51 protein-coding genes and 1 pseudogene (1 of these 52 running past the window's edge) are annotated in these 57,671 nt (G+C 38.9%); 29 read left to right on the top strand and 23 right to left on the bottom strand.

The window, feature by feature from the left end:
• Together FJA49_RS00495 and FJA49_RS00490 are read right to left on the bottom strand one after the other, a co-directional pair.
• Positions 1–383, bottom strand: the 5' portion of a protein-coding gene (locus FJA49_RS00495) for a 5-formyltetrahydrofolate cyclo-ligase (protein ID WP_139997735.1). Its footprint begins 184 nt before the window's first position; only the first 383 of its 567 coding nucleotides appear in the window; the start codon lies at positions 381–383; the stop codon falls past the left edge of the window.
• A gap of 12 nt (positions 384–395) precedes the next feature.
• The gene (locus FJA49_RS00490; protein ID WP_233590043.1) at positions 396–1,376 is read right to left on the bottom strand and encodes a succinylglutamate desuccinylase/aspartoacylase family protein; all 981 of its coding nucleotides are present in this window, start codon (positions 1,374–1,376) and stop codon (positions 396–398) included.
• A gap of 122 nt (positions 1,377–1,498) precedes the next feature.
• Between FJA49_RS00490 and uvrC the strand changes: the two genes are divergently transcribed.
• From uvrC to FJA49_RS00440, 10 genes are all read left to right on the top strand, one after another.
• Positions 1,499–3,292, top strand: a complete 1,794-nt coding sequence (uvrC, locus tag FJA49_RS00485) for an excinuclease ABC subunit UvrC (RefSeq protein ID WP_139997733.1) — start codon at positions 1,499–1,501, stop codon at positions 3,290–3,292.
• An 8-nt stretch (positions 3,293–3,300) separates the two neighbouring features.
• Positions 3,301–5,505, top strand: coding sequence for a patatin-like phospholipase family protein (locus FJA49_RS00480; protein ID WP_139997731.1), 2,205 nt, complete (start codon positions 3,301–3,303; stop codon positions 5,503–5,505).
• A 98-nt stretch (positions 5,506–5,603) separates the two neighbouring features.
• Positions 5,604–7,241 (top strand): amino acid permease, encoded by a 1,638-nt coding sequence (locus FJA49_RS00475; RefSeq protein ID WP_139997749.1) that lies wholly within the window; start codon positions 5,604–5,606, stop codon positions 7,239–7,241.
• Positions 7,242–7,484: 243 nt separating this feature from the next.
• Positions 7,485–8,642: a homogentisate 1,2-dioxygenase gene (locus FJA49_RS00470; protein WP_139997729.1), complete on the top strand. Its 1,158-nt coding sequence runs from the start codon at positions 7,485–7,487 to the stop codon at positions 8,640–8,642.
• An 81-nt stretch (positions 8,643–8,723) separates the two neighbouring features.
• Positions 8,724–9,884, top strand: coding sequence for a 4-hydroxyphenylpyruvate dioxygenase (gene hppD, locus FJA49_RS00465; protein ID WP_139997727.1), 1,161 nt, complete (start codon positions 8,724–8,726; stop codon positions 9,882–9,884).
• A gap of 297 nt (positions 9,885–10,181) precedes the next feature.
• A complete protein-coding gene (locus FJA49_RS00460; RefSeq protein ID WP_139997725.1) occupies positions 10,182–10,955 on the top strand; it encodes a DUF3108 domain-containing protein in 774 nt (257 codons plus the stop codon).
• Between the two features lies 1 nt (position 10,956).
• On the top strand, positions 10,957–11,898 hold the full coding sequence (locus FJA49_RS00455) for a tryptophan 2,3-dioxygenase family protein (RefSeq protein WP_199758341.1): 942 nt from the start codon (positions 10,957–10,959) through the stop codon (positions 11,896–11,898).
• Positions 11,899–11,916: 18 nt separating this feature from the next.
• Positions 11,917–13,158 carry a M23 family metallopeptidase gene (locus FJA49_RS00450; protein WP_139997722.1) on the top strand — a complete coding sequence of 414 codons (1,242 nt, stop codon included), beginning with the start codon at positions 11,917–11,919 and terminating at the stop codon, positions 13,156–13,158.
• A gap of 57 nt (positions 13,159–13,215) precedes the next feature.
• Positions 13,216–14,859 carry a glucose-6-phosphate isomerase gene (gene pgi / locus FJA49_RS00445; RefSeq protein WP_139997720.1) on the top strand — a complete coding sequence of 548 codons (1,644 nt, stop codon included), beginning with the start codon at positions 13,216–13,218 and terminating at the stop codon, positions 14,857–14,859.
• 210 nt (positions 14,860–15,069) lie between these two features.
• Positions 15,070–17,763, top strand: a complete 2,694-nt coding sequence (locus tag FJA49_RS00440; RefSeq protein ID WP_139997718.1) for a TonB-dependent receptor — start codon at positions 15,070–15,072, stop codon at positions 17,761–17,763.
• 49 nt (positions 17,764–17,812) lie between these two features.
• Here FJA49_RS00440 and FJA49_RS00435 read toward each other — a convergent pair whose 3' ends face one another.
• The 3 genes from FJA49_RS00435 to FJA49_RS00425 all read right to left on the bottom strand — a co-directional run bounded on the left by FJA49_RS00435 (position 17,813) and on the right by FJA49_RS00425 (position 21,270).
• Positions 17,813–18,511, bottom strand: coding sequence for a DedA family protein (locus FJA49_RS00435; protein ID WP_139997716.1), 699 nt, complete (start codon positions 18,509–18,511; stop codon positions 17,813–17,815).
• A gap of 27 nt (positions 18,512–18,538) precedes the next feature.
• Positions 18,539–20,782 (bottom strand): cation:proton antiporter, encoded by a 2,244-nt coding sequence (locus tag FJA49_RS00430; RefSeq protein ID WP_139997714.1) that lies wholly within the window; start codon positions 20,780–20,782, stop codon positions 18,539–18,541.
• Positions 20,783–20,856: 74 nt separating this feature from the next.
• Positions 20,857–21,270 (bottom strand): hypothetical protein, encoded by a 414-nt coding sequence (locus tag FJA49_RS00425; protein WP_139997712.1) that lies wholly within the window; start codon positions 21,268–21,270, stop codon positions 20,857–20,859.
• A 172-nt stretch (positions 21,271–21,442) separates the two neighbouring features.
• Here FJA49_RS00425 and FJA49_RS00420 point away from each other — a divergent pair, with 172 nt between their 5' ends.
• The 11 genes from FJA49_RS00420 to FJA49_RS00370 all read left to right on the top strand — a co-directional run bounded on the left by FJA49_RS00420 (position 21,443) and on the right by FJA49_RS00370 (position 31,583).
• Entirely contained in the window at positions 21,443–21,892 is a 450-nt protein-coding gene (locus FJA49_RS00420; protein WP_139997710.1) for a hypothetical protein, read from the top strand.
• An 84-nt stretch (positions 21,893–21,976) separates the two neighbouring features.
• Entirely contained in the window at positions 21,977–22,471 is a 495-nt protein-coding gene (locus FJA49_RS00415; RefSeq protein ID WP_139997708.1) for a septal ring lytic transglycosylase RlpA family protein, read from the top strand.
• A gap of 2 nt (positions 22,472–22,473) precedes the next feature.
• Positions 22,474–22,854 carry a septal ring lytic transglycosylase RlpA family protein gene (locus tag FJA49_RS00410; RefSeq protein ID WP_139997706.1) on the top strand — a complete coding sequence of 127 codons (381 nt, stop codon included), beginning with the start codon at positions 22,474–22,476 and terminating at the stop codon, positions 22,852–22,854.
• Positions 22,855–22,980: 126 nt separating this feature from the next.
• Positions 22,981–23,460: a GbsR/MarR family transcriptional regulator gene (locus FJA49_RS00405; RefSeq protein WP_139997704.1), complete on the top strand. Its 480-nt coding sequence runs from the start codon at positions 22,981–22,983 to the stop codon at positions 23,458–23,460.
• Between the two features lie 27 nt (positions 23,461–23,487).
• The gene (locus FJA49_RS00400) at positions 23,488–24,645 is read left to right on the top strand and encodes an efflux RND transporter periplasmic adaptor subunit (RefSeq protein WP_139997702.1); all 1,158 of its coding nucleotides are present in this window, start codon (positions 23,488–23,490) and stop codon (positions 24,643–24,645) included.
• A gap of 6 nt (positions 24,646–24,651) precedes the next feature.
• A complete protein-coding gene (locus FJA49_RS00395; RefSeq protein ID WP_139997700.1) occupies positions 24,652–27,825 on the top strand; it encodes an efflux RND transporter permease subunit in 3,174 nt (1,057 codons plus the stop codon).
• On the top strand, positions 27,815–29,215 hold the full coding sequence (locus tag FJA49_RS00390) for an efflux transporter outer membrane subunit (RefSeq protein WP_139997698.1): 1,401 nt from the start codon (positions 27,815–27,817) through the stop codon (positions 29,213–29,215). The genes FJA49_RS00395 and FJA49_RS00390 overlap by 11 nt, the downstream gene beginning before the upstream one ends.
• Positions 29,216–29,359: 144 nt before the next feature.
• Positions 29,360–29,644: a hypothetical protein gene (locus FJA49_RS00385; protein WP_139997696.1), complete on the top strand. Its 285-nt coding sequence runs from the start codon at positions 29,360–29,362 to the stop codon at positions 29,642–29,644.
• Between the two features lie 104 nt (positions 29,645–29,748).
• Entirely contained in the window at positions 29,749–30,189 is a 441-nt protein-coding gene (locus FJA49_RS00380) for a DoxX family membrane protein (protein ID WP_139997694.1), read from the top strand.
• A 78-nt stretch (positions 30,190–30,267) separates the two neighbouring features.
• Positions 30,268–30,957, top strand: a complete 690-nt coding sequence (locus FJA49_RS00375) for a GNAT family N-acetyltransferase (protein WP_139997692.1) — start codon at positions 30,268–30,270, stop codon at positions 30,955–30,957.
• A 17-nt stretch (positions 30,958–30,974) separates the two neighbouring features.
• Complete coding sequence (locus FJA49_RS00370; RefSeq protein ID WP_139997690.1) at positions 30,975–31,583, top strand: DapH/DapD/GlmU-related protein; 609 nt, start codon at positions 30,975–30,977, stop codon at positions 31,581–31,583.
• Between the two features lie 325 nt (positions 31,584–31,908).
• Here FJA49_RS00370 and FJA49_RS00365 read toward each other — a convergent pair whose 3' ends face one another.
• Both FJA49_RS00365 and FJA49_RS00360 read right to left on the bottom strand, forming a co-directional pair.
• Positions 31,909–32,826 carry an alpha/beta hydrolase gene (locus FJA49_RS00365; protein ID WP_139997688.1) on the bottom strand — a complete coding sequence of 306 codons (918 nt, stop codon included), beginning with the start codon at positions 32,824–32,826 and terminating at the stop codon, positions 31,909–31,911.
• A gap of 55 nt (positions 32,827–32,881) precedes the next feature.
• Positions 32,882–33,352: a CYTH domain-containing protein gene (locus tag FJA49_RS00360; protein WP_139997686.1), complete on the bottom strand. Its 471-nt coding sequence runs from the start codon at positions 33,350–33,352 to the stop codon at positions 32,882–32,884.
• An 80-nt stretch (positions 33,353–33,432) separates the two neighbouring features.
• Between FJA49_RS00360 and FJA49_RS00355 the strand changes: the two genes are divergently transcribed.
• From FJA49_RS00355 to FJA49_RS00340, 4 genes are all read left to right on the top strand, one after another.
• The gene (locus tag FJA49_RS00355) at positions 33,433–35,514 is read left to right on the top strand and encodes a site-specific recombinase (protein WP_139997684.1); all 2,082 of its coding nucleotides are present in this window, start codon (positions 33,433–33,435) and stop codon (positions 35,512–35,514) included.
• Positions 35,515–35,517: 3 nt separating this feature from the next.
• On the top strand, positions 35,518–35,967 hold the full coding sequence (locus FJA49_RS00350) for a GNAT family N-acetyltransferase (RefSeq protein WP_139997682.1): 450 nt from the start codon (positions 35,518–35,520) through the stop codon (positions 35,965–35,967).
• Between the two features lie 19 nt (positions 35,968–35,986).
• The gene (gene dinB / locus FJA49_RS00345; protein ID WP_139997680.1) at positions 35,987–37,075 is read left to right on the top strand and encodes a DNA polymerase IV; all 1,089 of its coding nucleotides are present in this window, start codon (positions 35,987–35,989) and stop codon (positions 37,073–37,075) included.
• A gap of 177 nt (positions 37,076–37,252) precedes the next feature.
• Positions 37,253–37,768, top strand: coding sequence for a PAS domain-containing protein (locus tag FJA49_RS00340; protein ID WP_233590042.1), 516 nt, complete (start codon positions 37,253–37,255; stop codon positions 37,766–37,768).
• A 432-nt stretch (positions 37,769–38,200) separates the two neighbouring features.
• Here the strand turns inward: FJA49_RS00340 and FJA49_RS00335 are convergent, their stop codons facing one another.
• From FJA49_RS00335 to FJA49_RS00310, 6 genes are all read right to left on the bottom strand, one after another.
• Positions 38,201–38,974, bottom strand: coding sequence for a Bax inhibitor-1/YccA family protein (locus FJA49_RS00335; RefSeq protein WP_139997678.1), 774 nt, complete (start codon positions 38,972–38,974; stop codon positions 38,201–38,203).
• A gap of 116 nt (positions 38,975–39,090) precedes the next feature.
• A complete protein-coding gene (pyk, locus tag FJA49_RS00330) occupies positions 39,091–40,521 on the bottom strand; it encodes a pyruvate kinase (protein ID WP_139997675.1) in 1,431 nt (476 codons plus the stop codon).
• Between the two features lie 2 nt (positions 40,522–40,523).
• A complete protein-coding gene (locus FJA49_RS00325) occupies positions 40,524–41,012 on the bottom strand; it encodes an IPExxxVDY family protein (protein ID WP_139997673.1) in 489 nt (162 codons plus the stop codon).
• A gap of 114 nt (positions 41,013–41,126) precedes the next feature.
• Positions 41,127–41,867 carry a ribonuclease III gene (gene rnc, locus FJA49_RS00320; RefSeq protein ID WP_139997671.1) on the bottom strand — a complete coding sequence of 247 codons (741 nt, stop codon included), beginning with the start codon at positions 41,865–41,867 and terminating at the stop codon, positions 41,127–41,129.
• A 7-nt stretch (positions 41,868–41,874) separates the two neighbouring features.
• Positions 41,875–43,128 carry a beta-ketoacyl-ACP synthase II gene (gene fabF, locus FJA49_RS00315; protein ID WP_139997669.1) on the bottom strand — a complete coding sequence of 418 codons (1,254 nt, stop codon included), beginning with the start codon at positions 43,126–43,128 and terminating at the stop codon, positions 41,875–41,877.
• Positions 43,129–43,306: 178 nt separating this feature from the next.
• Entirely contained in the window at positions 43,307–43,543 is a 237-nt protein-coding gene (locus FJA49_RS00310) for an acyl carrier protein (protein WP_007137004.1), read from the bottom strand.
• A gap of 175 nt (positions 43,544–43,718) precedes the next feature.
• Here FJA49_RS00310 and purN point away from each other — a divergent pair, with 175 nt between their 5' ends.
• Genes purN through FJA49_RS00290 form a run of 4 tightly spaced genes read left to right on the top strand, consistent with a single transcriptional unit; the run spans position 43,719 to position 45,795 of the window.
• Complete coding sequence (purN, locus tag FJA49_RS00305) at positions 43,719–44,282, top strand: phosphoribosylglycinamide formyltransferase (RefSeq protein WP_139997667.1); 564 nt, start codon at positions 43,719–43,721, stop codon at positions 44,280–44,282.
• 2 nt (positions 44,283–44,284) lie between these two features.
• Positions 44,285–44,692 (top strand): DUF4348 domain-containing protein, encoded by a 408-nt coding sequence (locus tag FJA49_RS00300; RefSeq protein ID WP_139997665.1) that lies wholly within the window; start codon positions 44,285–44,287, stop codon positions 44,690–44,692.
• Between the two features lie 10 nt (positions 44,693–44,702).
• The gene (gene rnhA, locus FJA49_RS00295; RefSeq protein WP_139997663.1) at positions 44,703–45,179 is read left to right on the top strand and encodes a ribonuclease HI; all 477 of its coding nucleotides are present in this window, start codon (positions 44,703–44,705) and stop codon (positions 45,177–45,179) included.
• 46 nt (positions 45,180–45,225) lie between these two features.
• Entirely contained in the window at positions 45,226–45,795 is a 570-nt protein-coding gene (locus FJA49_RS00290) for a DUF2199 domain-containing protein (protein WP_139997661.1), read from the top strand.
• 28 nt (positions 45,796–45,823) lie between these two features.
• On the opposite strand, the gene FJA49_RS00285 is transcribed toward FJA49_RS00290, so the two are convergent.
• From FJA49_RS00285 to FJA49_RS00245, 10 genes and pseudogenes are all read right to left on the bottom strand, one after another.
• Positions 45,824–46,162 (bottom strand): DUF4883 family protein, encoded by a 339-nt coding sequence (locus FJA49_RS00285; protein ID WP_139997659.1) that lies wholly within the window; start codon positions 46,160–46,162, stop codon positions 45,824–45,826.
• 393 nt (positions 46,163–46,555) lie between these two features.
• Positions 46,556–47,173 (bottom strand): hypothetical protein, encoded by a 618-nt coding sequence (locus FJA49_RS00280; RefSeq protein WP_139997657.1) that lies wholly within the window; start codon positions 47,171–47,173, stop codon positions 46,556–46,558.
• 727 nt (positions 47,174–47,900) lie between these two features.
• A complete protein-coding gene (locus FJA49_RS00275) occupies positions 47,901–48,191 on the bottom strand; it encodes a hypothetical protein (RefSeq protein WP_139997655.1) in 291 nt (96 codons plus the stop codon).
• A 249-nt stretch (positions 48,192–48,440) separates the two neighbouring features.
• The gene (locus tag FJA49_RS00270; RefSeq protein ID WP_233590041.1) at positions 48,441–48,872 is read right to left on the bottom strand and encodes a hypothetical protein; all 432 of its coding nucleotides are present in this window, start codon (positions 48,870–48,872) and stop codon (positions 48,441–48,443) included.
• A gap of 57 nt (positions 48,873–48,929) precedes the next feature.
• Positions 48,930–49,025: pseudogene (locus FJA49_RS18650) on the bottom strand (hypothetical protein); the annotation flags it as partial.
• Between the two features lie 98 nt (positions 49,026–49,123).
• Complete coding sequence (locus FJA49_RS00265) at positions 49,124–49,801, bottom strand: IS1 family transposase (protein WP_139997651.1); 678 nt, start codon at positions 49,799–49,801, stop codon at positions 49,124–49,126.
• A 237-nt stretch (positions 49,802–50,038) separates the two neighbouring features.
• The gene (locus FJA49_RS00260) at positions 50,039–50,440 is read right to left on the bottom strand and encodes a hypothetical protein (protein WP_139997649.1); all 402 of its coding nucleotides are present in this window, start codon (positions 50,438–50,440) and stop codon (positions 50,039–50,041) included.
• On the bottom strand, positions 50,422–53,904 hold the full coding sequence (locus FJA49_RS00255; RefSeq protein WP_139997647.1) for a DUF6443 domain-containing protein: 3,483 nt from the start codon (positions 53,902–53,904) through the stop codon (positions 50,422–50,424). Before FJA49_RS00255 ends, FJA49_RS00260 begins: the two co-directional genes overlap by 19 nt.
• A 6-nt stretch (positions 53,905–53,910) precedes the next feature.
• Positions 53,911–57,450, bottom strand: coding sequence for a hypothetical protein (locus FJA49_RS00250; RefSeq protein ID WP_139997645.1), 3,540 nt, complete (start codon positions 57,448–57,450; stop codon positions 53,911–53,913).
• A gap of 12 nt (positions 57,451–57,462) precedes the next feature.
• Positions 57,463–57,671 (bottom strand): T9SS type A sorting domain-containing protein (locus FJA49_RS00245; protein ID WP_139997643.1); only part of this gene is annotated, 209 nt, incomplete at its 5' end.

Raw genomic sequence — 57,671 nt, 5'->3', positions numbered from 1 at the left:
GTGTCAAAAGCCAACAGCGGAACAAAAACCACATCTATTTTATCAACAGGAACCTCAATTCCGTCAACAGGTTCCGGGATATTGTATTCGTTTTTTCGGAATTTAGTATTGTCAGTCAGTAAAAAGTGAGTCATTTTCCGAGTCTCGAAATCCGATTTGGAAACCACAATTTCCTTGTCTTTTCCGGCCAGTACCTGAAGCAGGAATTCGGTATCGACTTCCTTATGTTCGCTGATAGGCAGAAAAATATGATAGTATAATTTATCCCAGATATCCATTTGAGCAACCTGATTGGCAATAGCAAGACTTCGCTCTTCTATAGCGTCTTGTGAAAGTCCAGCTCGTAAAGCCTTGTATTTTAATCGTAATTCTTTCTTGTGCATTTGTTTTGTTTTTCAGCCCTGGTTTTCCAATGCTGTCGTAATATGAAAAATGGCATCGCCCTGATACACGATAGGAGCATCATTGACATTGATGATATATCCGGAATTAGGCGCCTTTACTTTATATTCTACTTTTCCATAAGGATCTGAAATAGTAGCCAGTACCTGACCTTTTTCTACATACGAACCAATTGTTGTCAATCCATGAAACAGACCGGAAGCTTTCGCACGAATCCACGTAGATTTTTCGATATAAATAATCTTTTGATTGGCATCAGCAGCTTTCCTTTTAGGATTCAGCATTCCAAAATGATTAAGGAAACGTTTTGTGCCTTCAATGCCATGTTCTGTGATTGATTCATTGATGTCAAGTGATTTTCCACCTTCAAACAGCAACATTTTTACGCCTAAACGATCGCAGGAATTTCGGAATGAACCTGAAATGTTTTTGGAATACAGGGCAAAAGGTGCATGGAAAACATCGGCTAGTGCTTTTAATTCGTGATTGTTAGGAACAATGCGTATTTGTGGAGCATTAAATCGGCTGGCACCACCGGCATGAAAATCAATACAATAATCAACATTCGGAATGATTTCCTTCAAAAGATAATAAGCAAAGCGACTGGCCAACGATCCGTTTTTGCTACCTGGAAAAACACGATTCATATCGCGGCCATCTGGAAATTCACGGCTTCGGTTCAAAAAGCCAAAAACATTAATAACCGGAATACAAATAATAGTGCCTATTTTAGGTCTGTTGATTTTCTGTACAATAAGCTGTCGGACAATTTCAATCCCATTAATCTCATCTCCATGAAGTCCTGCGGAAAATAAAACCGTAGGGCCGTCTATTTCTGAACGTTCAATAATTACTGGTATTTTCAGCTTCGTCATCGTATGGAGTTTTGCAATTTCCATATTCAGAGTCCGGCTCTCGCCTGGAAGGATGGTTTCGCCCAAAATGGTAAGGCTTTTATAGGATGGTTTCGCCATGTCGTGTTTAAAAATATAAATGTATAAAAATTGAGATTCGGAACGCTAAATATTTCCTAAAACCATTTAAAAATTGAAATTGAGTGCTTGCAATTCGGAATTTTTGAAACTAACTTTGTAAGATGCGAACTCCTCTTGAACTTCAGATTCAGACATTGCCCGATGGACCGGGTGTATACCAGTATTATGATAAGGATGATAAGATTCTGTATGTAGGGAAAGCAAAAAATCTTCGCAAGCGTGTTTCGTCCTATTTCAATAAGCTGCACGATAGCGGGAAGACCAATGTTTTGGTTCGCAAAATCGTTTCCATCAGGCATATAGTCGTGCCAACAGAAACGGATGCCTTGCTACTTGAAAATAACCTGATAAAAAAACTCCAGCCGCGATACAATGTCTTGTTGAAAGATGACAAGACCTATCCATGGATTTGTATCAAGAAAGAGCCGTTTTCAAGGATATTCACCACCAGAAATATGATAAAGGACGGATCGGAGTATTTCGGTCCTTATACGAGCTTTAAGACAGTTCATACGCTTTTGGATCTTATCAAGGAGTTATATCCTTTGAGAACCTGCAACTATGATTTGTCCAGAGAAAATATTAATTCAGGGAAATACAAAGTCTGTTTGGAATACCACATCGGAAACTGCAAAGGACCGTGTGAAGGATACCAATCTTTGGAAGATTACCAAGGAAATGTAGAAGCTGTCCGCGAAATACTAAAAGGAAATTTCAAGGAAAGCTTAAAAGACTTTAAGACGCTCATGAAAAATCTCGCTTCTGAAATGAAGTTTGAAGAAGCACAAAAGATAAAAGACAAGATTGAAACCTTAGAAAATTACCAGTCACGGTCTACGATTGTCAATCCAAGGATTTCAAATGTAGATGTGTTTTCTATTATTTCTGACGAAAGTATGGCCTATATCAACTTTTTGCAGATTTCACACGGAGCGATCATTCGTTCGCATACGATGGAACTGAAAAAGAAGCTGGACGAATCAGACGAGGAACTGCTGGAATTGGCTATTGTAGAAATGAGGGAGCGATTCAGATTACTGTCAAAAGAAGTGATCGTGCCTTTTGAGGTTGATTTAGGTGAAAACATTAAAGTAACTGTTCCGCAATTGGGTGATAAGAAACAAGTTTTGGAACTCTCTATCCGAAATGCGAAATTCTATCGTATGGATCAGCTCAAACAATTGCAGATTGTTGATCCGGACCGACATACAAACAGAATCATGGCGCAGATGAAAAAAGACCTTCGTCTTTCTGTCGAACCAAGACATATTGAATGCTTTGACAACTCCAATATTCAAGGAACCAATCCTGTTGCGGCCTGCGTAGTGTTTAAGGATGGCAAGCCAAGCAAAAAAGACTATCGCCATTTTAATATCAAGACGGTTGAAGGGCCAAATGATTTTGCTTCTATGGAAGAAGTCGTTTACAGAAGATACAAAAGATTGTTAGACGAAAACCAGCCTTTGCCACAGCTCATCATCATTGACGGTGGAAAGGGACAGCTGTCTTCAGCATTGAAAAGTTTGGAAGATTTAGATTTACGGGGTAAAATAGCAATCATTGGTATTGCCAAGCGTTTGGAAGAACTGTTCTATCCGGGCGATTCGATTCCGTTGTATCTGGACAAGAAATCAGAAACATTGAAAGTCATCCAGCAACTGCGAAACGAAGCGCACCGTTTCGGGATAACACACCATCGCGATAAAAGAAGCAAAGGAGCCTTAAAAACTTCAATAGAAACCATACCTGGAATTGGTGAAAAAACTATGGTTACGCTAATAAAACATTTCAAATCTGTTAAAAGATTGTCACAGGCAACAGAAAAAGAAATTTCTGACGTTGTAGGTATTTCAAAAGCCAAAAAAATTACCGACTTTTACAATTCCACCAAGTAACCTATCCTATGAAAAAAATAGCTCTTATACTTCTGCTGATGTTCTCTGTCTCGGTGGTATTTTCACAAGAGCAGAAAAAACCAAAAGTAGGATTAGTTTTAAGTGGAGGTGGAGCAAAAGGACTGGCCCATATAGGTGTCCTAAAAGTACTGGAAGAATCCGGAGTAGAGATTTCTTATATCGGAGGAACCAGTATGGGAGCAATTATTGGCGGACTCTATGCTTCGGGATATAGTGCCACCCAAATTGACTCAATCTTCAAGACGACGGATTATGATGCCTTGATTCAGGATTATATCCCAAGATCGACTAAAAACTTCTACGAAAAAAGGAATGACGAGCTATATGCGCTGACATTGCCTTTCAAAAAAATGAAAATCGGAATTCCGAGAGCCTTGTCAAAAGGGTTGTATAATTTCAATATGCTCAACAAGCTAACGCACAACGTGAGACATATACGGGATTTTAACCAACTGCCGATTCCGTTTTTGTGTATTGCCACAGACATTGAAACCGGACAACAAGTGCTATTGAATAAAGGTTCCCTTCCGCAGGCTATGGCAGCAAGTGCGGCACTACCATCGTTATACATGCCTGTTGAAATTGACGGCAAATTGCTGGTAGATGGCGGCGTTACCAATAATTATCCAATTCTGGAAGTGAAAAATCTAGGTGCTGATATCATTATTGGTGTTGACGTACAGGACGACCTGAAAGGCAGAGATGCCTTGACAGATGCTACGAAAATTTTGGTTCAGATATCAAATATGCAGATGATCCAGAAAATGGATCGTAAAAGAAAGGCGACGGATATTTATATAAAACCCGACATTACGGCCTATTCTGTTATTTCATTTTCTCAAGGTCAAGAAATTATCAAAACAGGAGAAGATGCAGCACGGAAAGTAATTGACCAGATCCAAAAAATAGGAAATGCGGAAAAGCCTGTGAAAAGGTTAGTTCCTTTGCAAAGAGATAGCCTGTTTGTCAGTGAAATTAGGACGCCTCAGTTGGAAAACTATACCCGTACCTATGTCATCGGAAAGTTGGGATTTGTAGCCGGGTCTAAAATAAGCTATGAAGATTTGGACAAAGGAATCAATACTTTGAGCGCAACCCAAAACTTTAGCAGTATTGGCTATTCGTTTTCCAAGTCGGCTTCCGGAAATGATGTGTTAAACATGACTTTGGTAGAAAATCCAATCAAGACCTATCTGAAATTTGGATTGCATTATGATGGATTATACAAAAGTGCCATTTTGTTGAATGTAACCCAGAAAAAACTTCTTCTGAAAAACGATATCGTTTCTGTGGATATTGGGCTGGGAGATAATTTTAGGTATTATCTGGACTATTATATTGATAATGGATTTTACTGGAGTTTTGGGATCAAATCCAGGTATAATACCTTTAACCGTAACGTACTTACAGACTTTAACGATGGCGAACTGCTGAACTTGTTTGGGTTGAGTTCAATAAATATCGATTATTCCGATTTTACCAATCAGGCCTATTTCCAAACCCTTTTTGCCCAAAAATTTCTTATTGGAGCCGGGGCGGAGTACAAGCACTTGAAGATTAAGACAAAAACATTTGAAGCAACAGATCCTGTTTTGGAAAACAGCGATTACCTGAGCGTTATTGCATATGTGAAATACGATTCTTTCGACAAGAAATATTTTCCGAAAAACGGATTCCTTTTTAGTGGCGATTTCCAGTCTTTCCTATATTCATCAGACTATACCAATGAATATCAGAATTTCAGTATCCTTAAAGGAGAAATGGCTTTTTCGAAAACCTTTTTTAATAAATTTACGCTAAACCTTCAATCTGAAGCCGGATTCACGGTAGGTGAACAGAGCGTCCCATTCTTTGATTTTGTATTGGGCGGCTATGGCTTCAACATGATTAACAACTTTAGGCATTTCTACGGATATGATTTTGTGAGTCTTTCCGGAAATAGCTATATCAAGGGAGCCGTGGGTGTTGATTATGAGATATTCCGAAAAAACCATTTAAACTTCATGGCAAATTATGCCAACATCGGCAATAAGATTTTTGATAGCAGCAGTTGGTTTGACCGTCCAAATTTTTCGGGATATTCCTTTGGATATGGCCTGGAAACAATCATCGGACCGGTAGAAATCAAGCATTCATGGTCGCCGGAAACCAAAGACCATCATACATGGGTTAGTGTAGGATTCTGGTTTTAAAGAATCTATTCCTGAAAAATTATATCTACCGTTTATGTGTTAATTATTCCATAAAAAAACTATATTTGGAACCAATAAACACTAAACTAATCAAATATATGTCTATTTGGAGAAGAAAATCACTTACACAATTACTGTCAGAAGCATCGGAAGATGAAAAAGGCTTAAAGAAAACATTAACTGCGCCAGGATTGGTAGCCCTAGGAATAGGAGCGATAATAGGGGCCGGATTATTTTCGATAACAGGTCTTGCCGCATCGATGAATGCAGGCCCTGCAATTACGATTTCTTTTTTAGTAGCTGCATTTGGATGCGTTTTTGCTGGTTTGTGCTATGCGGAATTTTCTTCAATGATTCCGGTAGCCGGAAGTGCCTATACCTATTCATTTGCAACAATGGGAGAATTTGTAGCATGGATCATAGGTTGGGATTTGGTACTGGAATATGCTGTTGGAGCGGCTACGGTTTCAATTAGCTGGTCCAGATATCTCGGTAAATTTTTGAGCGGCTATGGAATCCATATAGACGATGCCTATATGCTTTCTCCTTTTGAAGGAGGAATAATAAATGTTCCTGCTGTACTGATTGTCATGATAATGTCATTAGTATTGATGAGAGGAACCAAAGAGTCTGCTTTCGTAAATGGAATCATCGTACTCTTAAAAGTTAGTGTTGTATTGATTTTTATTGCTGTTGGATGGCAATACATCAGACCAGAAAACTACACACCTTATATCCCGGCAAATAAAGGAACTTTTGGTGAATTTGGATTTTCGGGAATTATTAGAGCTGCTGCTATTGTATTCTTTGCCTATATTGGTTTTGATGCCGTTTCTACAGCAGCCCAAGAAGCTAAAAATCCAAAAAGAGACATGCCAATAGGAATATTATTGTCCTTGGCAATCTGTACTGTTTTATATGTTCTATTTGCCCATGTGATGACAGGGGTGGTGAATTATCAAGCCTTTGCCGGAAAAGACGGTATAGCGCCTGTTGCCATTGCAGTAGAAGCGATGGGGCCTGCAGGAGCAGATGGAATGATTACGCCAGCCTATCCATGGCTTAACAATGCAATTCTTCTGGCAATTTTAGGAGGATATGCATCGGTAATTTTAGTGATGCTTATGGGGCAGAGCCGTGTATTCTTCTCTATGAGTAAAGACGGACTTATGCCAAAAGTATTCTCTGAAGTGCATCCAAAATTTAGAACTCCTGCTAAAAACAACTTCCTGTTCATGGTAATCGTAAGCCTTTTTGCTGCGTTTGTACCTGCTAGAGTTGTGGGAGAAATGACAAGTATTGGAACATTATTTGCCTTTATATTAGTTTGTATCGGTGTATTGATAATGCGTAAAAAAATGCCGGATGCACCAAGAGCGTTCAAGACGCCGTTGGTTCCATTCGTGCCGATTGCAGGAGTATTGGTTTGTTTATTCATGATGGTATTTTTACCATTGGATACTTGGATTCGTCTAATTGTTTGGATGATGATTGGTTTTGACCTTTACCTGTTTTACGGAATGAAAAACAGTATCCTGAATAAAGGAAACTTTAACTTAGACAGCTTTAAAGTAGTAGCCGGTTCCGGGTTTGGAATGGTTGTAGCTTTAGTGATTGTAGCAATCATCCACCACAGAGATCCAAATATTGACGATAGTTTCTTATATTATTTCTCATTGGCTTTTGCGGCAATTCATGCCTTGATCTATGCCTATAGCTATAAAAAAACCAGATAGATTTTCTCTAAAATAAATAAAGGCATTACTGAAAAATTTTATATTCAGTAATGCCTTTTTCCTTTTTATAAATATTTCACAAGAAATAAGGTGAAAAAATTAATTTTTCCGATATTTGTGACTATGAATACAAGTTGGGACGGTTTATTGGCACATCTGAAGTTTCTCATTAAGAGAAACCCAGAATGAGTTTTTGGATTCTATATCTGAAATCTAAATTCATAATTTATAAATCTAATAATTATGCCATTATATCATAAATTGGGGAATTTTCCCCAAAAGAGACATACGCAATTTGAAAAACCAAATGGCGGATTCTATTACGAGCAGCTTTTTGGTACAGAAGGTTTTCACGGACATTCTTCTCTGTTATACCATGTCCACAGGCCAACGCAAGTAAAAGAAATCAAAGCTTCGTATTCTGTTGAACCTAAAATTGCCATTGGTAAAAATATAAAGTCATTGCTGCTTAAAGGTTTCGAATTGAAGCCACAGGAAGATTTCCTGGATAGCAGAAAAGCAATGCTTGTCAATAGAGACTGTACGATAGGTTTGGCAGCTCCACAAAAATCATTACGTGACTATTTCTATAAAAATGCCGATGCCGATGAAATGATTTTCATTCACAGAGGAAAAGGAACCTTGCGTACAATGATGGGTAACATACCTTTTGAGTATGGAGATTACCTGATTATTCCAAGAGGAATTATTTATCAGATCGATTTTGAAACTTCTGATAACCGTTTGTTCTACGTAGAATCTTTTGCGCCTTTTTACACGCCAAAACGATACAAGAACGAATCAGGACAGCATTTGGAACATTCGCCATTTTGCGAAAGAGATTTCAAATTGCCAACAGAACTAGAAACCTATGACGAAAAAGGAGACTTTCTGATCAAGATTAAAAAAGAAGGAATGATCCATGAAGTAGTATATGCAACACATCCTTTTGATGTAGTTGGATGGGACGGATATAATTTTCCTTACGGTTTCAGTATTCATAATTTTGAACCAATCACAGGGCGTGTGCATTTACCGCCACCAATACACCAGACTTTTGAGACATCAACTTTCGTTGTTTGCTCTTTCTGTCCGAGACTTTACGATTATCACCCAAAATCAATTCCGGCTCCATACAACCACAGCAACATCGATAGCGATGAGGTACTGTATTACGTTGACGGCGATTTCATGAGCAGAAACAATATCGAGCAAGGACATATCACGCTGCATCCAAAAGGAATTCCTCACGGACCGGCACCAGGTGCTATGGAAAGAAGTATTGGCAAAACAGAAACCGAAGAATTGGCAGTTATGGTAGACACCTTCCGTCCGTTGATGGTAACCGAAGAAGCAATGGGATTGGACGATGGGCAATACTATAAGTCTTGGGTAGAGTAACAAAAAACAAATAAAACAAAAAACAACTAGCAGCCCTGGAGGGTTTCATACCCTGCTAGGGTTGGAAAAAAACATACTAAAATGAGTAAAGAAGTAAAATCAGTAGAATACGGATTAGAAAAAATATTTGAAGGAGCACAAGATTTCCTTCCGCTATTAGGAACAGATTACGTAGAATTTTATGTAGGCAATGCAAAACAGGCTGCACATTATTATAAAACAGCTTTCGGTTTTCAATCATTGGCCTATGCAGGTTTAGAAACAGGAGTTCGCGACAGAGCTTCTTATGTTTTGAAACAAGATAAAATCCGTTTGGTGTTGACTACGCCTTTAAACGGAGATTCAGTATTGAATGACCACCTAAGAAAACATGGTGACGGTGTGAAAGTTGCTGCTCTTTGGGTGGAAGATGCAAGAAGCGCTTTTGAAGAAACTACAAAAAGAGGTGCAAAACCTTTTATGGAACCAACGGTTGAAAAAGATGAATTTGGAGAAGTTGTCCGTGCTGGAATCTATACGTATGGCGAAACTGTCCATATGTTTGTAGAAAGAAAAAACTACAACGGAGTATTCTTGCCAGGCTATAAAGAATGGAAATCAGATTACAATCCAGAACCAACAGGATTCAAATACATCGACCATATGGTTGGAAATGTGGGCTGGGGAGAAATGAATACCTGGGTTAAATGGTATGAAGATGTGATGGGATTTGTAAATTTCCTTTCGTTTGATGATAAGCAAATCAACACAGAATATTCTGCTTTGATGAGTAAAGTAATGTCAAACGGTAACGGAAGAATCAAATTCCCTATCAATGAACCAGCTGAAGGAAAGAAAAAATCACAGATTGAAGAATATTTGGAATTCTACGGCGGTCCTGGTATTCAGCACATCGCAATAGCAACTGACGATATCATCAAAACGGTTTCTCAATTAAAAGCTCGTGGTGTTGAATTTTTGTCAGCACCTCCAAAAGCGTATTATGAAGCAGTTCCGCAAAGATTGGGCGAGCACATGAATATGATGAAGGAAGACATGAACGAAATTGAAAAATTGGCGATCATGGTTGATGCTGATGAGGAAGGATACCTTTTGCAGATCTTTACAAAGCCAGTTCAGGATCGTCCAACATTGTTTTTTGAAATCATTCAAAGAATGGGAGCTCGTGGATTTGGAGCAGGAAATTTCAAGGCTTTATTTGAATCTATTGAAAGAGAACAAGAAAAAAGAGGAACTTTATAAAATGGTATAATTTTCTGAGAATAATGCAAAATCAAACCTTTCAAAAAACTATTTTTTGCTAATATTGTGTTAAAGTTGAATTTTTAGTTGTAATACTGTAATTATTACATACCTTTGCACCCGCAAAAAGAGAGGGAGTGGTTTCCTTCGATTTTTATGTAAATTTTTCATAATTTATAGTTTTTTGGTTGGTTAATAGCATAAAAACTCAGTCATATCTTTGACTGGGTTTTTTTGTTTTAATACTTTTGGAATAGAAATTGTATTTAACAGTTGGAAGACATATAAAATTGAATTATGAAAAAAATTATAATATTATTGTTGTTTGCAACTGCGAACCTACAAGCTCAGGATGATAAAGCTTTTGATGTTGGTGAATGGTTCAAGTTCAGAATACACTATGGCTTAGTCAATGCGGGTTATGCCACACTTGAAATCAAGGAAGCTACCAAAAATGGGAAAAAAGTTTTCCATGCGGTAGGTAATGGCTATACCACAGGCATGACAAAGTTTTTCTTTAAGGTAAATGATGATTACCAAAGTTTCTTTGACAAAAAAACCGGACAGCCTTATCAGTATGTCAGAAAGATTAACGAAGGTGGCTACACCAAAAATCAGGAAGGTTTTTTTAATCAGTCAGCCAATAACGTACTCGTTAAAGACTACAAGAAAAATACGGAAAAAACCATTTCCGTGCCTGAGAACGTACAAGATATAGTTTCCTCATTCTATTATTTAAGAAATCATCCTACAATTGACAAGCTCAAACTGGGCGAGTCAATCGTTATTGATATGTTTTTTGACGACGAAACCACAAAGTTTAAGTTAAAATTTATGGGACGAGAAGTTTTAAAAACTAAATTTGGAAAAGTAAATACGATGATTTTTAGACCTTATGTTCAGGCCGGTCGTGTTTTTAAAGAAGAAGAAAGTTTAACGGTCTGGATTTCAGACGATGAGAATAGAATTCCACTCCGAATCAAGGCAAGCCTCGCTGTAGGTTCTCTAAAAGCCGATTTGGATGGATACAAAGGATTGATACATCCTTTCAAAATTATAGCAGATAAATAAAATGGAGATTACCCCCAATATAAAAGATCAATTAGATCAACTAGAAAAAAAATTTCAGGCAATAAATCAGAAAACCGAAACCCATCTCGAAGGACTGCTTTGGTCCAAACCGATAACCTATTGGGACTATATTCAGACAGATGCCTTATTAAATTTACAAATTCAAAGAACAACTTTACCCGATGAGATGGTGTTCATCATGTACCATCAGGTAAATGAGCTTTTGTTCAAGATGATTTTATGGGAAATGGAGCAGCTTTGCCATACTCCAAAACCGGAAACATCTTATTTTGCTGAAAAACTGATGCGTATCAGCCGTTATTTTGATATGCTAACCACTTCCTTCGACATCATGGGTGACGGAATGGAAATAGAGCAGTATATGAAATTCAGGAATACGCTCACACCGGCAAGCGGTTTCCAAAGTGCCCAATACAGATTGATTGAGTTTTGCTCTACAGATCTGATCAACCTGATTGATTACCGTTTCAGAAAAACAATTGACAGAAATACGCCTTATGAACATGCCCTAGAACACTTGTATTGGCAGGCAGCAGGAAAAGATTATCATACAGGCGAAAAATCATATTTGCTAAAAGAATTTGAAAGGAAATACAAGCCGCAGTTCTTAAGCTATATGGAAGAATATAATACCATAAATGTCTGGCAAAAATTCAAAGAATTGCCAGAAGAAGATCAAAAAAACGAAGAATTGATCAAAGCCATGCGCCACTACGACCATACGGTCAACATTACATGGGTAATGCAGCACTTGAATACGGCAAAAAAATATATTGACGGAAGCGGCAAAGGTGACGGAGAAGCCACCGGCGGAAGCGATTGGAAGAAATACATGCATCCTAAGTACCAAAGAAGGATATTTTTTCCAGAATTATGGTCTCCGGAAGAATTGGCATCTTGGGGAGAAGAAAAAAACGTCTAATAGATTAAAGAATACGATTTGAAATACGCTGTTTTAACCTTACTATTGCTATTTACCCTCGTTTCCTGTAACAAGGAAGAAAAATCTGAAAAAGAAAACATTAAAGAAGTTCCTGTAAAAGAGCCTATCGTTGTTGAATTTGGCTTTACGCTCAATGATTTTATGGTTGTTAACGATACAGTCAAAAGTGGCGATACTTTCGGAACGTTGATGGACAAACATGACCTGGGAAAATACAAAGTACATGATATAACAGAAAAGGCAAGAGACTCTTTTAACTTCAAAGATATTCGTGCTGGAAGACCTTACACTATTTTAAAGTCTAAAAAAGCACCAAATACAGTACAAGTTTTTATATACCAGCCTGATAATATTCATTACAGCGTTATTGACCTGAGAGATTCTATAGTTGCCTATAGAAATCAAAAACCCATAACAATTAAGAGAAGGACTATAGCTACTGAAATTGAAAGCTCATTATCCGAAACCTTAAGCAAAGCCGGCGTTGATGCTTCACTCGCTCAAAATCTGGCTGATATTTATGCGTATTCTGTCGATTTCTTCAAGATTCAGAAAGGCGATAAGTTTGCAGTTACCTTCAATGAAAAATACATTAGCGATACCATTTATGCAGGTGTAGAAAGTCTGGAAGCGTCTTTTTTTGAATACAAAGGGAAAAAAATCTATGCATTCCCGTTTAAGCAGGATACTACAGCAAAAAAAGTTAACTATTACGATGAGGAAGGAAAGGTACTTAAGACCATGTTCTTGAAAGCACCTCTGAAATTCGGATTCAGGATTTCCTCAAAATTTTCAACCCGAAGATTCCATCCCGTACAACAACGATTCAAGGCACATAATGGAACTGATTATGCTGCTCCATCTGGAACGCCAATTATTACAACTGCAACAGGTGTTGTTGAAAAAACAGGATATACGGCAGGAAACGGAAACTTTGTAAAAGTCAAGCACAATTCGACCTATTCTACACAATATCTCCATATGTCTAAAATTCTGGTACGCCAGGGTCAGAGAGTTTCTCAAGGCGATGTCATTGGAAAAGTAGGAAGCACAGGTTTGGCAACCGGACCGCACGTTTGTTACCGTTTCTGGAAAAATGGCGTACAGGTAGATGCCCTTAAGCAAAAGCTTCCGAATTCAATCCCGATGGATGCGAAATACAAACCAAGATTCATGGCCGAAATGACGCCGCTTAAAAAAGAATTAGACAGTATCGCAGCAATTAAATTCAAAAAATAAATCATTATTGCCTAAATTTGAGCCTTCAAAAGACTACAAATCTAATTCTTTATTACCATGGCTTTAGGCAAAACCAATCCCTCAGGAACAGTTGCTTGGCAAAAATTGCGTGAACATTTCGCTACAATGCAATATGCTTCAATGCAGGAAATGTTTGCAAACGATAACAGCAGAGCAGAAAAATTCAATCTTCAGTGGAATAACTTTCTTGTAGATTATTCTAAAAATATCATCACAGAAGAAACAATAAGCCTGCTTTTGTCATTGGCTGAGGAAGTAAATCTAAAAGATGCCATTGCAAAATATTTTAATGGTGATGTTATAAACGAAACCGAAAACAGAGCCGTGCTTCATACTGCTTTGCGAGCTCCAGAATCTGCTGTAATTAATGTAGACGGACAAAATGTAATGCCGGAAGTATATCTCGTTAAAAACAAGATTAAGGCTTTTTGTGATGAGATTATTAGCGGACAAAGAAAAGGTTTTACCGGAAAAGCTTTTACAGATATGGTAAACATTGGAATTGGCGGTTCAGATCTTGGCCCGGCGATGGTTGTAGAAGCGCTTCAGTTTTATAAAAATCACCTGAATGTCCATTTTATCTCAAATGTTGACGGTGACCATGTTCAGGAAAAAATCAAAAACCTAAACCCGGAAACAACACTTTTTGTAGTAGTTTCAAAAACATTTACGACTCAAGAAACGCTTTCAAACTCTGAAACGGTACGTAAGTGGTTCTTAAAATCAGCAAAACAAGAAGATGTCGCCAAGCATTTTGTGGCGGTCTCTACAAATATCCAAAAAGTAACAGAATTCGGAATCAATCCGGATAATGTTTTTCCTATGTGGGACTGGGTTGGCGGAAGATTCTCTTTGTGGAGTGCCGTAGGCCTATCCATCAGTCTGGCTGTAGGATTCGACAATTTCAATAAATTGTTAAAAGGCGCTAATGAAATGGACGAACATTTCAAATCGGCAGAATTCAACCAGAATATCCCGGTTGTCCTGGCACTTTTGAGCGTTTGGTACAATAACTTCTTCGGAGCAGAAAGCGAAGCGCTGATCCCATATACACAATACCTACAAAAACTGGCGCCATACCTTCAGCAAGGAATTATGGAAAGCAACGGGAAAAGCGTAGGCAGAGATGGCAATCCTGTAAATTACCAAACAGGAACAATCATTTGGGGTGAGCCGGGAACCAACTCGCAACATGCATTTTTCCAACTAATCCACCAGGGAACAAAATTGATTCCTACTGATTTTATCGGTTTTGTGAAGCCTCTATATGGCGATGAGGACCATCATAATAAATTGATGTCAAACTTCTTTGCACAAACAGAAGCTTTGCTGAATGGAAAGACAGAAGACCAAGTAAGATCAGAATTTACAAAAACAAACTTCTCTTCCGGAGCTGCAGAATTTCTGACGCCATTTAAGGTTTTTCAGGGAAACAAGCCAACCAATACATTGCTAATCCAACAGCTGACGCCAGAAGCTTTAGGTTCGCTAATTTCATTATACGAACACAAGATTTTCGTACAAGGCGTAATCTGGAATATTTTCAGTTATGACCAATGGGGAGTCGAGCTTGGAAAACAATTGGCCAATTCGATTTTAGAGGAAATCAATTCAGGCGTTGTAAAACAGCATGATAGCTCTACAACACTTTTGCTAACATATTTTTTACATAAGAAATAAAGACCATTCTGTTTAAAATTTTCAAAATCCTTATGCATGCATAAGGATTTTTTGTTTTATCTCTTTTTTTAAGGGTTATAAATTGAATTTTTGATGCCTTTTCGACTCATTTTCCTTCTCAAAATAGCTTTGTGATTTTATAATCTTAACATAACGTTGGGAAATAATTGTTGAGAGACCTTTGTCGAAATCTAACCCAATTATTTAAAAATGAAGAATTTAAAACAATTTATGCTGTCATTACTGCTGTCTTTTGTAGCAACTTCAGCATTTTCACAGACGAAAATTACAGGAACGATTGTCGATTCTGAATTGAAAGGTTCGCTTCCAGCTGCGAACATTACTGTCAAAGGTACCGGGGAAGCAACTTCTACCGATATGGATGGTAAATTTAGCCTCAACACTTCAAAAACTCAAGGAGAAGTTGTAATTACTTTTGTAGGCTATGTTGCAAAAACGATTCCGTTTACAGCTAAATCGCAAACAGTCGATTTAGGGACAATTAGTTTGGAATCGGATTCCAGTCAATTAGATGAAGTCGTAATTATTGGTAAAGGAATTATCGATTTGGCGAAGGATCGAAAAACCCCAATAGCCGTTTCAACCTTAACTTCTGCAGAAATCCAAGACAAAATCGGATCATCAGATATTACACAAACCATGGTAAATACACCGTCGGTATATGTTGCCGGACAGTCTGGAGGTTATGGAGATTCAAGGATAGCGGTCAGAGGTTTTGCCCAAGATAACACAGCTTTCTTGTTGAACGGTCAGCCAATCAACGGAATGGAAGATGGTTTGATGTATTGGTCAAACTGGTCCGGTATGGGAGATATAGCAAACAATATACAAATCCAGAGAGGTTTGGGTTCTTCAAAATTGGCAATTTCGTCAGTTGGAGGAACGGTAAACTTTGTTACCAAAGCTACTTCAAAAAAAGAAGGTGGATTTATTTCAGCCGGAGTAGCCAATGATGATTATTTAAAAACTACTGTTGCTTACAACACGGGAATGATGGAAAATAATTTTGGGGTAAGCGTAATGTTGACTCACTGGCAAGGAGATGGTTACAATGACGGAACCCGTGGTGAAGGACAGAACTATTTTATTTCTTTTGGATATAAACCGTCAGAAAATCATAATCTGAACTTTTTGATAACGGGTGCGCCTCAAAAACACGATCAAAACTTTGCAAAAAGACTTTCAGATTACCAAACATATGGCAGAAAGTACAACAACAACTGGGGACTTCTGAATGGACAATACCAGTCAGAAAGAACAAATTACTACCATAAGCCGGTTGCCAACCTTAACTGGGATTGGGAAATTGACAGCAAATCAGAATTGTCTACCGTATTATATGCCTCTTGGGGACGTGGTGGTGGAACAGGAAACTATGGAGCCTCTGCTATTAGAACAAATGGTCTGATTGATTTTGATGCTATCGAAGCAAGAAATATTGGTGTTGGCAATGGGGTAATGGGAGATAACAAATCCTACCTGATACGTTCTTCTGTAAACAATCACAACTGGTACGGGCTTGTATCTAATTTTAAGCACCAATTAAATGAAAACCTGGTTTTTAACGTAGGAGCTGATTTAAGAACGTATTATGGAACTCACTACCGTCAGGTTGAAAACTTCTTAGGATTGAATAATTGGACGGAAACAAGAACTTTAAGAGACGGTACGAATCAGCCGGTAGGAAGTCCGGTTTCAAACACAGTCACAGATTCTCAAAAAGCAGAACCATTGGGAGCTACTTTCAATTCTCTTGGTGAAAACCAGAGAATCGATTATGATAACAGCGAAAGAATATCGTATGGTGGGCTTTTCGGTCAGGTTGAATACTCAAACGATTTATTCTCTGTCTTTTTCCAGGGAGCAGTTTCAAACCAAAGACATCAGAGATTTGACAGATATGACTATTTGAGACAATACAAAGACTCAGAAAAGGTTAATAATACTGGATTCAACGTAAAAGGAGGAGGTAGTTTCAATATCAACGAACAGAATTCAGTATATGTAAATGCGGGTTATTATTCACGCCAGCCATTCCACGACAATATCTACCTGAACTTTACGAATCAGGTGAACCCATTGACAGAAAACGAAAAGATTTTAGGTCTTGAGGCGGGGTATAGCTTTAAAAGCACTTATTTTTCTGCCAACCTGAACGGTTACAGAACTTCATGGAAAGACAGAGTTAAAACAACTTCAAGAATCGCAGCAGCGGGTGAAACAATTAATGGAAATCCTATTACTGTTGGAACAGAACTTTTTACAACAAATGAAGGTGTAGAGCAGCTGCATACAGGTCTTGAACTTGATTTTGTAGCAAAACCATTACCAAATCTGGATTTAAGAGGATTTGTTTCTGCCGGAAACTGGGAGTATAAAGGAAATGTGGTAACAACAATTAGAGATCAGGACAGAAACACGCTGGATGTTACACAAACAGACGTAGATGGTGGAAAAGTAGGAGATGCAGCCCAGTTTACGGCTGGAGCGGGATTTAAATATACAATTGTGGAAAGACTATCTGTTGATGCAGATTACAGATTCTACGACAAAATCTACGCTAACGTTGGTGCTGTTAAAAACAACCTGGAAATCCCTTCTTATGGAGTAGTAGATTCAGGAGTTTCTTATAAAATGCTGGTTGGAAAAAAGAAATCCGAATCAGTAAACTTCAGGCTTAATGTAGATAACCTGCTTCATAAGATTTATATTTCTGAATTAAGAACCAATATTAAAATTACGGATAGAGTAAATCCTAACAGTGCTACAGATTTATCTACGTATCAGTCTTCAGGAAAAATATATAATGGTATAGCAAACGGTAACCAAGGCTACTTCGGTTTAGGAAGAACTTGGAATTTTACAATTCGTTATAATTTTTAGTTTGTGTGCAGTTAGTTGAAAAAGCCTCTCAATTGAGAGGCTTTTTTATTTATTCTTCCGTCTTATTTTCCGGAGTTTCTTTATTTCCTTTTAGGAATTTTATCACCAGCGGAATAGTAGTAATCGCTACGATGATAAGAATGATAACTTCAATATGGCTCTTTAAATCAATATCAAACTTGGTTAAAAACAAACCATAAAGATAATGCCCTGCCATGATTAAGCTGAAAGCCCATAAGAATGAACTTAGTATGTTGTAAAATACGAAACGTTTTTTGTCCATTTGCACGATTCCGGCAATAATCGGAGCAAAGGTTCTTAGAATAGGCATGAAACGTGCAATGATGATCGCTTTTCCACCGTATTTTTCGAAAAATACACGAGACTGTTCAAGATATTTTTTCTTGAACCAGAAGCTATCCTCTTTCTTGTAGAGGTACCATCCGCTTTTTGCTCCAAACCAATAACCGACCGTATTTCCGATAATTCCGGAAATAGCAACCAGCGTAGCTAATAAAGCAACATTGCCAAAGTCGCTTTCAATAAGAATAAGATTTTCTACAAGTTCACGGCTGTAGATTCCGGCGAGAAAAAGAAGGCTGTCACCTGGGAGGAAAAAACCGGCAAACAATCCTGTTTCTGCAAAAACAATAAAAAGCACAACATACAGTCCAACGCTAACGCCCCCAAGTTCCATTGCAATGTAGAATTCAGGGTTAATGAGCTGTTTCCAATCAAAATTATCCATTTTAGAATTTAGTTAAGTAAATAAATATTAAGAAGCATTTAGTGTAATAGAATTCATTTTTTTCTTATCGCCAACAATCCATATAATATCGTCTTTTTCAAGCACGACATGAGATTCCGGATTCATCATTCGGCGGCCTTCGCGTTCAATTCCAACGACCAGCCCATCTGTTTTTTCTCTAAGCTGGGATTCACGGATGGTCTTGCCGATAAAATCTTCATTTTTCAGTTCAAAATTTTTCAAGACAGTTTCAGCGTTGTTTTCAGGAACTGCAACAAAACTCTGTTGCAGATAGGTCTTAAATTTCTCTACTTGCCTGTCTGTTCCTATGATATAGAGAATGTCATTTGGATAAATCTGCTCGTTGCGATTCGGAACATTAATCGTAATATTTCCACGTTTGATAGCGGCAATATTGATTCCAATCTTTTCACGAAGTTCCAACTGGTGCAGCGGTTTTCCAACAATATTAGATTCTGCGCTGATTTCAAAAGTCGTCATGTGTGCATCCCAAGGCGAAAGCTCTCGCTTGCTTTTGGAAGCTTCCGTATTTTCTCTATCGTTAAGGTTTTGCATAAATCGGTTTTCAATTCGGTCATACAATGTTTGTAGCCTTTTTGGGAAAACCATATAAGCCACGGCAAAAATAACCAAAGCAGTAAATGCAATGAAATTAGAAAAGAAACTATTTAACAACAATCCGATAAAAAATAAGGTAAACAGGATGCGGATGATGTTGACAATTTTTATAGGACCCAAAAATTTCCTTTCCTTTTTTAATTCTTCATAAGCGGTAGGTGCGACTTTCCTGAATGACAATGCCCATAAAAAAGGCGAAATAAACAAAAGCGTCAGAACAGCTACTGCAACATTAGCCCATTGAAAACCGTTTACAAGGGGAAGTACTACTCTCGAAGAAAGCAGGATAATTGCGATTATGATTACAGAATAGATGATAATCTGGATGATGCTGGATCTTAAAAACAAAACCCAGTTACTTGTCGCCTTTATGGTCTGTGAGCTTGAACTATAACTATCAATTGCCTTCGTCCATTTTTTAGGGAGTCTTCTTTCCAGCATATTAGCAACCGGAATAGAAAGCTTGATCATAAAAGGAGTCGTAAATGTAGAAATGGCCGAAACAGCAACTACAATAGGATAAAGGAAATTGCTGGTTACACCTAATGTCATCCCTAAAGTAGCGATGATAAATGAAAATTCACCAATCTGAGCTAAACTCATCCCGGTTTGCACAGACTGTTTTAATGGTTGTCCGGAAATAAGCGTTCCAACGGTAGAGCTTAAAGTCTTTCCAAAAACCGTCAGCAAGGTGATGACAATTACAGGAACTGCATATTCAGCCAATGTACTTGGATTGATAAGCATTCCCACAGATACGAAGAAAACGGCTCCAAAAAGATCTTTTACAGGTTTTACTAGATGCTCAATACGTTCGGCTTTGGTAGTTTCAGCAATAATAGATCCCATGATAAAAGCACCCAAGGCAGGAGAAAATCCAGCCATAGTAGCCAAGATTACCATCATCAGGCATAAAGCCAAAGAAACAATTAATAAAGTTTCATCGCTTAAAAGATTCTTGGCCTTTTTTAGTAAGGTCGGGATGAAAAAGATTCCACCCACAAACCATAATATAAGGAAAAATAAAAGTTTTAGTACCGACTCGAAAAGCTCCATTCCTGAAAACTGCTGACTTACTGCAATTGTTGAAAGCAAAACCATCATCAGGATGGCTACAATATCTTCAACAATCAGGGCGCCAAAAACAATTCCGGCAAATTTTTGTCCCTTGACGCCTAATTCGTCAAAAGCACGGAGTATAATAGTTGTTGATGAGATAGAAAGGATAACACCCAAAAAGATGCTGTCCATAGAAGACCAACCCATAAGTTGGCCGCACCAATATCCTAAAAATACCATGGAGAAAATCTGGACCATAGCGGTTATTGAAGCCGTGCCGCCCACTTTCATCAATTTCTTAAAACTGAATTCGAGTCCAAGGCTGAAAAGTAAAATAATAACTCCAATTTCTGCCCAGACTTCAACGTTTTGCACATCTTTTACGGAAGGGAATAAGGTAAAATAAGGACCCGCCAAAAATCCGGCAATTAAATATCCAAGAACCAAAGGCTGTTTTATCTTCTTAAAAAGCAGAATGGCAACGCCGGCAGTCATAAGAATCAATCCCAAATCACTTATCAGAGGGTAAAGGTGATGTGAGGCTGCGGTTGCCGTATTTTCTAATTCGTTCATATCTGTAATAATTTAATTGGACAATATTTATGAAGATTCTTACTGAGAATCTTAAAAACAACAACAATTATTTATTACCAAAAAGCTTGGAAGGAATAGAAGATGGATAATAGTTTTCCTTTATGGCAGAAAGAACCAAACAATGAGTGCTTTTCGAAAGGACTTGCCGAAGCTAAATAAGTCTGGAAAACAAATTTTGGAGAAGAAACAGCTCCAAAGAGCAAAGATAAATTATAGCATTTTGATAGCCTCGCTATACTATAACGATAGGGATTAGAGTATTTCTTCTTTTTATGAACTTTGTCAAACAGGTCATGTGCGACCGAAAATTCTTTCTTCGGCAGACTATAACGGCATGTTTTTAATTGCTGCTTGCCGTTAGTTTCAAGAAAAGTCAATGATAAATTTTTCTTATTGCTGGCATCACAACGCATCCCCAGCAGAAAGAATAAGCACAAAAAAGTAATATGTACGGCTTTTTTCATCATTTCCGCAAATTTATGATATTGGATTTTAAAACAGTAGTCAATTCAATTAAAGAAATGTTAATTGTTAAGATTTTATTTCGTAATTTGGATTCATTATTTATTGGTCTGTCGTGTTCCTACTAATTATGGAACATTTCATTTTTTGATATATTTGTAAAAAACAATTTTGACCATGGATACTTACAAAATTATTCTAGAAGCTCACTCCGGTATTGCCTATGTAGTCCTTTTTACAATTGGCGTTGCTGCAATCAATTCCCTGATAGGATTATCAGCAAAAAACGAATTTAAACCAAAAGACAGAAGGATTGCACTCTTTGGTCTGATAGCTGCTCACCTCCAATTTGTTTTTGGACTGATTTTATATTTCGTTTCTCCAAAAGGAGTTGCTCTTTTTAAACAGGCAGGCATGAAAGAAATTATGGGAAATAGCGAATTGCGTATGATGGCAGTCGAACATCCATTAGTAAATATTCTGGCTATAGTACTGATAACTATAGGATGGAGCACCCATAAGAGAATTGAGGGTTCTGATAAAAAATTCAAAAAAATAGCCATATTCTATAGTCTAGGTTTCCTGTTATTAGTATCAAGAATTCCTTGGAATGTATGGTTCTCATAAAGTATAAAGCTCAATTTTTTGAGCTTTTTTAATTTTGGGTATAGTAATTGTAAGATGAATTGGCCAAACATAAAAAAATTTATCATGAAGTATAAGACTACCATTCTGTTGCTGGCCTTTATTGCTTTGGTCTTTTCGAGCGGTTTTTCACTCCGGGATAGAAACTTCCAAAAAACACCACCTGAAAAAGCACAAGCTGAAAAAACACAGGTATATCAAGATTCAGTAAAGAAAGTTGCCATAGCAGATAGCATAAAGTTAGCCGAATCAAAAAAATACAAGCTCCATAAGAAAAATGCCCACGCATCCTATTATGCTGACAAATTTACAGGACGCCGTACAGCAAGTGGAAAAATCTTTGACAATAAGAAATATACCGCAGCACACAGAAAATTTCCTTTCGGAACGAAGCTCCGAATTACAAATGAAGCCAACGGGAAATCGGTTATTGTTGAAGTAACAGATAGAGGTCCGTTTACCAAAGGAAAAGAAATTGACCTTACGAAGAAAGCCTTTATGGAAATTGCTTCATCCCGCTATGGAGGACATTTGAAAGTAACAATTGAAATCATACAGTAGTTATGAAAGCCAGGATATTTTTATTTATTGCCGCTTTTGGAACCCTACTGGCAAGCTGTTCGTCTGCCAAGTCTGCTTCTGGGAAAGTGTATAAGAAGAATGTCCATGCTTCCTACTATGCTGATAAATTCAACGGAAGAAAAACAGCGAGTGGGGAAAAATTCCACAACAGCAATTATACCGCTGCCCATAAAAAGCTACCGTTTGGAACAAAAGTAAAAGTGACCAATATAGCCAATGAAAAATCAGTTATAGTCGAAATAAATGACAGAGGGCCATTTACACTAGGTAGAGAAATTGACCTTACTAAAAAGGCCTTTATGGAGATAGCAGACAATAAAAATCACGGTTCTTTAAGAGTGAGCCTTGAAATTATAAAATAGAAAGCCGGCATTATGCTGGCTTTTTTATTGCTTAAAATTGATAATAAAAAATTAACACAAATTTAAGTTCGTTTAGTTCGGTAATTACCGAACCTAGTTTAACTTTGCGCCAAAATTAACGTATCGATGACAGACATAGCGAAAGAAAGAGAAGGATTGGTGGAGATGTTTGGCGTTCATTTTGAAAAGTATTGGAACTTTTCACCTTTGTCAGGACGAATATTAGGATGTCTTATTGTTTGGAATGACGCTAAAGGATTGACGTTTGACGATTTGGTTTCCACCCTTGGAGCCAGCAAAAGTTCAGTTTCTACAAACCTGAATTTGTTGCTGAAAATAGGAAAGATAGAATATTATACTTTTCCTGGTGACAGAAAGAAGTATTACAAACCATCATCTTTTAGCGACAGAATGCAGAACCACCTACAGATGGTTATAGATGAAAAGAAAATGGTGGAAAGAATGATCGACTATAAAAATAAAACAGTTGGCGATGGAGAATGTGCCAGTTTGGAGTTGATCAAGGTTTATCAAGAACACGTTATAGAATTCGAGAAATTTTTAAATAAGACAATCCAAAAGTTAGAAAAAGTAGAGAACAAATAAAATCAATCAACCTTTATAAAAATGCAGATGAAGAATAAGTCACTATTCAGTATTGTAATCGCAATAATTACACTTTACTCTTGCGGTAAAAAAGAACAGCAAATGCCTCCACAAGGGCCAGCGCCGTTTCCGGTACAGACTGTTGCAAAACAAGATGCAGTTGTTTATCAGGAATATACAGCTAATCTTGAAGGACAACAGAATGTTGAAATCCGTCCAAAAGTTAACGGATTTATCCAGAAAATATTTGTCGATGAAGGACAGGTTGTCAGAAAAGGACAACTATTGTTCAAATTAGAAACCCAAACTCAAAATGAAGATGCTTCTGCAGCAAAAGCAGCGGTTCAGGCAGCTCAAGTTGAGGTAGATCGTTTGAAGCCTCTTGTTGACAGAAAAATTATCAGCAACGTACAATTAGAAACAGCTAAAGCTAAGTTAGCGCAAGCTAAAGCTTCTTATGGAGCCATTGCAGCAAACATAGGTTTTGCAACAATCACATCACCCGTTGATGGAGTAATTGGAGGTCTTCCATTCAGAGAAGGTAGCTTGGTTAGTTCCACTAGCGAGATGCCTTTGACAACCGTTTCTGATACGAAAGTTATCCGTGCCTATTTCTCAATGAACGAGAAACAACTTCTGTTTTTCAACAAAACCTTTAAAGGAGCAACAACAGCAGAAAAACTAAAAGCTGCTCCGGAAGTTTCTTTGCTTTTGGTTGATAACACTGAGTACGACCAAAAAGGAAAATTGGCTACAATGAACGGATTGGTTAATCCACAAACAGGAACAACCCAGTTCAGAGCTGAATTCAAAAACCCAGAAGGAATCTTGAGAAGCGGCAGCAGTGGTATCGTTCGTTTGCCAATCGATGAGAAAAACGTAATGCTTGTGCCACAGAATGCAGTATTTGAAGTACAAGGAAAACAGATGCTTTATGTAGTTGGAAAAGACAACAAAGTAAAATCAAGAATTATCGAGACAAAAGGAACATCTGGATTGAATTTCATCGTGAGCGGAGGACTTGAAGAAGGCGAAGTAATCGTAATCGAAGGTGCTTCTAAGCTAAAAGATGATATGGAAATCATACCGCAACAAGGAAAACCGGAAGCAGCAGCAGCGGCTCCGGCAGGAAATGCTCCGGCAAAAGATTCTGCAAAAACAACTACACCATCAGCTAAAAAATAATTCTCAATGCTAAAGACATTCATAGAAAGACCAGTTCTTTCGACCGTAATATCGATCCTGATTACCATTTTAGGAATCTTGGGATTGATGTCCCTGCCGATAGAACAATATCCTGAGATCGCTCCGCCGACAGTTCAGGTAAATGCAACCTATACAGGAGCGAATGCTGAAACGGTACTGAACAGTGTCGTGACGCCGCTCGAGGAAGAAATCAACGGAGTAGAAGGAATGACCTATATGACTTCCTCTGCTGCAAACGACGGTTCTGCAAAAATCTCGGTATATTTCGAGCTTGGAGTTGATCCGGATATTGCTGCCGTAAACGTTCAGAACAGGGTTTCCCGTGCTACAAGTAAATTACCTCAGGCTGTTGTTCAGACAGGGGTTACAACGCTAAAAAGCCAGACCAGTGCCTTGATGTTCTTTGCACTTTATTCAAAAAATAAGCAATTCGACGAAACCTATATCCAGAACTACGCTAAAATCAACCTGGTTCCAAAACTACAACGTGTTAAAGGTGTTGGACAAGTAAACGTATTTGGTGCGAAAGATTACTCGATGAGAATCTGGATTGATCCAGAGAAAATGGCTACTTATGGCGTATTGCCAAAAGATATCCAAAATGCACTTCAAGAACAAAACGTAGAAGCAGCACCAGGTAAATTTGGTGAAAATGCTGAAGGAGTTTATGAATATGTAATCAAATATAAAGGAAGACTTTCTGTAATTGAAGATTACGAAAATATCGTAATCAAATCTACAGGTAACGGAAACTTCCTTCACCTGAAAGATGTTGCCACCGTAGAATTGGGTGGTTTCAACTACGGTACTAAAAACATTGCGATGGGCCAGGAAGGTGTAGCCGTTGGGGTATTCCAGACATCAGGTTCCAATGCGCAAGACATCATCACCGAAGTAATGTCGATTTTGGAACAAACAAAACCGGACTTCCCAAAAGGAGTAGATTATGTAATTCCATACAACACTAAAACATTCCTTGATGCATCAATCAGCAAAGTAATCTCTACTTTGGTTGAAGCTTTCATCCTGGTATTTATCGTAGTATTCTTATTCTTACAGGATTTCCGTTCTACTTTGATTCCTGCTATCGCTGTACCGGTGGCAATTATCGGAACGTTCTTCTTCCTGCAATTGTTCGGATTCTCGATCAACATGTTGACCTTGTTTGCAATGATCCTCGCCATTGGTATTGTGGTCGATGATGCCATTGTCGTCGTGGAGGCGGTGCACGCCAAACTCGACGAAGGAGCCAAATCCGGAAAAGAAGCTACGCTATCTGCGATGAGCGAAATCTCTGGTGCGATTGTTTCGATCACATTGGTAATGTCGGCAGTATTTATTCCGGTATCGTTCCTAAGCGGACCTTCAGGAGTATTCTACCAGCAGTTTGCGATTACGTTGGCGATATCGATTTTGATTTCGGCAGTAAACGCATTGACGCTGAGCCCGGCTTTATGTGCCTTGTTCCTAAAACCGCATAAAGATTCAGACCACCATAAAAAGAACCTAAAAGACAGATTCTTCCTTGCCTTCAATACAGGCTTTAACAAGATGAACGAGAAATATACAGGTTCGTTGCGATTCCTGGTAAGAAAAAGATGGGTAACAGGAATAGCATTATTGGTTTTCTGTGGTATTACTTATTTCTTATTCCAGACTACTCCATCAGGATTTATTCCTAACGAAGATAGAGGAATCATCATGGCAGATTTAACATTGCCTCCTGGAACAACATTAGAAAAGACACAAAAAGCGGTAGACGAATTAGACTCTATATTAGCGTCAATGGATATCGTTGAAGCTAGGATGAGCGTTGTCGGATTCAGTTTATTGAACAACGTAAACGGAGGTTCATACGCCTTTACGGTAATCAAACTGAAAGATTGGGCTTATCGTAAAGAAGCAAATCAGCAGGTTGATGCAGTTGTAGGTGAGCTTTTCGGAAGAACAGCACACTTTAAAGATGCAAGAGCCTTATTCTTTACACCTCCGAGTGTACAAGGTTTTGGTACTGCCGATGGTTTTGAATTCAAGATACAGGATAAAGGAGATGACGACTGGGCAACAGTAAGTAAAGTCAGCAATGAGTTCTTGGGTGAATTGATGAAAAGACCGGAAATCCAATATGCGATGACCAACTTTAACCCGAACTTCCCGCAATACCAAATGGATATCAATGTAGAAAGAGCAAAAGATGCAGGAGTATCTATTTCCGATATCTTCAATACGATGCAAGGATATTACGGAGGATTGTATACAACAGATTTCAACAAATTCGGTAAACAGTACCGTGTCATGATTCAGGCAAAACCATCAGACAGAGCTACTGAAGAATCGATTAATAATATTTATGTTAGAAATGCCAACAACCAGCAGGTAGCGATCAGCCAGTTCATCGATTTCAAGAGAATTTACGGACCAGAAGCTGTAGCAAGATTTAACATGCTTAAGGCAGTAAACGTAAACGGAAAAGCGAAACCAGGCTACAGTTCTGGAGATGCCATCAAGGCAATTCAGGAAGTTGCAGCGCAGCACTTGCCACAAAGTTATACGTATGAGTTCTCAGGTATGACCCGTGAAGAAATTTTGGCAGGAACACAAGCAGCAGGCGTATTCCTTTTGAGTTTGATATTTGTTTACTTCCTTTTGAGTGCGCAATATGAAAGCTACTTGGTTCCATTATCGGTATTGCTATCATTACCGGTAGGTATTGCCGGAGCAATCGGATTTGTGAAACTGGCAGGATTAGAAAACAACATCTACTTCCAGGTAGCCCTGATCATGCTTATTGGTCTCCTCGCGAAGAATGCCATTCTGATTGTGGAATTCGCCATCCAAAGGCGACGCCACGGAATGGATCTGATGCAGGCGGCTATCGAAGGAGCAAAAGCGCGTCTTCGTCCAATCTTGATGACCTCATTGGCCTTTATTTTTGGTCTATTGCCATTGGCTTTGGCATCTGGAGTTGGAGCAGTAGGTAACCGATCTATTGGTATGGGAGCTGTTGGAGGAATGTTAATCGGAACCATATTTGGAGTATTCGTAATTCCGGTATTGTTCGTGATCTTCCAATCATTGCAGGAAAGAATCTCAGGCAAGCCATTTGAAGAAAAACAGTCTGATGATGTTATACTTTTAAACGAAGAATATGAAGAATAAGATATATAAAATAGGTTTGCTTGTTTTCGCAGCAGCCGTAATGCAATCTTGTTTCGTTGCAAAGAAATATGAAAGGCCGGAACTAAAAACGCAAGATCTTTACAGAACAGAAGTGGTTTCTGCAGATTCTACGTCACTTGCAAATGTTTCATGGGATAAGATTTTTACTGACCCTATCTTGCAAGGCTATATCAAAAAAGGATTGCAGAACAATCTGGATATCCGAATTGCAATACAAAACATTGCAGCAGCAGAAGCTACAATGAAACAAGGCAAAGCAGGTTATTTCCCAACACTTTCAGGAAATGCTGACTGGACACACCAGCAGCTTTCTAAAAACAGCCAGTTGGGTGCTTTCTTGCAAGACCGAAGCACAGACCAATATCAGTTAACGGGAACACTTTCCTGGGAAGCTGATATCTGGGGTAAAATCAGAAGTAACAAGCGTGCAGCAAATGCAGCTTATCTTCAGTCTATAGCAGCCAATCAGGCGGTTAAGACACAGTTGATTTCAAGCATTGCTTCTACTTATTACCAATTGCTTTCTTTGGATGCCCAAATTAAGGTAGCAGAAGAATCGTTGATTAACAGAAATGAAAGCGTTGAGACAATTATTGCTCTTAAAGACGCGGGAAATGTAAATGAGGTGGGTGTAAAGCAGACGGAAGCGCAGAAATATGCAACTGAAATTATCATTGCAGATTTAAAGAACAACGTAATTATTTTAGAAAACACCTTAAGCAACCTTTTAGGTGAAGGATCTAAGAAAATAGAAAGAGGTACTTTCGAATCTCAGGTAATGCAGCCAGAAATTACGCTTGGCGTTCCGGCAACGTTATTGAGAAACAGACCGGACGTTATTGCGGCAGAATACAACCTGATTTCTACTTTTGAGCAGACAAATGTTGCAAGAAGTAATTTCTACCCTACGCTAAAAGTAACTGCAACAGGCGGTTTCCAAAGTATCGACTTACAGCAGTGGTTCAGTGCTAATTCGTTTTTCTCAAATGTTGTTACCGGATTGACACAGCCAATCTTTAACCAGAGACAAATCAGAACACGTTTCGAAGTGGCAAAAGCGAACCAGGAAAAAGCGTATTTGCAATTTGAGCAATCGCTGTTGATAGCTGGAAAAGAAGTTTCTGATGCTTTGGCACAGTACAACAATGAAACGGCTAAAATAACAATCCGTGAAAAACAAGTAGATGCGCTTAAAAAAGCAGCTGACTATTCAGATGAATTGTTAACATACGGTTTAGTGAACTATTTGGAAGTATTGACTGCAAAAGACAATGCTTTGAATACAGAACTAAATCTGATTGACAATAAATACAGACAATACAATGCCATTATCCAATTATATAGAGCCTTAGGTGGCGGATGGCAATAATATAGTTCCGCTTGCGGGATTATGATTGATTTTGTTTTTGTTCAAAACCACCGGACATTTCGATGTTCGGTGGTTTTTTGTTTTATGAAGCCTATTGGCATTGATTTTGGTGCTGGTTGAGAAACAATCTTAAAACAGTAGAGTATGAAAACAGATTTTTACACCAAAGCAGTTTTGACAATTATTGCCGTTTGCCTGACCGTATTGACGTTGCAAAATGTAGATATCATTCCAAAGGCTTATGCCGCAGAAAAAAAGAACAATCTGAATACCATTCCTGATAAAAATTATGCCTTGGTTCCCGTGAACGAAAATGGAACAATTGATGTAGTTATTAGAGGAATTAATACATCAGACGAATTAGATGTGAATATTGATGAGGTTGGCGGAATGTCCGTTTATCGTGCCATTCCAGTTAGGAACGAATAAGTTAAAGTATAGGTAAGAATAAATAGGGTTGCATTTTCTTAATCTAGTTCAAGTTTTCTAATCGGAATATTTTTGAAATTTGCTAAAAAGTAACTCCTATAAAAATGAAGACATTCTCTCAGGTTTTTTTAAGAACAGCTCTTTCAGTATCCTACTTGTCGGCAGTGGCTGACCGTTTTGGTATCTGGGGCGCACCCGGTAGCAAATCAGTAAGCTGGGGAAATTGGGACAATTTTCTGGCGTACTCCAATTCAGTCAATTCCTTTGCCTCTCCTGCAATAGGAACATTTTTGGCCTATGTAGCGACTGCTTTAGAAATACTATTGCCCGTATTGCTGCTTATCGGTTACAAGTTAAAATGGGTTTCCCTGTTTTCCGGAGTACTGCTTTTGGGTTTTGCAACGGCCATGACCATGAGTTTCGGATTAAAAGCTCCTTTGGACTATTCTGTATTCACAGGAGCGGCAGCTTCTTTTCTTTTGAGCACTTTGGATAGCTACAAATACAGTTTGGATTGTTTTTTAGCGAAAAACAAAGACGCATAACTTAACATAGCGGAAGCGCTAAAATGAGTATTTTTGTAAGTGGAGCAGCCCATATAGCCGCTTTGCAAGAATTGAGTTATGAGTTTCCTTGACGATAAAAAATTAGACAATCCCGTTTGGCATTCGGTATCCGAAAGTCATCGGGATTTTGCAATTGATTATAAAAATATAAAGTTTTACCATCCGGATTATTGCCCGTTTGGAGGTTTTGAAATCTCAAATGATACTTCAGATAGTATTGATGCCTATTCCTTGTTGGTAGATAGTTTTTTTGTTGTAGGAGAAAAACCCGTGTTGTCGGACAAACTGCTGCTGAAAAACGAGCTGATTTGCGCACAAATGATTGTTTCGGGTAAAATCCAAATGGAGTACAAGAATACAATTGTGCTATTGACACAAAAACACACCAAAGCCTTATTTGATTTAGTCAATCTTGTACAGCCGGGTTATTTTAAAGAGAAAACCGCCCTGCTAGGAAATTATTACGGAATCTTTGAAGAAGGCGAATTGATAGCCGTAACCGGTGAACGTATGAAAATGGATGATTTTGTAGAAATCAGTGCTGTTGTCACACATCCGGAACATACAGGAAAAGGCTTGGCAAAACAATTGGTCGCACATACAACCAATACAATAATTGAACAAGGAAAGACGCCTTACCTTCATGTTGTTGAAAGTAATCTAGGCGCTATAAAACTTTATGAAAAACTCGGTTTCACAACAAGACGGAAAATTAGTTTCTGGCATATTGCAAAATTGACAACATAAACCCATCATCTATTGCTATGATTTCTTTACACGATTTTATAACCGATTTCGATCTGGATTTTCCCTCTCAAGCAAATCTATTGCCTTGGGAAATAACCAATAATCTCAAAGAAATCTTGTATGGAATAATTTCAGACTTAGGCGATGAATATGAAATACAGGACGGGGTTGCCATTCACAAGACAGCAACAATAGAAAACGGAGTTGTTTTGAAACAGCCTGCAATAATCGGTAAAGATTGTTTTGTTGGAGCGAACGCTTATTTTAGAGAAGGCGTTTTTCTTGGCAAATCGGTTAAGATTGGCCCTGGATGTGAAATCAAGAACAGTATTATCAGTTCTGGAACGGCTATTGCGCATTTCAATTATGTTGGCAATAGTATCGTAGGAAACAATGTCAATTTCGAAGCGGGTTCAATCGCTGCCAATCATTACAATGAAAGGGCAATCAAAAATATATCTGTTCTTTATAGGGGACAGATCATCGACACAAAATCAGATAAATTTGGCTCGTTAATTGGAGATGATTCCAGAATAGGAGCCAATGCCGTATTATCGCCTGGAACGATATTAGAGAAAAATTCAGTCGTAAAAAGACTGGAATTGATAGAACAATATAAAATATAATGCAGTAGGAAAAATGATACTGAAAAATAAAATAGGAAGAATAACCATAGCAATAATGACAATCGTCTTATTATTGGTGACTATAAGACTGTCTGGACATAAACACTCGCTTGGTATTTTGGTACTGGCACTCTTCGGCTTTTATTTTGTGGCTTTTTAGATTGGAGCCATCCTAAAAGCAACCGAGGTTATAAGCAAGCCTCTTTTTTATGTTTTTATAGCGGTGTTATTCACTTCGTTCTCCTTGTTTTTCGTCTATCACCATAGCTATGACAGCCATAACGAAACCAGAAGCTTATTTTGTGGCTTTAACGGAGAATAATTTCTAATCACAGAACTTATAAGCAGTCGATAATTCATTCCTTTTCCCGGTTGGCACTATCTCATGCTTTTGGAATTTTTTTCCGGCTAAAACATCATTCAGGAAATTTAAAATAGTGTGGTGTTCTTTTTCAAAAAGATAACCGCTGTATTCATGTCCACCGCCGCAAAATGTATAAAGCGTTCCGGATTCATTCAGGTTTACAATATGGTTATAGATAGAATAAGAGCCAAAAAGCATTAACCATCCGGAAGCATCAGTTTTGCAATAATGATGCGGTGCTGTGCCATAAGGAACGGTCTTATCTCCGTTGCCGTGGAAGAAAAACATAGGAATCACGTTTGTTTTCGTAATAAGATTTAAGTCCATGATGGCTCCTGCGCCAGACACAAGTCCGGCATATTTAAATCCGGCAGGAAGCGAATTATCATACAGATTCATTGTTTTAAAATCCCAAAAGGCAGCATGGAGTACGGTTTCGGCTCCGGCACTAGATCCGGCAATAAATATTTTTGAAGTATCGATTCCATATTTTTCGCTGTTTTTGATAAAAAAAGAAGTCGCCAGCCATAAATCGTTTACGGCATATTGAAATGCCTTGATTTTTTCAGAAAGAACACCATCACAACTAAACTTTTTGCCTTTGGCATACAGAGTATAGGTTATCGTAGCGCTTGCATAACCGTTTTGAGCCATATAATTGCAAAGGCTATGGCCTGACTGTCTTTCGCCTCCTGAAAATCCGCCACCATGCACATATAAAAGTAACGGGAGCTTTTTGCCGGAAGTTTTTGCCGGCAGGAAGAGATCCAAATCCAGTTTCAGTGTGTCATTCTGGAAATAAGTCAATGTGGTCATCTTTTGTGCGCTTCCTTGATAGAAAGACAGCAGAAATAACAAGGCAATTAGGAAATTTTTCATTGTAATAGGGTAAAGCAGTATAGGTATTGGTTGAAATAGGAAATCTATTTCGGGATTATTCCCAGCTCTTATATGGATGATGGCTCAAAAACGCATTATAATAACGCTCGTCGTTTGTAACTTCATTGCCTAGCCAATCGGGTTTTTCAAAAGATTCGTCTTCAGATTTCAATTCAATTTCGGCAATAACCAAACCTTCATTTTCGCCAAAAAACTCATCTACTTCAAAAATATGACTTCCAGATTGCACCTCATAGCGTATTTTGTCAATAACACCCTTTTCGCAAAGCTGGATGAGATGTTTGGCCTCGATAAGCGGAATTTCAGTTTCCCACTCAAAACGAGAAACTCCAGATTCGTTTCCTTTTCCTTTAATGGTAAGAAAACCACTTTCTCCTTTAATTCTGATGCGGACTGTTCTTTCCGGATGACTGTTGAGATAGCCTTGGGCAATATGATTTTTGGTAAAAGCAAGTGATTTAAACTGGTCAGATTTGACTAGGAATTTTCTTTCTATCTCAAGCATGGTCTATCTTTTTATCAACGAAGTTACAATAAATGCGCTTCTATTTGTATTTTTACGTTGAAAGCTTAAGTTAAAACTCCATGAAAATTAGAAAATCGAAGCCAAAAATCTCCATTGCCTCTTTTTTGAAGCATTATTTTGATGAAAACCAGCTATGGAAGCTGGCAAATGATGAAATTGAATTGCTGGTACAGCTGGTGAGTATTATACGGCCAAAAAAGCCTAAAGCAGTTCAGGTTGTCGATATTCAGAAATTGCTGGAATTCCTCCAGAAAAATGATTTCATACGACTGCAATTTTCTTACTATGTAAAAGAACTGCTCCACAACAAAAAATTCAATAAATTCCTTTCCGACGCGGGAATTCTCCGTGACGTTGATTTTATATTTGAAGTCCGAAAAAGGATTTTCTCCAAATTGCTGCCTTACCAACCGAATAAAGATTCGTTGGAATATATTTTAAATCAGGTTTTTTATTTGCCAACCGACACGATTTGGGTAAACAAAATCCCGATTTTACAAATTGAAGAACTCCATGATCTGTTGCTTTTTAAGCCGATTTATGATACTGTAGAAGAAAAATCGGTATTGTCTGAAATGCTGCTTTCTATGAGCATTATTACACAGCGCATCAGCGGTCGTGCTATGGAAACAGATGTCATAAAAATGGTTCCGGAATATGATAATCTTGAAAGCCCTTTTGCTGCTTTTGAAAAAGAACTTCATCAGATTGATGATACGATCAGAAATGGGGAAAGCAATCATTTTATTACTTCTTCAGACCTCTATTACAAACAGCTATTGATATTGCATAAACAATGCAATGATTTTGTAGAAAAAGCTTTTGCCAATTCCTCAAAATATGGCATTTCGCTTCGTGTAAACCAAAATTTGCTCAGAATACGCCAGCAGCTTTACCGACTAAAAGTGCTGATTCCGCTTTTGGTTGTTGACAGGGAGGAGAACAAAAAAAATAACGGCATACAACTCGCCCTTAAGCTGATAAGATACAACTGCTATAAAAATGATATCAGAGACCTGGTAAACGAAAGTACGCAGCTGTTGTCGTATGAAGTTACCCAACATACTGCAAAAACGGGAGAAAAGTATATTACAGAAACGCGACAGGAATATTTCAAGATGTTCAGGGCGGCTTTGGGCGGCGGACTGATTGTTGGTATTTTATGTATCATAAAAGTAATGCTGGGCAAGGTAGAGACCAGTGGTTTTGGGCATGCTTTTTTATATAGCATGAATTATTCGATTGGATTTATCGCTATTTATCTCTGCGGATTTACACTGGCCACAAAACAGCCAGCCATGACGGCATCGGCATTGATTAGGGCTTTGGAACAAGGGATGAAAAAACAAGGGAATTCTTCTGAAAAGCATCAGGCGTTCGCGGTGTTTTTTGCACGAGTTTTCAGATCGCAGTTTATTGCTTTTGTAGGGAATGTTATCATGGCATTTCCGGTTGCGCTATTGGGAATCTGGTTGATTGATTATGCCTTTGAATACAATATAGCCGCTTCTAAATGGACAAAATTGCTAACAGATATAAGTCCGGTTCATTCGCCGGCCATTTTCCATGCAGCCATTGCCGGAGTATTTCTTTTTCTTTCTGGTATTATTTCCGGAAGTATTGCCAATAGAGACAAACACCATCAGGTGTATTACAGAATACAGGAACATCCGGTGCTGAAAATGACTTTTGGCAGGCAAAAGACAAAAAAACTCGCTGATATTTATGAAAAGAAATGGGCGGGCATTATCTCAAACTTCTGGTTTGGGGTTTTTATGGGCTCAACAGCCTCTATTGGGTTGTTTTTTGGATTAAATCTGGATATCAGGCACATTACTTTTGTGAGTGGAAATTTAGCTTTAGGACTTTATGGAGCCGATTTTATGGTAGCTTTGTCATTAGTAACCTGGTGCGTCATAGGTATTGGAGTTATTGGATTGGTCAACTTCTTAGTGAGTTTTGCATTGTCTTTAGGGTTGGCTTTCCGTTCCAGAAATATTCCGTTGCGTGAAATTCGATTTGTTATCTCGTCAATCTGGAAACATTTCAAGAAGAAACCGATGAGTTTCTTTTTCCCATCTGAAAGTAAGATAAAAACACAGGTTGAAGAAGAGTACCTGACTTCTGACACAAAAAAATAAAAGATGATTATTAGAGAGTATACCGATTCTGACAAACACAGATTATTGGAACTGTTAAAGCTGAATACGCCAGAATTCTTTTCTCCAAATGAAGAAAAGGATCTGTTGTATTATTTAGATAATGAAGCGGATAACTATTTTGTTCTCGTTATGGAAGACAAGGTTGTTGGATGTGGAGGTTTTAATCTGACAGAAGATGGCAAAACGGCAAAAATATCATGGGATATCTTCGATCCATCCTATCAAGGAAAAGGATTAGGTAGCGCTTTGACCCAATTCAGAATTGAAAAGATAAAAGAAAATAAAGAGATTAAGACTTTATCAGTCAGAACATCACAGCTGGTTTATCCGTTTTATGAAAAATTTGGACTTCAACTCAGAGAAGTTGTCAAAGATTTCTGGGATGAAGGCTTTGATTTGTATCGATTGGATTGTGATATAGAGTCAATCTGATATATTGGCAGTTGGGATTATGGAGGAGCAGGAACATATTCAGAATTGTAAAATCATCCATGTTGATATGGATGCCTTTTATGCTTCTGTAGAACAGATGGATAATCCTGAATTGAGAGGGAAACCTATTGCTGTTGGCGGTGGTGGAAGCAGAGGTGTTGTAGCTGCTGCAAGTTATGAAGCCCGAAAGTTTGGCGTACGAAGCGCCATAAGTGGTTATCAGGCTAAAAAAAACTGTCCCGACCTGATATTTGTAAGGCCAAGGTTTGAACGTTATAGGGAAATCTCTGAAAAGATACGCCAGATTTTTTTTGATTATACAGATCTTGTCGAGCCGCTTTCTCTTGACGAGGCCTATCTGGATGTTACCGTAAATAAAAAAGGCAATCCCAGTGCGACATTAATCGCCCAGGAAATCCGCAAAAGGATATTGGATGAAGTAGGGTTGACAGCATCTGCTGGAATTTCCATAAATAAATTTATTGCCAAGGTAGCTTCTGATTTTAATAAGCCCAACGGACAAAAAACAGTCAATCCTGATGAAGTCCTGACTTTTCTGGAAGAACTCCCGATACGGAAATTCTATGGAGTTGGTAAAGTGACTACAGAAAAGATGTATCAGTTAGGAATCTTTACAGGAAAAGACCTAAAGGAAAAACCGGTTGACTTCCTGATCAAGCATTTTGGAAAATCCGGAGCCTTTTATTATGCCGTTGTTCGAGGCATTCATAATAGTGCCGTAAAGCCGGAACGCATAGCGAAATCCGTAGGTGCAGAGCATACGTTTCATGAAAACCTGACTTCGGAAATTTTTATGATGGAACGTCTGGAAGCGATTGCGGCGATTTTAGAGCGAAGATTAAAGAAATATGATATTTCCGGTAAGACGGTTACGTTAAAGATAAAATACAGTGATTTTTCATTGCAAACCCGAAGCAAGACAATGCCTTACTTTATTTCTGACAAAAGCCTGATTCTGGATGTCGCCAAAGAATTGTTATACCAGGAAAAAATGAAAGATTCTGTTCGCCTGCTTGGAATTTCGCTTGGAAATTTAAACACAGAAGTAAAAAAGACAGTGGCCGTTCAGTTGAAGTTTGACTTTTAATTTTTTGATTTTTGATTTAAGATTTTTGACTTCCGAGATCTAAAATCCCAAATCCCAAATCTAAAATCCTAAATTTAAAATCCTAAATCTAAAATCTTAAATCTTAAATCTTAAATCAAAAATCTTAAATCAAAAACAGGTTTCCATCAAAGATTTATATTTGCTAAAATTATCACCATGTTAGAGTTAAACAAATATGAAAATGCACAAATGGAACATTCTGCCACGCAGGATGATATTCCTATGCCTTTGTATTCCTGGGATTTTTTTGGAGATTATTTGGAGCAGCTAAAGATTTCACTTTCTGATTTGTCAAAATTAAAGACGCTTTCAAAATCAAATCAATGGAGGTTTAATTGGAATTTTGAAGAAGAGCTGCGAAAAGACCATGTAGTGGTTGTGACAGACAATCTTTTGAATATCGTATTTGCTTCAGAAAATATTATTGGGATGACAGGCTATGCTACAAAAGAAGTGCTTGGAAAAAGCCCAAAATTGTTTCAGGGAACTAAAACTTCTAAAAATGACCTCAGGTTTATTCGTGAAGCCATTGATGCTAAAATTCCTTTTGAAAAGACAATTGTCAATTACAAGAAAAATGGTGAAACCTATTCTTGTCATATTAAAGCCTTTCCTGTTTTCAATCGCAAAAAACAGGTTGTGAATTTTATTGCATTTGAAAAAGCAGCTTAAAATTTCTTGTTATAAGCCGTTTTTTTCTTTTCAAGTCTCCTTAGTTTAATTTTTCCTAAAACATTTTTCTTTGTGTCTCTGAGCCTTTGCGAGCGAAATTTTCACGCAAAGGCGCAGAGACGCAAGGCTTATGTATGAAAATTCCTTTGTAAATAAACGACTGGTTTAATCGTTAAAGTTTTTCTCCCCTGAAAAAAAGGGGAAATTTCCCCTTGTCTCGTTTATGCCATCAGTATAGCTTTGTAACATAATCACAGGCATTGGGAATTTACATGAATTGCACAAGTTCTTCCCAAACAATGTGTCGTTGAATTATAATGGGGGTGTATGACTTTTTGCAAACAGGGTTAGTGGCTGTTCTGCAAAAGTCATCTGGAAAAAAAAAGGTTTGACGAAAGTCAAACCTTTTTTGATTTTAATAGTTTTTTATTTTTAGTTTCTGCTCGAAAGCTTAGAAAGCAATCTTAGAAATTCAATATAAAGCCATACTAGCGTAATCATTAATCCCATAGCTCCAAACCATTCCATGTATTTAGGCTGGCGGTTTTTTGCTCCTTTTTCGATCAGGTCAAAATCCAGGAATAAATTCAAAGCAGCAATAATAATTACAACAACGCTGATTCCGATACTCATTGGTGAATTACCATAATGTACAGGAACAAAACTGGTAAACATAGCAAGCAGCCAGGAAATAAGATAGTAGGTAGCAATAGCTAATGTAGCAGCAATAACTACAGATTTGAATTGCTCGTTTACTTTTACAATCTGATATTTATAGAGACCAAAGCACACTAAAAACGTTACTAACGTAGCGCCAACAGCTTTGATTACAATTCCAGGATACATAGCTTCAAATACAGCCGAAATACCTCCAATAAATAATCCTTCAACTAAAGCATAAGCCGGAGCCAAATACGGAGAATATTGCGGTCTGAATGATGAAATTAAGACAAGTACGAACCCAATGATTGCTCCTCCAATTGCAAAAGGAAGCGGGTTAAAACCATTAAAAGCCATCCACCATGTTAAAGAAGCAGTAGCAGTTAATAGCAAAAGCATAAAGAAGCTCTTGTTGATGGTTCCTGAAACAGTCATTTCCTGACCGTAATCAATTAAAGTGTTGTTTTCGTCATGGCTATAAGAATGAACAGTCGGTTTGCTGAAATTCTTGTTACCTAAAAATGGATTATTTGACTTAAAATTCATGATTTTTTGTTTTAATATCAGCCCAAATATAATTTTTTCTTTTCTATTTTCCCGGTTACAGCAATAAAAAATCCGTTAGGGCTGCTAACGGATTTGATTTTTATCTTGTTTCCTGTCTATTCTATTTCAGAAACTCTCAACGTGTTTACCATACCTTTATCGACTACCGGCATTGCGGCAAGATTGATAAGGAAATCGCCTTTGTCAACAAATCCTTTTTCTCTTGCGATTTCGTTGACATCCGTAACGGTATCATCCGTACTCACAAACTTGTCATAATAGAATGAATTTACGCCCCACAAAAGATTCAATTGCGTCAGGATCTTTTTGTTCGATGTAAAGACCAAAATATGGGATTGTGGTCTCCAAGCCGAAATCTGGAAAGCTGTATAACCACTATTGGTTAGCGTACAGATTGCTTTCGCCTTAATTACGTTGGCCATCAAAGCCGCATGATGACAGATGGATTTCGTAATAAAACGTTTCGTTCTGATTTGTGGCGTATTTTGAGGTACTTGAATTAGTGGAGAATCTTCCACGGCTTCAATAATCTGTGTCATTTTTTCAATTACCTGTACCGGATAGTTTCCTACAGAAGTTTCTCCTGAAAGCATAACGGCGTCAGCACCATCCATTACAGAATTGGCTACGTCGTTTACTTCGGCACGGGTAGGCGTAAGGCTTGTAATCATTGTTTCCATCATTTGAGTAGCAATAATTACAGGGATACGGGCCGTTTTAGCTCTGTGGACTAATTTTTTCTGGATTAAAGGTACTTCTTGTGCTGGAATTTCAACACCAAGGTCACCTCTGGCTACCATCAAACCGTCGCAAAAAGCAACAATCTTATCTATATTTTCAACACCTTCCGGCTTTTCGATTTTAGCAATAATCGGAATTTTATGTCCTGAGTTTTTAGAAATCAGGTCTTGCAGTTCCTGAAGATCTTCTGCTGTTCTTACAAAAGAAAGTGCAATCCAATCCACCTGATTTTCTATAGCAAAAAGAGCATCCTTAATGTCTTTTTGTGTCAAGGCAGGTAAAGAAACTTTAGTATTTGGAAGGTTTACACCTTTTTTAGATTTTAGAGGTCCGCCTTGAATAACTCGGCAAACTACTTCTGAAACACCATTGGTTTCAATGGCTTCAAACATTAATTTTCCGTCGTCAAGAAGGATTTTTTCTCCTGGGTTTACATCGGCAGGGAATTGTTTATAGTTCATGTAGACTCTGTCGGCTGTTCCAGGAACATCTTCGGCAGTCTGGAATGTAATGATATCTCCTTTGCTGACAACGACATCTTCTTTCATCACTCCAACACGGAGCTTAGGACCTTGAAGGTCGGCTAAAATAGCGGTATTATATCCAAATTCATCATTCAGTTCGCGGATCATATCTATTCGGGCTCTCACATCGGTGTAATCTGCATGGGAAAAGTTAATCCTAAATACATTTACTCCAGCATCGATCATGTCTTTAAGGACATCTTTGGTGCTGCAGGCGGGGCCTAATGTAGCTACGATCTTTGTTTTTTTTCTTGTCGACATTATTAGAAAATTAAGTTGTTTTTAGATTTTATATTGTCTGGAATCACTTCATAGACAGTAGTGATCCATTCGATTTTATTTAATTGTTGTACAATCTCTTCGATTTCAAAAGTGCTGCAGTTGTTTTCTATCTTCAAAAAGTAGTCCACTTTTTTGAGTTCAGGAAGGAGATATACTTTAGTGGCAATTTCTACATTTTCGTCTAAAAAGAGATCCTGTTTACCGCTTTTTTTATGGGTAATAATCTCATTTTTGTTTTGAACCAGACTCCATTGGATGTCTTTTGACGTATCATCATAGCTGAATTTTGTAAACGCAGCTTCTCCTTCTTTGGTCGTAATGCCAATCTCGTCATTGCTTCGACTTAGGAGAATAGGTAATTGCTGATTGATGAAGAAAGCCAATCTGAAATCTTCTAATGAAGTGTGGATAGCAATAAGCTCATAATCAACCTCATCAAATTCGTCAAGATGTAACTTATGGATGCCCATATTGAATTTAAATAAGTCGTAAATATAGCTATATTTGATGAGGAATTATATAAAATACAATTAGGTTAACGTTAATTTATCAACGAAAACGATATAGTTTTAAGATATTTCTAACTATTTGCTGTTTATTTTTTCCTGAAAAGCAAAGTAGGCTCTTTGGGAAGCTTTTTCTTCGGCTTTCTTTTTTGAAGTTGCTCTGGCTTTGGCTACTACTTTATGGTCAATACTTAGCTTGACCCCAAAGAAACGCTGGCCGTCAATGCCATTGTCTTCATAAACATCATAATGGAATGCTTTTTTTTCTTTCTGGCACCATTCAATAAGCAAGCTTTTGTAGCTGATGACTTTACCTTCGAGTTTGGCAATATCTACATAAGGAGAGATGACTCTTTTTTTGATGAATTTTTCGCAATAATTATAGCCTTTATCAAGATAGATGGCTCCTATAAGTGCCTCGAATATATTTCCGTGTATGTTTTCTCCAAAATGTTGGGCAGGTACTTTGCTTTCGATAAAACGAATCAGGTTGAGGTCACGACCAAGCTCGTTCAGGTGCTCACGGCTTACTATTTTAGAACGCATTTTTGTAAGATATCCTTCGTCTCCTGAAGGAACCTGATTGAATAAGTGAGCGGCAATTACAGAGCTCAGCATAGCATCACCCAAAAATTCCAGGCGTTCGTAGTTAATCTGATTTCCGTCGGCATCTAGCTTGTTGGAAGAACGATGCGTGAAAGCTCTTCGGTAACACTCCAGATTGACAGGTTTGAAACCTAGTATTTTATTGATATCACTAAAAAAAATCCCGTCTTCATGAGAACGGGAATTTGGAAATATTTTTCTGATGATGTTCATCCGAATATTATAGTTCTAGTTTTTTAACCAAAACGCAAGCATTGTGTCCACCAAAACCGAAAGTATTACTCATTACTACTTTCATGTCTCTTTTTTGAGCCTTATTGAATGTGAAATTCAATTTTGGGTCAATGTTTTCATCATCCGTAAAGTGGTTGATGGTTGGAGGAACGATACCGTGTTTGATCGATAAGATAGAAGAAATTGCTTCGATAGCTCCAGCAGCTCCTAATAAGTGTCCTGTCATCGATTTGGTAGCATTCAAATTCAAAGTATAAGCATGCTCGCCAAATACGTGCTGAATAGCTTTAGATTCAGCGATATCTCCAAGTGGAGTAGAAGTTCCGTGCATGTTAACGCCATCTACATCTTCCGGTCTTAGACCAGCATCTCTAAGGCAGTTAAGCATTACGTTTTTAGCGCCTAATCCTTCCGGATGCGGTGCTGTGATATGATGTGCGTCAGCAGACATTCCGCCACCGCCTATTTCGCAATATATTGTAGCGCCACGGGCAATAGCGTGCTCGTATTCTTCAAGAACCAAAGCTCCCGCTCCTTCGCCTAAAACAAATCCTTCACGGTCTTTGTCCATTGGTCTTGAAGCTGTTTTTGGGTCGTCATTACGAGTTGAAAGCGCATGCATAGCGTTAAATCCACCCATACCTGCAATAGTCACAGCGGCTTCAGAACCTCCGGTAACCATTACATCAGCATGATTCAGACGGATGTAATTGAAAGCATCAATAAGCGCATTGGTAGAGGAAGCACACGCAGAAACTGTCGTGAAGTTAGGTCCTCTGAAGCCATATTTGATAGAAATATGTCCGCCAGCGATATCAGCAATCATTTTTGGTATAAAGAAAGGATTGAATTTCGGAATGCCGCTTCCTTTTGTAAAGTCCATAACTTCCTGTTGGAAAGTTTCAAGACCTCCGATTCCAGAACCCCAAATTACACCGACTCTGTCTTTGTCTAATTTGTCAAGGTCGAAATTGGCATCTTTTACAGCCTCGTCAGACGATACTATGGCATATTGTGCATAACGATCCATCTTACGAGCTTCCTTGCGGTCTATAAAATCTTCTGCATTAAAGTTTTTCAGCTCGCATGCAAATTTAGTTTTGAAATGAGTGGTATCAAAATAAGTTATAGGAGCAGCACCGCTAACACCATTGATAAGTCCATTCCAATATTCCTGAACGGTATTTCCAATGGGTGTCAAGGCACCTAAACCAGTTACTACGACTCTTCGTAATTTCATACTTATAATTTTATAGTTATAAATTTATATAAAAAATACCCATGCTTTCTTCTTAGTCATAAAAAAGAGACAGGGGTATTGCATAATATCTTAATGATTGAAAGCAATCAAATTGAATCTTTTGTAAAAATAATAACTCCCGTGGATTCTCAAGGAAAACACGGGATGTCAATTGTTATTATTTTTTTGCTTCTTCTATGTAAGAAATTGCTTGACCTACAGTAGCAATGTTTTCAGCCTGGTCGTCTGGAATTTGGATGTCAAATTCTTTTTCGAATTCCATAATAAGCTCAACAGTGTCTAATGAATCAGCTCCTAAATCATTTGTGAAGCTAGCTTCTGTTACAACTTCGTTTTCGTCAACGCCTAATTTGTCTACGATAATCGCCTTAACTCTTGATGCAATGTCTGACATAATCTTTTAATTTTTGAATTTAATTGTTGGCAAAAATAAAAAACTTTATTTTAAAACAACGTTTTAGTTGATAAATGTGAGTACTAATTTAAAAAAAATATTTCACAAAGGCTTCCAAAATACATTTAATATCATTTATTATTCTTTTTTTTGTGCCATAATTAATGACGTTTCCATGAAAAAAATCATCCTGTTTGCTTCGGGTTCCGGTTCCAATGCCGAAAACATTATTCGCTATTTTCAGGATAAAAAAACGGCTGAAACTGTGGCGGTTTTTTCAAACAATCCCAATGCTCAAGTTTTAGATAAAGCCCAAAAATTAGGAGTGCCTGGTTATGTGTTTACAAAAGAGGAACTCAATTCCGGTAAAGTATTGGAACAAGTGCTGGCGGTGAACCCAGATTTGATTGTATTGGCCGGGTTCTTATGGAAATTTCCAACTGATATAGTAGCAAAATACCCCAATAAAATCATTAATATCCATCCTGCACTGCTACCGAAATACGGCGGAAAAGGGATGTATGGCATGAATGTGCACAGAGCAATTTTAGAGAATAAGGAATCGCATTCGGGAATTAGTATTCATTACGTAAATGAAAACTATGACGAAGGTGCCATGATTTTTCAGGCTGAAGTTGCGGTAGATGTCTGTGTAACTCCCGAAGAAATAGCGCTAAAAGTGCAGGAATTGGAACATTTGCATTTTCCTCAAATAATTGACAAACTTTTACAGTCGTAAATATGAAATACCTATGGCTTTTGATTTTGGTTTGCCTTACAGGTTGCGGAAACCAAAATAAGGCTCAGGTTACATGTAGTGAAGATTTCGATTTGTTTTTTGAAAAATTCACAAACGATAGCCTGTTCCAAAAAAAGCATGTGGATTTTCCGATTATGGAATACTATACCGATGAGGATTTTCCGCTTGATATGATGGAAACGATGACGGATGAAGATACTTTTGAAATTATCCATTTTGATAAGAATGCCAAAAACGGCAATAAACCGTATGAAATTAATATAGACAAAAAAACAGATAGCGTTTTTTGCTATAAAAAGGGCATAAATAACGATATTAATATTAAGTATACCTTTGTCTGTAAAATGGATTCCTGGTTTTTGGTTGAGATAACGGATACCACCGATTAAAAAAAATACTATGCACCAAGTACATATTTATACCGATGGCGCTGCCAAAGGAAACCCCGGACCTGGCGGTTATGGCGTGGTGATGGAATGGGTAGGCAAGCCCTATAAAAAGGAATTCTATGAAGGTTTCCGTCACACAACCAATAACAGAATGGAACTTCTGGCAGTTATTGTAGGCTTGGAAAAACTAAAACTCCCAAACACCAAAGTCTTGGTTATTTCCGATTCTAAATATGTCGTCGATTCTGTCTCCAAAGGCTGGGTTTTTGGCTGGGAAAAGAAAGGCTACAAAGACAAGAAGAATCCGGATTTATGGAAACGCTTCCTTATTATATATAGAAAACACCAGGTCGATTTCAAATGGATAAAAGGTCATAACAACCATCCACAAAACGAACGCTGTGATCAATTAGCGGTTATGGCATCGGGATTGCCTAATTTGTCTGTGGATGCTTTTTATGAGAGGGAAGAGAAGGGGTTGTTGTAAAGTTATTGCTATTTGCCCAAGTCGTATAATTTAACTGATGGATATAATGAATGATTCAATTAAATATACTTGTGAATGTTGTGGAGAAACACATGAAAATTGGCCAGCGTTAACATTTATTTCGCCTGATAATTACGATTGTCTTTCACCGTACGATAAGGAGAATATTGCCGAACTAAAAAGTGATACATGTGTAATCAGTCACTCAAATCAAACAGATAGATTTATTCGTTGTACAATGACGCAAATGGTTAATGACCATTGTGAGGATTTAGAATATGGCCTTTGGGTTTCTTTAAGCGAGAAAAGTTTCCAAGACTATATCGAGAACTTTGATAATGAAAATCATGAAGTGCAATATTTTGGTTGGCTTTGTAATGACATACCTGAATATGAATTCTCCGAAAGTATTCCAACAACAGTTCTAACAAAAAAAAGAAACCAAAGACCTGAAGTTTTTCCTCATGAGAGTTTTGATCATCCATTTGTAAAAGATTATTATAATGGAATAAGTAAAAAAGAAGCTGAAACGAGAATTAAAATGATGCTTCGAAAAACGGAAGACAATAAACCAGTCTTAAATTTGAAAAAGATTTGGTGGAAATTTTGGCGATAAAGAGGATTAGTACTTACTTAATCTGTTGTTACCTAAACGAGTTCCTATACATTACTTCTAAAACACTCTTAATCATATTTAGATTTGTATTTCCATCAGTTTTTTTTAAACTTATATTTCCATGAGAAAAGTATTTAGCAATTATTTCTCCGTCTTTTTTTACAAACATTAAGTAAAAAGCGTCATTTGAAATATATTCATCACATTCTTCGCAATAGTACTTTTTCCTAATAGAATTTATGCTGTTTGAAATCAACTGGATATCAGAGTTTTTCAAGTCGACCTCATTTTTATATGACGAGTTGCTATTATAGCAGAAAAATTTATCATCAACTTTTTTTACTAAAGTATATTTTCCGTATTTCATATTAGGAAGAAATTGACACAAAAGGACTCCTGTTCTATGGGTTTCAAAATCTTTGATTTTATTTTTAAATAAATTAGTTGTGTCTATGTTTTTGAATAAACTATCAAATGCTATTTCATTTTCGGTTTCTAGAACTTTACAGTTATTGTCTTTTTTTACTGTTTTTTGGCTGTGGCAGGAAACTACAAAATTATTGTGAATATTAAAATTATTCTTTTCATCGTTTTACAGGCTTAATTTCGTCTGGAACTTATACTGCGAAATATAATCAATTTCCTTTGGTTCCATTAGTAAATAATAGGATGGCATCCAGGATAATGAGCTTCCGTGTCTGGTCGCTCCAAAACACGCTTTAGCTGTTCAAAGGTAAGGACGATTATTTTACCCATAATCTTAGTTTTTTAATATATCCCAATCATCACCCTGTAAACCTTCTTTGGCCATATAGAATAATCCAGCTTTAAACATATCATAAGCGGTTATGTCTATACGGTCGTACTCAAAGAATTTCTTAATATCGTTGCACGCTTGCGGTTCAAGTTTTTTGTTCTCAATGTAAAGTGTAAAATGATTGTGATATCCTTTTCGATTGGTGAATGGTTCGGTAGTAAAGAACATCCTTATTTTAGTATCATCACCATATTTTTCCGTTAATTCTTCATTAAGCTGGTGCATAAGCCTAAAGCATGATTTCTTATTACGTTCCGCTTGGTAAGCAACCATAATGAAGAAACTCCAATCCATATCCCAGAAGGTTCTGGGTAAAGTATCTTTATCAGCCAAACAGGTGATGAGGTTTCTAAGTGATTTGTTTTCCAGTTGAGCAGTTTTCAATTCATCAAACAAAGCTTCACTATCAAAGTACTTTGCGTGTGTACTCGGAACCAATCTTTTACTATTCTTTAGTTTGGTCTCTTGCCAAAACTCTTGATTCTTTTTGTAGAATCGATAAAGTGTACTTCTGCTAATCCCAGCAGTAATAACAAACTCATTAACTTTTTCATATACCATTTTTCTTTACTGGTTAAATTCTTATTATTAGATACAAGAAATCCATACAAGGGTTTTACTCAAGCATCTATATTATAAATAGTCTCAACTTTTGGAAAGTGTAGATTTTCTGCAACATTTTTTGAAAAATATTTTTTAGGCATTGTGTCCAGGCTGACACAGTTCAGAAATATACCCGCAATTGTGTCCGAAATTTGTCCGAAACATTATATGCCATAGTTGGCTAATGACGAAATTGGCTTTGTAAGAGCGGAAACGCGAAAGCTCTAATCTGTTTCGCGTTGAGGTTTTCGAGCGTTGGAGGTAGGTAGGTGTCGACCTTTATGGTTTCCGACTGTACGTGCTAATCAGCTACACGCAAAAGCTATGCAAATGCTGGGGTTGAAACTGGCTTAACCGTTCCAGTAGATACAAAAAGTTTTACTGTCGTTAGCGGCTGGTAATTGCAAAGAGGGCATAACGAGAAATTCCATTTATGGTCTCAAATTGGGTATAAAAGGAAATCCCTCGCCAAGTCAGCGAGGGATTTAATAGAATTCTTAATATTGAATTTATCGTTTATTCCATTTATATAATGCGTAATTTATCAATAGCAAACCCGCAAATACATACAATAAAATCAATATTATGTTTGAGAATAATAAATGTGCTATCCTAGAGAATATATAAAGGATAATTAGAATCCCTACTATAAAAACATTGATTAGATATATTTTCTTTTTCATAACTACGTAGCTAATTTTACCATCTTCGCATCGGAATAATAATCAATTTTAGAATTTGGTAATTCGTTTTTAATTTGATATACTAAATCTATTCCTTCATTATCGAGAATTTCAACTTTTGCACCATCAGAATAATCATTATAAAATTCGGCTTCATATTTTAAAACCCAGTCTTTTATTTTTTTTTGTAGCGCAGAAGATATTCCTAATTCTGATAACTCAATGTAACCTCCATTTTGACCATCGCGAATTCCTGTTCCGTTCAGATAGCCATCTAAAATTAGATATTTCATAATTAATTATTTTGTAGGTCTAAAAAATCTGTGGTCAATAACATTTTTACTATTCACACCAATTTCAAAAACACCATTTTTCCCATTCATAGTACCAGGTAATTGATATATATTATAACCGTTAGATTTTGGAATGGCAGTTGTTTCTAATATATGTTTATCAAAGCTGTAAGGGAAATTATGGCTAACAGGGTCTTCAACTCCTCTTTGTCTTACCCTTGGGGCGTATGTGTATTGAATAGCTTTTTCTTAAGCTCCTAATGAACCACCTGGACCTTCTTTACCTCCTTTTCCTCCTCGCGGCATTAACAAGATACTTAAATCTGAAATAGTGACAGGGTCATCAGCTAAACTTGTCCCTAACCTTTGCAAATAATTTTTATCCGAATAATCGCCACCATTATTTATATAAGCATTTCTGTCTTTGTCAAATTGACTACTTCCAAAGAATCCTGATTCGTAATCAGCCTCAGTATATTGATTAGAAGGTATCATTTCTATCTGAAAATAAGAACCATCATGTTCTTTTCTATTTTCAGTACTCTCAGTTGCCGATGCGTCCTGAACAAATAGTCTATTAGGTGTATCTTTCCCTGTATTTACAACCTCGGTCTTAGTGACTTTCCCTTGAGCATTTTTATAAATATATGTATCATCGCCATCTACTGCTATTGCTTGCATCCCATCGGGGTCTATGAATCGCAACGGGCTATTGTAAACATAGCTATAAGGCGACCATCTTCTTGACTTCTCCGCCAACGGGTCAATATTCATCCATCTTCCAAGCGTAGGGTTATAATTCCTAGCGGCGTAATCGTAAAAGTTTAGCCCCAGCTCATCCTGGAACTCCTTCCCGTTGTACTTATACTTATGAGGTTTTACAAGTATTTTAAGAACCTAATTTTAAAAAGATAAACTTACCATTTAAAAACTCAAATCCAAAAGTAAATCTTCAAAATAGATACTAAAACCAGCTTGCTTCTGGAAAAACAAATCGTTCTCCTATTCAATCTTTTAAGATGTGTCCGTAATGAAAGATTCATTCGTTCAATGTGATTGGTTCCGAATCTTTTTGTCTTATGAACCTTTTTATCAATAAGATATCTATAATGCTTCAGTTTATCGGTAAAAACAGCTAATGGATTAGAAATCGTAACGGATTTCAAAACCACATTCAAGGTATTATTAGTCCTGCGTCCAATATGAAAATTGATTATTTTCCTTGTTTCTCTTTCCAGAGCATAAACAATCCATATCAGCTTGTCTTTTCGTCTTATATAGGTTTTTATTTCATCGACTTCGTAAATCTTATTCATTGAAATTATTGGCTGCTTTATATTTTGGGCAATCGATACAATCCTTCTCAACAAAGTCGTTGTGGATATTTTCAATACTCTGGCTGTACTCCTAATGCCAAGTCCTTCCTTGGTGAACAGGACAATGCCATCGTTAAGCTCGGAACAGTATGCTTTATAAATATATTTTTCAACTTTGGTTTTACCGCAAATCTTGCAAATAAACCGCTGATTTCCTGATTTTGTTTTTCCATATTTTATTATTTTGACACAATCACCAACACATCTGGTACACGAACTCGGTTTAAAAGCCATTTAATTTGATTTAAAAGATTATATAATAAAAAAACAACCCGAAGGTTGCTTTTTATTTTTCAGTTGTAAAATTACAAATGCTTGATTTTCAAAATTTTTACTATCTAAATATTGACTACCAACACATCTGATACATTACCTATGGAGAGGTATTGTAATATTTTCAGCCAACACATCTAATACATTATCGAATCTTGAAAGATAGTCGATTGTTGCATGCCAATCCTATATAAAGGCTTATTTTCTGATAAAGCATAAACCCCTTAAATTTTCTGATTTATGAATGTCATATATTGAGTCTTTTTCCAATTCTATGCTTTGTCCTTGAAAATCGACAGCATCAATATTTACAGGTAATTTTTCTCTTTCAATAAATAAAGAAGTTAGATTAAAACTATATGTTTTACCTACTTTAATTTTATTGCAATTTATAGGGCTATCTATGCTTTTTTGAGAAACAATTTTAAAATATTTCTGTTGTTCTTTTACACGTATTATATAAACGTTAGAAATAGAGTCAATAGTGATTACTTTATAACTCCTCACTCTATCTGTTGCGTCATTATTTTTTACTTTACATGATGATGCTATTAGTAGGCAAATAACTACTATAGCTTTGGTTACATTTTTTGTGGCCATGTTTGAATATTAGTTTGTTTACCGTTTTCGTCTTTGTGATATGCTCGTCCTTTACGTCCATCAGATTGCTGAATTGTTAATATCCCATTTTGAGAAGGCGCATTATCATGTGCAAATCTGTAAACGCTATTTTTATTTGCCATGTCGGTAATTGTAGCAGGGCCTACAAAATCAAGCTTTTGAGCCCTTGCTTGTAATGCTCCCAAAAATCCCTCTATTACAGCATGTTTAGCTACAGTTCCTGGTCCCTTTACAGCTTTATCCCACCTTTCAGCACCGTCGACTTGAATTTCCATAAAGGATGTAGTTTTTCCTTCACTTGTTGAGCTACCATTAAAAGAGTCTGTTATAATTGTTGCACTTTCATCCCAAGTTGATTGAAGATTTGAATGGGCTGTTACTTCAACTGTTACTGATTCACTATTAATAGCGGCTAACAATTGTTTGTCGCTATAATTTTCAGGTGTTCCATTTGTATGTACTTTACCTTTGCTGTCCATTGTTAATTCCATGTTAGTTGATGATTGCAACTGCGCAAATGCTTTGGCGGCTTCTTTACCTTTAAAAATCACATCCTGCCCTTGCATCCCGTCAGGGTCCACAAACCTGAGAGGGTTATTAAATGCATAGTTGTAAGGACTATGTCGTGTCATTTTTTCCGCCAGAGGGTCAATATTCATCCACCTTCCGATAGCAGGGTCATAATTCCTTGCCCCATAGTCGTACATGCTAAGCCCCATCTCGTCCTGCCATTCTTTTCCATTATATTTATACTGATACGACCTCCTCTGCTGTGGTCCCAACGGCTCGATACCGATTAGATAACCACCATCTTCCTTGCTGATTTCTACATATTCGTACTTGTCAGAATTGTATTTTTCATGCTTCATCCCGAAAGGATAGTAATGGTTCTCTTCGAGTATAACCAATCCACCCTTGTCATTGTCCATGCCGTAACTCATCCTGATATTGCCCAAATGGTCCGTCAGGTTGTAGGCATAATTAAATCTTGCCGGCCTTCCCCTTAAAGGGCGGATATATTTTACATAGCCTTCTGCGGTAGGGAAAAAGTCAAGCGTTTCATGTATGTACTGGAACCCTGAAAGATAGTCGGTAGGAGTGTCGTCGCTGCCGTCCCATACGGTCTTTTTCAGTTTTTTTCCGGACGCATCGTAAAGATAGGTAATTTTTGCTCCCGTAACAAAAGATATCTGAATGGGCAGGTTCATGTGGTTGTAGATTGCCACGATGCCCTTGTTGTCGTCGGTAATCATGTTGCCGTAGGTGTCGTGCTTGTATTCCGCCTCCCGGTCTATCCCGTCCCTGAATCCGGACGGATGCAGCGTATTGTCCTTTATTTTCAGCAGCTGGTTTCCTCCTGGCAGGTAGGTATATTCCAGGTCGTCGATCAGTATGGAGACACTCTCATAGTCAAGCTCCCCGAACCTTTCCAGGTGAGTGATATTCCCATTTTTGTCATAATTCATCGACTCGTCGTAGGATTTTGTATAGTTCCTGTCCTTGAAGTAGGCGGCCTTGTTGAGCCTGTTGAGTGCGTCATAGGTATACGTATAGCTTCTTTCCTTGCCGTCGCTCCTGGACATCCAGCGTGTTTCTGAAATGTTCCCGTTATATAGTGGCCTATGGGAAAAATCATAAATGCCTTCGGTATTGTCATAGCGCAAGGCAAAGGCAAAGAGGTCTGTGCCGGCGTCATCGGTTGCGAAATTGTCTATGGAATTGATTGCCTTGAGCCACCCTCGGATATTGTAGCTGTAGTCGACCTTCTGGTAGAAGGAGCTTCCCGTCAGGTTGTTTCCGCCTGTTTTTTTCGAGGAGAGCCTTCCGAGTTTGTCGTAGCTGTTCAGTGCGAGAAGTTCAGCAGGCAGACTGTTAATCTTGTGAGTATGGGAAAGAAGCCTGTCCTGTGTGTTGTAGGTAAAGTCCTCTCGTACAGTGAATTCCGTATCCGAGTTTGTCCTCTGGTGCTTTGTGACGGTATATTCCGTCTTTCCGGTAAAATCCAGTTTTCTGTCGGTTATGGTGTGGCCTCCCAGGTAGTTTGTCAGTTTCGTGCTGATGGGTCTTCCCTTAGTATCGTAGAGTGTATAGGCCAGCTCCCCTGCCGTGAGCGAGGGTTCCACCTGGAGCGCTCTTGTCCAGGAGCCTGTTGGCATCCCTTTCGGTCTTTTGGTGCTGTTGTAGAATACCGTCTGCCCTTCCACATCTGGAAAAGCGGTTGGTGCCCCGGGAAAGGCATAGTCGTCATACCAGCTGACGGAAAGCACCTTCATGCCGCTTGTGGGGAATGCATTGTTGGTATAGCCCACGGAAATATTGTCGACCGTCTGCGAGGCAGTCCTCGTTTCCCACTGGTTGGGCCAGGAATTGAAGGTATTCTGAATATACTGGCGCGTATGTGCATCGGTATTCTGATACCATCCGGTATAGGCTACCCTTCCCAGGGGATCGTATTTGGTAATTACCCAGCCCTTTAGTGTGCCGGTAAAAGGGGAAGATGTAGGTCCTGTAGCCACTATGCGGTCCAGCCTGTCGTAGACCATAAGCTGCCATTCCCTTCCCGGAAGTTTCTTCTCGGCCAATCTGTTGCGGTGGTCGTACTTGTACTGGTAGCATAGGTCGTCCAATTGGGTGGGCGGGTTGTCTGCAAGCGGGGGGAACACGTAGGACAGGTTGCCGAACTGGTCGTAGACGTAGTAGGTGTCATGGCGTACCCCGGACTCGTAGGTCCTTTTCAGGACGATACGCCCTTCCTTGTCGGTAAATTCCTCCGTAGTGTTGTCAAGCCCCGATGTCCAGTTCTCGTTCTTGGTGACGTTCTTGTAGAGCTGTCCCGGAGCATGGTTGCCTGACACCAGCGAAACGTCGTAGATTTTGGATGTGGTATTCCAGGTGGCGTTCGCCGTATACATTTTTACCTCGTCGGCTTCCGTATTAGTGTCGTAGGCCATCTTTACCTCATGTCCGGAGCCTAATGCCCACGGATTGCCTGGAGCGGCCTGCTTCAGCACGCGGTTCAGGTGCGAGTTCTCGAAGAGCTTCTCACTGTAGGGGTTGGCCGTGGCCTCTGTCGCTGCTGATGGAGCAGGTGGATTCACGTAATAGGCCAGCACGCCGGCTTCTGCGGTAGAATCGTAGGCCAGCGAGGCTGACTGTGTCGGATAGGGTAGGTATTCCTTTGCCATCCTCCCGAAAGCATCATAGGCAAAATGGGTCACCAGGTCGGTACCCGTTCCGGACTGCCTGTGGGCGCGCTGCTGCATTGGCCTGCCAAGCCCGTCAAGGTAGGTTATCTGCACGGCTGCCTGCGCTGCAGTAGGCGAGGCTATGGTGTCCCAGGTCTCTATCTTATAAGCTGTGGTCCTGACATAGTTCTGGTCCTGTGACTGTGCGGCAATCGGCAGGAGCAGGCATGCGATATATGGTAATAGTGTGTTTTTCATGGCGGTCTAGTTTTGTGTCCTGTAATGGTATTTGTTCTCGGAAACCAGGTTTGCATTTCGGTCCCTGATTACCTTTAGCCTTCCGAAGGCATCGTACTCGTAGTATGTCCTCTCGCCCTTTGGGTCTACCGTTGCGGATATCCCGACCATAGGTTTGTAGGAATATCCGGTCATCATGGCTCCAAAGGCGGAGGCAGTAATACGCAGGTCTTCCAGGGCGGACAGCAGGGAAGCCTCGTTGTTTGCCGTGCCGTCTGAATAGCCCTGTACGGCTGAGATAAGGCCTGGAGGGATGGCCCCGTAGGCCATATTGTCTATCTTGGCAAGGGGCAGGGTCTTCCCATAACCCCAGACAAAGGATACGGGCACGCCGCTGTCCTGGGTATACTGGGTGATGTTGCCTCTGCTGTCATAATTGTCGAAGGTAAGCTTCTTCTCCAGGGGATTGCTGCCTTTTGACGTATGGATTGATTGGGGAAGCAGGGCATTGCCGATAGCCGGGGAGGCAGGCAGGGTGAACATGCCGTATTTTGTTTCCTGTGCAGAGAGCTGGCTTCCGTTCCTATAGCTTTCGGTCTTTAACTGCACGCCAATCATGTTCCTTGCAATGAGCTCTGCCTTGTAGGGGGTAGTGCCTGCTGGCATTTCCGGGTCGTCAGGATAAAAATATTTCGTTTCCAGCAGCTGTCCGGCAGAGGATGTGGATGTCTGTGCCTGGAGCCTCTTGAAACCTGGCTTGTAGGCAAAAGTCTGCTGGGTCTCCACTATGCCTGAAGGAAAGTATTCCTTCTTGGTGCTCTCTACCACCTGGCTCCTGTAGCGATAGTCGTCCACAGACATGTAGTTCGAGGTCAGGGACTGCACGCAGGTCGCCTTGTCGCGGATATAGAAACTGGAAGCCAGGACTGAAGGGCCTCCGTCGCAATCACGGGAATAGTCGCCCGTGATAAAGTTATTTTTCAGGTTCTGGTAACTCGCATACAATACCCTTACCTGCTGGCAGAAGCCGGAGATAGAGGCTGCATTTGGGATAAAGTACAGGTTCTTTTTTACTAAGGCCCTGATATCGTCCGTATCATAATTGTACTTGAAATCTTCGGATGCCACAAGGCCAACCCCGCCCGATCCGAAATATTCGATTTTCCTTACGTTGGACTGCTTGTATTCGTCCCCGCGTATCGGCAACGGAGGGGAAGAGGCGGTTATGATAGAAGGGAAGTCTATTGGGGAATCGAAGGTATACTTGATTTTCGATTTGAAAAGAGGCTGGCCGCTGGAAGGCGGGACGTTAGGGTAAAAGTACTCGAAGACGTTCTTGTAGCCTATGAAGCTTCCCTTCTGGAGCTGTGCATCCAGGTCACTCTGCGTCTCAAGCACGTGGTATGTCAGGTCCGTTTCCGGCTGACCGCCCATAAGGGGAAGGTTAAAGATAGGATTGATGCCGACCCAGTAATCCCTCACCAGGCTGTCCGAACCGTCCAGGGAACCGCTTGAGAAGGAGAGGGTATAGGTGCCTCCGCCCAGGTATGGGTATGGGGGAAGGTCTGTCGGAACGATACCCGGATTCTCGAAATTATAGGCAAAGCCTTTCACGACCTGGTCTATATTCCTGTCCCTGTCCTTGGTGCCCTTTATCCTGAGGCCCCCGCCGTACAGGAACCAGTTGAGGTGCCGCTTCGGTCTCTTTGCCATGATCCGGACGTATCCACCAATCTTGACGTGGTTCAGGGAGGCATTCATAGACCACATATAGACCTTGTAGATACCCGGCTTGAGATGGATGGTGGTATTGATATAATCTCCGGTGTTGATTGGGAAGCCCAGCTCTTCCCTTGTGATATCTACGGTATGGTCCAGATGGGACATTACGGGGGTTATATAAATAGCATTAGGAGATGTTGTGCTTATCGCCCCATTGGCATAGGTCTCAGCTATGGTCACGGCATCCTGTTCCACACTGACAGAAAAGGTAGTGTAGGGGCGCGGAGTATTAGAGTAGTTTTGGTTCATATAGGTGTCGCCTGTTTCAACCGGCGTCGCATCGTAGTTGTCCGGGTTTTGGAATATTTCCTTGAAGGTAAGCAGCCTGCTGCCCTGATAGCTGTAGGTATTCGGTTCCCACTCAAACTCACGCACGCCCTTGGTAGGGTAGCTAATCTTGGTAAGTACTCCTGTCCTTGCCGCATCAGAGGCAGGCTCGAAATTGGCATAGCCGAAGATATCCCTTTCTTCAGGGGGAGCGCCAAATGGATATAGTTCCGTCTTGTAATATTCGAAGGCATACCGCTCCGTGTCGGAGCCGTTGGTCTTGACGGCGTCAAGGAACAGCGGGCCGCTGCCGGCAGTATTGCTATAGACGAAGTCGAAAGTGCGGATAAGGCCGGCAATTGTGTCCTGTGTATTGTATACCCTTATATTGGTAAGGAAAGAACCCGGATCCCCGTACTCTGGATGTGTCCGGGTGTTGGTAAACCGGATACTGCTCCCGTCGGGAAGGTTTATCCTGCGTATCCTTTTCGTGTCGATTTCCCTATAGGACTCGCTTATTATCTTGCGGGGTTCAAGGGCGCACCTCATGTGTTTGGTGCAGTCCTGTGTATCATGAAGTATGGTATTTATATTATCAAGCACGTAGTCGGTCCTGGATTCCGTTTTTGCCGGATTCTCCTGCCTATTGTCATAGGAAATATCCAGCAGTTTGATCCCGTTTGTGTCCTCTACCTTGGTAAGGTGCCAGGCCGTGATAAACTTCTGGATTTCGGGAGCGGTTATGGGGGCTGTCGGGTCGTCGCATCCCTCCTGCATATAGGTCAGGCTGATATCTTTCTTCTTGGTTCTTTCCAGTGCGGAGAAATAGTATCTGTTTCCGGTATCGTCTGTAATGATAAAGGTGGTGATCTCCTTCGGGTACATGTTTGGAAGGGGATTGCTTGTGATTTGGGTCTCTATCTTGTAGTCCCCGTCGTTCCCGATGATAACAGGGACAAGATTTCCTGTCCCTCCGGTTTTGGTAAAGGAGAATCTCCCGGTCCTTCCGAAGAAGCTGAACTGGTAAATGTCGGTCTTGGTATCGTAGCGTACCCTTTTCCCCCACTGGGCATCGTAGACAAATTCCTTTCGTTCCTCGCTGTTGTCGGCAAGGTTAAAGATATTGTGGAATTTGTTTGCGGTGGAGTTTGTCCCCTTGTGGAGTTCCGTATCGATTTCGTCCGGCATGTCCACCACGCTTCGAGAAATGACTCCGCCGGCTTCCAGGCTCCATCCTTTTCCTACCCATCCTGACTGCTCGCTGACCCTTATTCCGGAGCTGTTATAGGACAGGGTAAGCCCCACGTCAAGGTTTCCTGCCTTGGTGCTGAAAAGGGGCACGGCAATCTGCGGCTGGCCGTTATAGTGGTCCAGGGTAGATTCCTCGACTTTCATCAGCTGTGCTACTGTAGGCGATGGGCGCGTGATGGAGGGCATTAGCTTGCCCAGAGTCGAATTGTCCTGTCCGAAGCCCGAAAGGCACATGCAGGACGCAAGAAGTGCATATATTTTTTTCATGTGTAGTGTCTTTTATTGTTTGTTTATGGCTTTTACGACCTTGACGGAGTCGTTCTGCACGTTGGTGCGTATCTCGATGATGTAGATCCCTTCGGGCATCCCTCCCAGGTCAACGGGCACGGTGCGGTCGGTAATGTCGAAGTGCTGCAGCTGCCTTCCGGAGAGGTCGTATACGGTGGCTGTCCCTTTTTGGAACTCGTAGCCCACCAGCACGTTGGTGT

Origin of the sequence: Flavobacterium microcysteis (assembly GCF_006385255.1) — a bacterium.
GTDB classification, from domain to species: Bacteria; Bacteroidota; Bacteroidia; order Flavobacteriales; family Flavobacteriaceae; genus Flavobacterium; species Flavobacterium microcysteis.
The sequence above is the reverse complement of the archived record's forward strand: the minus strand, read 5'-3'. Positions and strand labels throughout refer to the sequence as shown.

Bases quoted from the DNA above. Each gene is read 5' to 3' on its own strand.
- FJA49_RS00250 (WP_139997645.1), bottom strand. From the start codon at position 57,450: ATGAAAAAAATATATGCACTTCTTGCGTCCTGCATGTGCCTTTCGGGC.
- FJA49_RS00370 (WP_139997690.1), top strand. From the start codon at position 30,975: ATGATTTCTTTACACGATTTTATAACCGATTTCGATCTGGATTTTCCC.
- FJA49_RS00350 (WP_139997682.1), top strand. From the start codon at position 35,518: ATGATTATTAGAGAGTATACCGATTCTGACAAACACAGATTATTGGAA.
- FJA49_RS00335 (WP_139997678.1), bottom strand. From the start codon at position 38,974: ATGAATTTTAAGTCAAATAATCCATTTTTAGGTAACAAGAATTTCAGC.
- FJA49_RS00270 (WP_233590041.1), bottom strand. From the start codon at position 48,872: ATGCAAGCAATAGCAGTAGATGGCGATGATACATATATTTATAAAAAT.
- FJA49_RS00455 (WP_199758341.1), top strand. From the start codon at position 10,957: ATGGAGATTACCCCCAATATAAAAGATCAATTAGATCAACTAGAAAAA.
- purN (WP_139997667.1), top strand. From the start codon at position 43,719: ATGAAAAAAATCATCCTGTTTGCTTCGGGTTCCGGTTCCAATGCCGAA.
- FJA49_RS00415 (WP_139997708.1), top strand. From the start codon at position 21,977: ATGAAGTATAAGACTACCATTCTGTTGCTGGCCTTTATTGCTTTGGTC.
- FJA49_RS00460 (WP_139997725.1), top strand. From the start codon at position 10,182: ATGAAAAAAATTATAATATTATTGTTGTTTGCAACTGCGAACCTACAA.
- FJA49_RS00360 (WP_139997686.1), bottom strand. From the start codon at position 33,352: ATGCTTGAGATAGAAAGAAAATTCCTAGTCAAATCTGACCAGTTTAAA.
- FJA49_RS00490 (WP_233590043.1), bottom strand. From the start codon at position 1,376: ATGGCGAAACCATCCTATAAAAGCCTTACCATTTTGGGCGAAACCATC.
- pgi (WP_139997720.1), top strand. From the start codon at position 13,216: ATGGCTTTAGGCAAAACCAATCCCTCAGGAACAGTTGCTTGGCAAAAA.
- FJA49_RS00260 (WP_139997649.1), bottom strand. From the start codon at position 50,440: ATGGCCACAAAAAATGTAACCAAAGCTATAGTAGTTATTTGCCTACTA.
- fabF (WP_139997669.1), bottom strand. From the start codon at position 43,128: ATGAAATTACGAAGAGTCGTAGTAACTGGTTTAGGTGCCTTGACACCC.
- FJA49_RS00280 (WP_139997657.1), bottom strand. From the start codon at position 47,173: ATGGTATATGAAAAAGTTAATGAGTTTGTTATTACTGCTGGGATTAGC.
- FJA49_RS00275 (WP_139997655.1), bottom strand. From the start codon at position 48,191: ATGAAATATCTAATTTTAGATGGCTATCTGAACGGAACAGGAATTCGC.
- FJA49_RS00290 (WP_139997661.1), top strand. From the start codon at position 45,226: ATGAATGATTCAATTAAATATACTTGTGAATGTTGTGGAGAAACACAT.
- FJA49_RS00470 (WP_139997729.1), top strand. From the start codon at position 7,485: ATGCCATTATATCATAAATTGGGGAATTTTCCCCAAAAGAGACATACG.
- FJA49_RS00380 (WP_139997694.1), top strand. From the start codon at position 29,749: ATGAAGACATTCTCTCAGGTTTTTTTAAGAACAGCTCTTTCAGTATCC.
- FJA49_RS00405 (WP_139997704.1), top strand. From the start codon at position 22,981: ATGACAGACATAGCGAAAGAAAGAGAAGGATTGGTGGAGATGTTTGGC.
- rnhA (WP_139997663.1), top strand. From the start codon at position 44,703: ATGCACCAAGTACATATTTATACCGATGGCGCTGCCAAAGGAAACCCC.
- FJA49_RS00420 (WP_139997710.1), top strand. From the start codon at position 21,443: ATGGATACTTACAAAATTATTCTAGAAGCTCACTCCGGTATTGCCTAT.
- FJA49_RS00375 (WP_139997692.1), top strand. From the start codon at position 30,268: ATGAGTTTCCTTGACGATAAAAAATTAGACAATCCCGTTTGGCATTCG.
- FJA49_RS00255 (WP_139997647.1), bottom strand. From the start codon at position 53,904: ATGAAAAACACACTATTACCATATATCGCATGCCTGCTCCTGCCGATT.
- FJA49_RS00410 (WP_139997706.1), top strand. From the start codon at position 22,474: ATGAAAGCCAGGATATTTTTATTTATTGCCGCTTTTGGAACCCTACTG.
- FJA49_RS00400 (WP_139997702.1), top strand. From the start codon at position 23,488: ATGAAGAATAAGTCACTATTCAGTATTGTAATCGCAATAATTACACTT.
- FJA49_RS00440 (WP_139997718.1), top strand. From the start codon at position 15,070: ATGAAGAATTTAAAACAATTTATGCTGTCATTACTGCTGTCTTTTGTA.
- FJA49_RS00390 (WP_139997698.1), top strand. From the start codon at position 27,815: ATGAAGAATAAGATATATAAAATAGGTTTGCTTGTTTTCGCAGCAGCC.
- FJA49_RS00385 (WP_139997696.1), top strand. From the start codon at position 29,360: ATGAAAACAGATTTTTACACCAAAGCAGTTTTGACAATTATTGCCGTT.
- FJA49_RS00355 (WP_139997684.1), top strand. From the start codon at position 33,433: ATGAAAATTAGAAAATCGAAGCCAAAAATCTCCATTGCCTCTTTTTTG.
- FJA49_RS00300 (WP_139997665.1), top strand. From the start codon at position 44,285: ATGAAATACCTATGGCTTTTGATTTTGGTTTGCCTTACAGGTTGCGGA.
- FJA49_RS00425 (WP_139997712.1), bottom strand. From the start codon at position 21,270: ATGATGAAAAAAGCCGTACATATTACTTTTTTGTGCTTATTCTTTCTG.
- FJA49_RS00480 (WP_139997731.1), top strand. From the start codon at position 3,301: ATGAAAAAAATAGCTCTTATACTTCTGCTGATGTTCTCTGTCTCGGTG.
- FJA49_RS00365 (WP_139997688.1), bottom strand. From the start codon at position 32,826: ATGAAAAATTTCCTAATTGCCTTGTTATTTCTGCTGTCTTTCTATCAA.
- FJA49_RS00435 (WP_139997716.1), bottom strand. From the start codon at position 18,511: ATGGATAATTTTGATTGGAAACAGCTCATTAACCCTGAATTCTACATT.
- uvrC (WP_139997733.1), top strand. From the start codon at position 1,499: ATGCGAACTCCTCTTGAACTTCAGATTCAGACATTGCCCGATGGACCG.
- FJA49_RS00395 (WP_139997700.1), top strand. From the start codon at position 24,652: ATGCTAAAGACATTCATAGAAAGACCAGTTCTTTCGACCGTAATATCG.
- pyk (WP_139997675.1), bottom strand. From the start codon at position 40,521: ATGTCGACAAGAAAAAAAACAAAGATCGTAGCTACATTAGGCCCCGCC.
- FJA49_RS00430 (WP_139997714.1), bottom strand. From the start codon at position 20,782: ATGAACGAATTAGAAAATACGGCAACCGCAGCCTCACATCACCTTTAC.
- rnc (WP_139997671.1), bottom strand. From the start codon at position 41,867: ATGAACATCATCAGAAAAATATTTCCAAATTCCCGTTCTCATGAAGAC.
- FJA49_RS00310 (WP_007137004.1), bottom strand. From the start codon at position 43,543: ATGTCAGACATTGCATCAAGAGTTAAGGCGATTATCGTAGACAAATTA.
- FJA49_RS00265 (WP_139997651.1), bottom strand. From the start codon at position 49,801: ATGGCTTTTAAACCGAGTTCGTGTACCAGATGTGTTGGTGATTGTGTC.
- FJA49_RS00285 (WP_139997659.1), bottom strand. From the start codon at position 46,162: ATGAAATACGGAAAATATACTTTAGTAAAAAAAGTTGATGATAAATTT.
- FJA49_RS00340 (WP_233590042.1), top strand. From the start codon at position 37,253: ATGTTAGAGTTAAACAAATATGAAAATGCACAAATGGAACATTCTGCC.
- FJA49_RS00325 (WP_139997673.1), bottom strand. From the start codon at position 41,012: ATGGGCATCCATAAGTTACATCTTGACGAATTTGATGAGGTTGATTAT.
- hppD (WP_139997727.1), top strand. From the start codon at position 8,724: ATGAGTAAAGAAGTAAAATCAGTAGAATACGGATTAGAAAAAATATTT.
- dinB (WP_139997680.1), top strand. From the start codon at position 35,987: ATGGAGGAGCAGGAACATATTCAGAATTGTAAAATCATCCATGTTGAT.
- FJA49_RS00475 (WP_139997749.1), top strand. From the start codon at position 5,604: ATGTCTATTTGGAGAAGAAAATCACTTACACAATTACTGTCAGAAGCA.